Raw genomic sequence first — 51,573 nt, 5'->3', positions numbered from 1 at the left:
TCTTTTTGCTCCTCTTTACCCACTCGGTTGTATGCTCTTGGTGTGCCGCTCTTCTGCTGGTGTGGGGCTGGTTTTTCGCCCGCCGCTCCCCCTTCGGCGCCCTGGCCGTGGCGCTGCTGGAGCCGGCCGCGCCGGGCGGCGCCGCCGCCTGTTCGGCGGCCGTCGCGCTGGCCGGCTGCGGGGTGCGCGGATGACGCGCCTGCGGATCGATTTCGCCGCGCCCAGCCTGCGCCGCACGCTGTTCCACCTGCATCCGGCGCTGTGGGCCGGCGCCGCGCTCGGGCTGGCGCTGTGCGTCGGCGCGACGCTGGCCGGCCTCGAGGCGCGCGAGGCCGGGCGCGCGCGCCTCGCCGACGCCGAGGCGCTGGCGCGGCGCAGCGCGCGCCTGGGCCGGCCGGCGCCGCCGGCGCCGACGCTGATCGCGCCGGCGCGCGCGGCCGCCGTCAACGCCGCCGTGCTGCAATTGAACCTGCCGTGGCGCGAGCTGCAGGACGCGGTCGCGGCGGCCACGCCGGCGACGGTGGCGCTGCTGACGCTGGAACCGGACGCCGCCAAGCGCGTGCTCAAGTTGGGCGCCGAAGCCAAGACCAGCGAACAGATGATCGCCTATATCGAAGAACTCAAGCGCCAGGAGTTGTTTACCGGGGTCGCGCTGACCCGCCATGAAATCAATGAACAAGACCCGAACAAACCGATCCGCTTCCAGCTCGAAGCGCACTGGGCGGCCCGATGACGGCGCCTGACTTCGCCGCCGCGCTGCTGGGCGCGCGCCTGCGCCTGCGCCGCCTCGGAGCGCTCGCCGGCGGCGTCGCCGCGCTGTGCCTGCTGGGCGTGGCGGCCTCGGGCTGGGCCTGGCAGCAGCGCGCCGCGCTGGCCCGGCTCGACGCCGCCGCCGTCGCCAGCGCCGCCGCCGTCCGGGCCGCGCCGCCGGCGCTGGCGTCGGCGCCCGTTCCGGCCAGCGCCAAGCAGAACCTGGCGCTGTTCTACGACAACCTGGGCCAGCGCCGCTACGCCGAGCAACAGGTCGGCACGCTGTTCGCGCTGGCCGCCAAGGCTGGCCTGACGCTGAGCCACGGCGAATACAAGTTCGCTTACGAGCGCGCCAGCGGCGTCCACACCTACCAGGTGCTGCTGCCGGTGAAGGGGCCGTACCGGGCGATCTGGCAATTCTGCCTGCAGCTGCTGCTGACGGTGCCGTTCGCCTCGCTCGACGAGATCAACTTCAAGCGCGAGCTGATCGCCGACCCGGCGCCGGAGGCGCGCCTGCGCCTGACGTTCTACCTGAAGGATACGGACGCGGCGGTGGCGCCGTGACGCCGCGCCAACTGGCGCTGGCGGCGGCGCTGGCCGGCGCCGCCGCGTTGCTGGCGTTCGGCGACAACCGCCCGGACGCCGGCGTGGCCGAGGCGGTTGTGCGCGGCGCCGCGCCGGCGGCGGCGCCAGCCGCGCGCCGTCGCGCCGCCGCCGCAGCAGCAGCAGCAGCAGCCGCCGGCGAACCGCTGGTCCTGGCGCTGCGCCCGCGCGCCGAACTGGTCGGCAATTCCGGCGAGCCCGGCGAATTCGGCGGCGCCGCCGCGCCCTTCCTGAGCCAGGACTGGACGCCGCCGCCGCCCAAACCGGTGGTGCTGGCGGCGCCGCCGCCGCCGCCGCCGAGCGCGCCGCCGCTACCGTTCACCGTCATCGGCAAGGCCGTCGGCGAGGGCAGCTGGGAAGTGTTCCTGGCGCGCGCCGACAAAACCTATGTCGTGCGCATCAAAACCGTGGTCGACGGCCAGTACCGGGTCGACAACATCGCGCCGCCGTTCATGACGCTCACTTATTTGCCGTTGAACCAGGTTCAACAGCTCAACATTGGAGTACCCGACTGATGTCAAGTCACCCCACGATGTCCCCGGCCGGCCGCGCCGCCGCGCCGGCCCGCCCGGCCCGGCTGGCGCTGGCGGCGCTGTTGCTGGCGCTGGGCGGCTGCGCGGCGCAGCTGGCCTACCGCGACGGCAACGAGCTGGTCGCCAAGGACCAGGTCGACGCCGGCCTGCTGAAATTCCAGGACGCCATGGCGCGCGAGCCGGGCAACGCCCGCTACAAGGCGGCCTACCTGGGCGCGCGCGAGCGCGCCGTCGCGCAGCAGCTCGAGCTGGCCGAACGGGCCGGCCCGGCCCGGCCCGAACAGGCCGCCGCGGCGCTGCGGCGGGTGCTGGCGCTGGAGCCGCAGAACGAACGCGGCCGCGCCGGTTTACGCACCCTCGAGGCGGCGGCGCGGCACGAACAGATGCTGGCCGAGGCCGCCGGCGCCGTCGAGAACAAACTCTACGAGCCGGCCCGCGGCAAACTCGGCGCCATCCTCGGCGAGCGTCCCGACCACGCGGGCGCGCGCGCGCTGCTGCGCGAGATCGGCGACAAGACGGCGCAGCCGCTGGCCGAGACCGGCCTGGCGCGCGCCTTCAAGCAGCCGATCTCGATCGAGTTCCGCGACGCCCCGCTAAAGCAGGTGTTCGAGGTGATCGCGCGCCGCTCCGGCCTGAACTTCATTTTCGACAAGGACGTCAAGACCGACGCCAAGGCCTCGATCTTCCTGAAGAACAGCACGGTCGAGTCGGCCGTCTACTTCCTGCTGATGACCAACCAGCTCGAGCAGCAGGTGATGGACGCCAACACCATCCTGATCTACCCGAACGTCGCGCTCAAGCTCAAGGAATACCAGGAAATGGTGGTCAAGACCTTCTTCCTGGCCAACGCCGACGCCAAGCAGATCGCCAACACCCTGAAAACCATCTTGAAGACGCGCGACGTGGTGGTCGACGAAAAGCTCAACCTGGTGATCGTGCGCGACAGCCCCGAGGCGATCCGCCTGGCCGAGCGCCTGGTCAACCTGCAAGACATCCCCGAGCCGGAGGTCATGCTCGAGGTCGAGATCCTGGAGATCAAGCGCAGCCGCCTGATGGAGTTGGGCGTGGCCTGGCCGACCGGCATCAGCCTGTCGCCGCTGAGCACCTCCGGCGGCCAGACGCTGACGCTGAACGACTTGAACAACCTGAACCAGCGCAGCATCGGCATTTCCGACCTGACCGCCCGGGTCAACGCCAACAAGACCGACGGCGACACCAACATCCTGGCCAACCCGCGCATCCGCGTGCGCAACAAGGAAAAGGCCAAGGTGCTGATCGGCGACAAGGTGCCGGTGATCACCACCACCATCTCGCCCGGCACCGGCGGCTTCGCCTCCGAGTCGGTCAGCTACGTCGACGTCGGTCTGACGCTGAACGCCGAGCCGACCATCTACCTCAACAACGAGGTGGCGATCCGCATCTCGCTCGAGGTCAGCAACCTGGTCAGCCAGATGACCACCAAGACCGGCACCGTGGCCTACCAGATCGGCACGCGCCAGGCCTCCACCATGTTGCAGCTGAAGGACGGCGAGAACCAGGTGCTGGCGGGGCTGATCAACAACGAAGACCGCAGTTCCGGCAGCAAGGTGCCCGGCTTCGGCGACATTCCGCTACTCGGGCGTCTGTTCGGCAGCACCAAGGACGACCGCCAGAAAACCGAAATCGTGCTGTCGATTACGCCGCGGCTGGTGCGCAACATCCAGCGTCCCGAGGCGCAGGCGTCGGAGTTTTCCGCCGGCACCGAGGGCAGCTTCCGCCGCCGCCCCGACCTGAGCGTGAAGGCGCCGACCCAATTGCCGGGCATGGTGATGGTGCGCCCGCCGGGCCAGCCGGGGCAGTTGCAGGCCGCGCCGCCGCAGGCGCCGACGGCGCCGGTGGCGCCGATGATGGCGCCGCCGCCGCCGGCCCAGGCCGAGCCGGCCGACGGCGCGCCGGAGGCGGCCGCGACGACGGCGATACCGTTGTCGGCCAGCCAGCCGCGGCCGCTGCAGTCGGCGCCGCCGCCGATGTCGTCCGGCCAGCCGGTGCCGGTGCAAGCGCCGTCGACGCCGCGATGACGCGCGCGCGCGCGCGCGGCCCGGGCGCCGGCTTCACGCTGATCGAATTGCTGGTGACGTTGGCGATCCTCGGCGTGCTCGGCACCCTGGTGGTGCCGGCCGCGCAGGTGACGCTGCAACGCCGCAACGAGCAGGACCTGCGCCGCTCGCTGCGCGAGATCCGCCAGGGCATCGACGCCTACAAGCGCGCCTACGACGAGGGCCGCGTCGCCAAAACGCTGGCCGGCAGCGGTTATCCGCAGTCCCTGGAGTTGCTGGTCGAGGGCGTGGCCGACCAGCGCAACCCGAAGCGCAGCAAGGTGTTTTTCCTGCGCCGCGTGCCGCGCGACCCGTTCAACGCCGACCCGGCGCTGAGCGACGCGCAAACCTGGGGCAAGCGCAGTTACGCTAGCGAGGCCGACGCGCCGCGCGAGGGCGAGGACGTGTACGACGTCTATTCGAGTTCCGGCAAAACCGGCCTGAACGATGTACCCTACCGCCAGTGGTGAGGGCATGGCCGAACCAGGAGACGCCGCAATGAGCACCACCGAGCGCGCCGGCACCGGCTTCACGCTGATCGAACTGTTGGTGGTGCTGGCCATCGTCGCGCTGCTGCTGACGCTGGCGGTACCGCGCTACTTTCCCAGCATCGACGCGGCCAAGGAAACCATCCTGGCCGACAACCTGCGCAATCTGCGCGCCACCATCGACCAGTACTACGGCGACACCGGGCGCTACCCGGACTCGCTGGAGCAACTGGTGGAGAAAAAATACCTGCGCGCGCTGCCGGTCGACCCGATCACCGACAGCACCGCGACCTGGATACTGGTCGCGCCACAGGACGACGCCAAGGGCAACGTGCACGACATCCACAGCGGCGCGCCGGGCAACGACCGCGCCGGCAAACCCTACGCCGACTGGTAGGGCGATGCCGTCCGTGCCGCGCCGCCAACAAGGCTTCACCTACCTGGGGCTGGTAATCCTGATCGCCATCATCGGCCTGGTGGGGGCGGCCGGCTTGAAAATGGGCGCGCTGCTGCAGCGCAGCGCCGCCGAGCAGGAATTGCTCGACATCGGCGCCGCCTTCGGCGACGCCCTGCACAGTTACGCGCTGGCGACGCCGGCCGGCCAGCCGACGCAGCCGGCCGCGCTGAAAGACTTGCTGAAGGACCCGCGCTATCCGGGTATCCGGCGCCATTTGCGCAAGCTCTACGTCGACCCGATCACCGCCAGGGCCGAGTGGGGCCTGCTGTACCAGCCCGGCGGCAGCGGCGTCATCGGCGTCTACAGCCTGTCGAACGCCAAGCCGGTCAAGGTCGGCAATTTCGATGCGCGCTTCGCCCAGTTCGCCGGCAAGAGCCGTTTGTCCGACTGGAAATTCACGGCGGCCGACGCGGCGCCGCTTGTCGTGCCGGCCGCGCCATTACCGTCGCTTGTTCCGCAAATACAACAGCCACAACAGCCGGGCACGCCGGCGTCGCCGGCGGGCTTGGCGCCGACGCCGCGACAGGCCGCCAGGGTGGACCAGCTGCCGCCGGAGCCGGCCGAGCCGGTCGAACAGCCGGAACCCCTAGAGGAGCAGCCACAAGAGCCGCAGGAGCCGCCGCCAGGCGCGCGCGAAGAGCGTTGAAGCGGTCTGTTTCGCTGTTTCATTGCCGTTAAGAATTTAAAAACACTGATTCTTTTTTGACATTGAAAATGTTGTCAAAAAGAAATTCAAACTAAACTTAAGATAATACTTTTTCTTTTTGTGATGTCGTATTAATATGTGTTTTTTAGTTCAACTCCGGTGCTTGGCACCTTACTTCCGAGGATCTAATATGAAAATGAATACTAAGTCGGTTTTGGCAGCAATGTTGGTCGCAGGCGCTGGTTTCATGGCTCAAAGCGCCCACGCGGCCGTGCCGACCTTTACCCAGGCACTGACGTTGGTTGACTCCTCGTCGGACTTTGGCCACGACATCGCCGGCAAGGGTACCAGCTTCGTCGACCATTTCACGTTCAACATCGGTACCGGCGCTGAGCTGGACGGCGGTTTCTACGCCAACCAAGGTAGAGTCGATGGCGCCAAAATCACCGGGTTCAACCTGCTGAACTCGCTGGGCGCCATCGTCCTGAGCGGTAGCGGCGCCGGCGGCGCCTGGACCATCGGTTCGGCCACGATCGCCTCCGGTAGCTACGCACTGGAAGTCATCGGCAGCGTCACCGGCAACGTGCACGGTAGCTACGCCGGCACGCTGAACGTCAGCGCCGTACCTGAGCCGGAAACCTACGGCATGCTGCTGGCAGGCCTGGGCCTGGTCGGTTTCGCCGCACGTCGCAAAGCCAAAAAAGCGGCTTAAGCGCTGCTTGGCTTGAAAAAAAACCCGCCTCGGCGGGTTTTTTTTCGTCCGCGCCACGCCTTAACGCGTGCTGCGCTTGAAGTCGCGGAAGCGGAAGCCCATCGCCAGCAGCGTGGCGAAGTAGCACAGCGCGCACACGGCGATGATCAGGAACAGGGCGCCGCCGCGCAGCAGCGGCGTGGCCTGCAGGGCGATCCAGTCGATCCTGGCGGCGCCCTGCACGGCCACCGTGCCCATCGCGCACAGCGCCACGGCCAGGCGCAGGTAGAATTTGCCCCAGCCCGGCTTGGGCTGGTAGATGCCGCGCCGGCGCAGGCCGCGGTACAGCAGGGCGGCGTTCAGGCAGGCGCCCAGGCCGATCGACAGGGCCAGGCCGGCCACGGCCAGGTAGGGCACGAACAGCAGGTTCATCAGCTGGACCGCCACCAGCACGCCCAGCGCGATGCGCACCGGCGTGCGGATGTCTTGCCGCGCGTAAAACGCCGGCGCCAGCGTCTTGACCAAAATGATGCCGATCAGCCCGGCGCTGTAGGCGACCAGCGGCTGTGTCGACATGGACACCGCCAGCGCGCTGAATTGACCGTAATGGAACAGCGTGGCGATCAAGGGTTCGGCCAGCGCCGCCATGCCGACGGCGGCGGGCAGGGCCAGCAGGAAGGTCAGGCGCAAGCCCCAGTCCAGCAGCGCGGAATATTCGTCGCCGTCGCCGTCGCTGTTCGCCTTGGCCAGGCTGGGCAGCAAAATCGTCCCCAGCGCGACGCCCAGCATGGCGGTGGGGAATTCCATCAGGCGGTCGGCGTAGGACAGCCAGGAAATGCTGCCCTCGACCAGCCGCGAGGCGATGCCGGTGTTGATCATCAGGCTGATTTGCGCGGCCGAGACGGCGAACACCGCCGGCCCCATTTTTTTCAGCACCCGTTTGACGCCCTCGTCGCGCAGACCGATGGCGGGATTGAGCGCGATGCGCGGCAGCATGCCGATTTTCATCAACGCCGGAATCTGGATGGCCACCTGTAGCAGGCCGCCGACGAAGACGGCGACCGCCATCGCGTAGATCGGCTGGGCCAGGTGCTGCGCCAGCAGCAGCGAGGCGGCGATGAAGGACAGGTTCAGCAGCACCGGCGTGAAGGCCGGTATCTTGAACTGGCGCCAGGTGTTGAGGATGCCGCCGGCCAGCGCGACGAAGGACATGCAACTAATATAAGGGAACATCAGGCGCGTCATCCAGACCGCCGCGTCGAAGGCGCCCGGTTTGTCGTCCAGGCCGGTGGCGATCAGGTAGACGAAGGCCGGCGCGCCGACGATGCCCAGCGCGCTCACCAGCAGCGTGGCCCAGACCAGCGTGGTGGCGACATGGTCGGCCAGTTGCTTGCTGGCCTGCGCGCCGTGCTCGGCCTTGTACTCCGACAGGATCGGCACGAACGCTTGCGAAAAGGCGCCCTCGGCGAACAGGCGGCGCAGCAGGTTGGGAATGCGGAAGGCGACAATGAAGGCGTCGGTGTAGGCGCCGGCGCCAAAGGCCCGGGCGAACAGGCTTTCACGCAATAATCCGGTGACACGGGACAGCATGGTCATGCTGGAGATGGCGGCGAGGGTTTTGAGCAAGTTCATGGGGCAATATTATAGCCGGCACAACAGTGCGCGTCGTCGCGCCGGCGAATTTTAGAGCGGATTTGCGCCGGTTTCACGTGCGCCGGGGCTATAAATCTGATTTTAGGTTTGCCCCGGATTGAAAAGATCGCTATAATAGAAGGCTGTACAGAATTCTGTTACGCAGACACTAATGTTTGACAGGCACTGGTTTGGCACACATGGTTCGGCAGACGCACAGAACGCACCGGTTGGCAAACACTAATGTTTGCAAACGCACTTTGACCCTGTTTTAGGAAATTCCATGGCAAATACCGCACAAGCGCGCAAACGCGCTCGTCAAGCAGTTAAGCAGAACGCACACAATTCGTCCCAACGTTCGACCTTGCGCACAGCGATCAAAGCTGTTCGTAAAGCGATCCAAGGCGGCGACAAAGCAGCAGCAGCTGCAATCTTCCAAGCTTCCGTGTCGACGATCGACCGTATTGCTGACAAGAAAATCATCCACAAAAACAAGGCGGCTCGTCATAAGAGCCGTCTGGCAGCCGCTTTGAAAGCACTGTCGGCTTAATCGCCGTTTGTGTGGGGCCGCCCAGGCGGCCACATTCGCAAGCCGGGTCGCGTCGTTCGCAGGAATGGCGTTGCCCGGCTTGCGTGCCGTCCGGCCGCCGTTTTGGTAACGCGCGCGGCACGCTGAAAAAAACCCGCCGACTCGCGTCGCGCGGGTTTTTTCGCGTCTGGACGCGCGCTTAGCGCAGGCGCGGCAGGTTGCCGATGACGGTGCCCGGCTTGATGTTCTTTTGCTTGAACCAGCCCAGGTTCATTTCCAGCGCGTAGCGCACCGGCACGGCTTTTTTCGAGCAGTGGCTGTCGAGCGTCTGCGGCTGCATGTCCTCGATGTTGACGATCTTGCCCTCGGCGTCGATGAAGGCGACCGACAGCGGCAGCAGCGTGTTCTTCATCCACATGCATTGGGTCGCCGGGCCGGTGAACACGAACACCATGCCGGCGTTGTTGGCCATTTTCTCGCGGAACATCAGGCCCTGCTCGCGTTGGGCGTCGGAGGCGGCCACTTCGGCCTGGATCAGGTGCATGCCGGCCGATAATTGCGCGGTGCCGAATGCTTGGTTCTGCGCGGTCGCTGCGCCGGCCGAGGCCAGCAGCGCGGTCGCGCTCAAAATTGCCAGGAGAGTTTTCATGGGAGTCGAGTGGGCGGCGGAAGGGCGATTAAGCCATGGGAGCGGCGCCGGCGTCAAGGCCGGCATCGCCGGCTTGCCGCTGTGGAAAAAGCGGGCGTGAAAAAAGGCAGGACCAGCCTGCCTTTTTCGACGCCAAAATGCTTACTTGGCCGATGCGGAAGCGGAGCTTGCCGACGCCGAATCCATGGCTTTCGCTTTTTTCGCTTTTTTCACTTTTTTTGCTTTCGGTGCCGGTGCTTCAGCCGATGCGGCTGGCGCCGAGGCGGCGGCCGAAGCCGACGCTGCGACCGACGCGGCGGGGGCGGCGGCGAAGGCCGAAGCGGCAAACAGGGAGGCAACCAGAGCGGCGATGATTTTGGACATGTTGAATTCCTTTAGCTTGTTTGGGGAACGGCAAGATTCACATGAATCTGTGTCAATAACGCGGGCAAAAGCTTGTCGGTTGACATCTTTTTGAAAAAAAAGCGCGTCGTATATACACTATTTCCGCCGCCGGGGAGGCGGGCTAGCTTGCCCGCAGTTGCGCCGGCGGCACCTCGCGCCATTCGCCCGGCATCAAAGGATGGCTGGCCAGTGTAAAGCCGCCGATCGCGCTGCGCACCAGGCGCAGCGTAGGCAGGCCGACGGCCGCCGTCATGCGCCGCACTTGGCGGTTCTTGCCCTCCTCGATGGTGATGGCGAGCCAGGCGGTGGGCAGCTCGAGGCGGCTGCGGATAGGCGGCGTGCGCGGCCATAGCCACTCCGGCTCGGCGATCTGCACCGCCTGGCACGCCTGGGTGGTGAAGTCGCCCAGGTTCAGCGGCGCGCGCAGGCGCGCCAGCGTGGCCGCGTCCGGCACGCCGTCGACCTGCACCAGGTAGGTTTTCGGCTGCTTCAGGTCGGGGTGGCTGATGTCGTGCTGCAGCCGGCCGTCGTCGGTCAGCAGCATCAGGCCCTCGCTGTCGGCGTCGAGCCGGCCGGCCGGGTAAATGTTTGGAATGCTCAGGTAGTCGGCCAGCGTGGTGCGCTCCGGCTGGGGGGAGAACTGGCACAGCACTTGGAAGGGCTTATTAAATAGTATGAGTGGCATGCGGGTATCGGGTGCAAAATGGGGGAGGGCGGGACCTGCCTGTGTAAAGTCGTGGCGGCTTGTAAAATACTAGTGCATAATGTGAAACGCCTGTCTTATGTCTTATAGAAGACTGGGAGCGCAAAGTAGTCTTTTGTAACAATTCAGATTGCAGATCGCGTCACCAAGCGCCGTCACCGACCGCTTGCAGCGCACACTTCGGAGATCACGATGTATCAACATATCACTGTACCCGCTGACGGCAAAAAAATCACCGTCAACGCCGATTTTTCGCTGAATGTACCGCACAATCCCATCATTCCCTACATCGAAGGCGATGGCACGGGCGTCGATATCAGCCCCGTCATGATCAAAGTGGTCGACGCGGCGGTGGCCAAGGCCTACGGCGGCGAGCGCAAAATTAGCTGGATGGAAATCTACGCCGGCGAAAAGTCGACCAACGTCTACGGTCCCGACGTGTGGCTGCCGGAGGAAACGCTGCAAGTGCTGCAAGACTACGTCGTCTCGATCAAGGGGCCGTTGACGACCCCGGTTGGCGGCGGCATCCGTTCGCTCAACGTCGCCCTGCGCCAGCAGCTCGACCTGTACGTCTGCCTGCGCCCGGTGCGCTACTTCACGGGCGTGCCTTCGCCGGTGAAAGAGCCGGAAAAAACCGATATGGTGATCTTCCGCGAGAATTCCGAAGACATCTACGCCGGTATCGAATACCAGCAGGGTTCGGAAGGCGCCAAGAAGCTGATGGACTTCCTGATCAAGGAAATGGGCGTCACCAAGATCCGCTTCCCGGAAACCTCCGGCCTGGGCATCAAGCCGGTCTCGATCGAGGGTACCGAGCGCCTGGTGCGCAAGGCGCTGCAGTACGCGGTCGACAACGACAAGCCGTCGGTGACGATCGTCCACAAGGGCAACATCATGAAGTACACCGAAGGCGGCTTCCGCGACTGGGCGTACGCGCTGGCGCAGAAGGAATTCGGCGCCGAGCTGGTCGACGGCGGGCCATGGTGCAAGTTCAAGAACCCGAAGACCGGCAAGGACATCGTCGTCAAGGATTCGATCGCCGACGCCTTCCTGCAACAGATCCTGTTGCGCCCGGCCGAGTACAGCGTCATCGCCACGCTGAACTTGAACGGCGACTATATCTCCGACGCCCTGGCGGCGCAGGTCGGCGGCATCGGCATCGCGCCGGGCGCCAACCTGTCCGACTCGGTGGCGATGTTCGAGGCGACCCACGGCACCGCGCCGAAGTACGCCGGCAAGGACTATGTGAACCCGGGTTCGCTGATCCTGTCGGCCGAAATGATGCTGCGCCACATGGGCTGGCTGGAAGCGGCCGACCTGATCATCTCGTCGATGCAGAAGTCGATCGCCTGCAAGCGCGTCACCTACGATTTCGCCCGCCTGATGGAAGACGCGACCCAGGTGTCGTGCTCCGGTTTCGGCGACGTCATGGTCGAGCACATGTAAGGCGCCGCCTGGTTTGCAGGGACGAAAAAAAACCCCGCATGCGGGGTTTTTCACGTCCTGGAGCTGATAAAAAATCAGGCTGCCTGGATGTTGGAAGCTTGCTTGCCTTTAGGGCCTTGCGTGACTTCGAACTGAACTTTTTGACCTTCTTTGAGGGTCTTGAAACCGTTCATGTTGATTGCGGAGAAATGAGCAAACAAATCTTCGCCGCCATCATCTGGGGTGATGAAGCCAAAACCTTTGGAATCATTGAACCACTTAACTGTACCTGTTGCCATAAAAAGAACTTTCAAATAAAAACAAATCACACGAGCCATAAAAGCAAGAAGCTTTTTGCCCCCTCCTCGACGCCTCACTTCTTACCAACCTGTACATTTCTGCACTAGTCGATAACGCATTGTTGGCGGAAAAAAAGTTGAAGTCAAGCGCTTTTCTCGCATCTTTGCTAATTTTTTCACAACATGCTGAAACGCAACTCTTGATTTTATAGATGGTGTCGCCATCTGCGCAGAGTCGAGAAAGCGCGTAAGATTAAAAACTATCGGAATGGCGCTGATTTTGCGCTTTGCATCCACCCTGAAAGCATTAGAATAAGCGTATGGCAACCAAGCATGACACCGAAACCCTGCTGGAGCGGCAGACGCTGAAACCGCCGCCCCTGTACCAGGTGGCCCTGCTCAACGATGACTACACGCCGATGGAGTTCGTGGTGGCGGTCATCCAGGAGTACTTCAACAAAGATCGCGAGACGGCGACGCAAATCATGCTCAGCGTGCATCGCTACGGCAAAGGAGTGTGCGGCGTGTTCTCTAAAGATATAGCGTGTACCAAAGTGGAGTTCGTTTTAACGCATGCGCGCAAGGCGGGGCATCCCCTGCAGTGCGTGATGGAGGAAGTATGATTGCGCAGGAATTAGAAGTAAGTTTGCACATGGCGTTTGTCGAGGCGAGGCAGGCACGGCACGAATTCATCACGGTCGAGCATTTACTGCTTGCGCTGCTGGATAATCCATCGGCGGCCGAAGTGTTGCGTGCGTGCGCGGTCAACATCGAAGACCTACGCAAAACCCTCACCAATTTCATCGGCGACAACACCCCGACCGTGCCCGGCACGGGCGAGGTCGATACCCAGCCGACGCTGGGTTTCCAGCGCGTGATCCAGCGCGCCATCATGCACGTGCAGTCGGCGTCGAACGGCAAGAAGGAAGTGACGGGCGCCAACGTGCTCGTGGCCATCTTCGGCGAGAAGGATTCGCACGCCGTCTACTACCTGCACCAGCAGGGCGTGACGCGCCTGGACGTGGTCAATTTCATTTCCCACGGCGTGCGCAAGGACCAGCAGGTCGACATGCAGAAGGCTTCCGACGGCGTCGAAGAGGCGCCGGTCGACGGCCAGCAGAAGGAAAGTCCGCTCGACCAGTTCACGCAAAACCTGAACAAGGCCGCCGCCGAGGGCAAGATCGATCCGCTGATCGGCCGCGAGGACGAGGTCGACCGGGTCATCCAGATCCTGTGCCGCCGGCGCAAGAACAATCCGCTGCTGGTCGGCGAGGCCGGCGTCGGCAAGACCGCCATCGCCGAGGGCCTGGCCTGGCGCGTGACGCAGGGCGAAGTGCCGGAAATCCTGGCCAACGCCGTCGTCTATTCGCTCGACATGGGCGCGCTGCTGGCCGGCACCAAGTACCGCGGCGACTTCGAGCAGCGCCTCAAGGCCGTCCTCAAGCAATTGAAGGACAACCCGAACGGCATCCTGTTCATTGACGAGATCCACACCATCATCGGCGCCGGTTCGGCCTCGGGCGGTACGCTCGACGCCTCCAACCTGCTCAAGCCGGCGCTGGCGAACGGCCAGCTCAAGTGCATCGGCGCCACCACCTACACCGAGTTCCGCGGCGTGTTCGAGAAGGACCACGCGCTGTCGCGGCGCTTCCAGAAGGTCGACGTCAACGAGCCGACCGTCGAGCAGACCGTGCAGATCCTGCGCGGCCTCAAGTCGCGCTTCGAGGAACACCACGGCGTCAAGTATTCGTCGTCGGCGCTGACCACCGCGGCCGAACTGGCGGCGCGCTTCATCAACGACCGCCACCTGCCCGACAAGGCCATCGACGTCATCGACGAGGCCGGCGCGGCGCAGCGCATCCTGCCCAAGTCGAAGCAAAAGAAAACCATCGGCAAGGCCGAGATCGAGGACATCATCGCCAAGATCGCCCGCATCCCGCCGCAAACGGTCAACCAGGACGACCGCAGCAAGCTGCAGACCATCGACCGCGACCTGCGCAACGTGGTGTTCGGCCAGGAACCGGCCATCGAGGCGCTGTCGTCGGCCATCAAGATGGCGCGCGCCGGCCTGGGCAAGACCGACAAGCCGATCGGCTCCTTCCTGTTCTCCGGTCCGACCGGGGTCGGCAAGACCGAGGTGGCCAAGCAACTGGCGTTCATCCTCGGCATCGAACTGATCCGCTTCGACATGTCCGAATACATGGAGCGCCACGCGGTCAGCCGCCTGATCGGCGCGCCGCCGGGCTATGTCGGTTTCGACCAGGGCGGGCTGCTGACCGAGGCGATCACCAAGAAGCCGCACGCGGTGCTGCTGCTCGACGAGATCGAGAAGGCGCATCCGGACATCTTCAACATCCTGCTGCAGGTGATGGACCACGGCACCCTGACCGACAACAACGGCCGCAAGGCCGACTTCCGCAACGTGATCATCATCATGACCACCAACGCCGGCGCGGAAAGCTTGCAGAAGCACTCGATGGGCTTCACCAACTCGAAAGAGGCGGGCGACGAGATGGCCGACATCAAGCGCATGTTCACGCCGGAGTTCCGCAACCGCATCGACGCGACCATCAGCTTCCGCGCGCTGGACGAGGAAATCATCCTGCGCGTGGTCGACAAGTTCCTGATGCAGCTGGAAGAGCAGTTGCACGAGAAGAAAGTCGAGTCGATCTTCACCGAGAGGCTGCGCAAATTCCTGGCCAAGAAGGGTTTCGACCCCTTGATGGGCGCGCGGCCGATGGCGCGCCTGATCCAGGACATGATCCGCAAGGCGCTGGCCGACGAGCTGCTGTTCGGCCGCCTGGTCAGCGGCGGCAAGGTCACCGTCGACCTCGACGAGAAGGACCAGGTCAAGCTGGAGTTCCCCGAGTCCGACGCGGCGCCGCCGGCCAGCGCGCCGGAGACGGTCGAAGTCGAATAAAGCGCAGGACGCAACAAAAAACCCGCACCACCGACGTGGCGCGGGTTTTTTTTCGTCCATGGACAGCCCTTGCGTCCCGGCCGGGGCGTGGAAAAGAGGGCGAAAAAAAGCCCGGCGCTAGGCGCCGGGCCGCCCTCCCGCATTGCGGGGAATTACTTCAGCGATTCAAACGCGCCGTCGACGTAGTTGATGATGCCGGTGCCGACATTGATGACGGCAACCTTGGCGTTTGCCTTCATGACATTCACCGTTTGCATGCCGGCGCTGTACTCGAACGCCACGCCGTCCGTGCTGGCGACCCGGGTCACGCGCGGCGACGCGTCGCTGACGCTGACGTTGATCGTCGCGCTGCCGTCGCTGTATTGCCCGACGGCGCTGCTGCGCTGGAAGGCGGTCTGGTTGGCGCTGACGCTGAGCGACAATTGCGGCCGGTTCTGCATGCTCAACTTGCCCGACAGCGTGACGTTTTTCTTGGTGAAGTTGCTGGCCGATTCGGCTTGCCGCACGTCGTACCTGTTGTAGCCGGCCAGGTCGTAGCTCAAGGTGCCGTTGAAAAACTCGGCCTTGTTGGTGGCCAGGCTGCCGCTGAACGCCAGGCTGGTCGGCTGGTAAGCCCGGCCGTTTTTGTCCCCCATCGGCTTGGACAAGGCCAATGCGCCGTCGACTTTGCTGCCGCCCGATTCGGCCGACAGCAAGAGCGCCACTTCCTTGACGTTGCGACGGTCGCTGTCGCCCTCCACATGCTCCTTGATGCGGGCGAAGGAGCCCGGCTTGATACTGACTTTGCCGACCTGGACGCCGCCCTTGACAGAAGCGAGTTCGCCGGACAAGGCGTATTTGTAGACGTCGCCGCCTTCGGCGCTGCGGGTGGCCGTCACATCCCACAATTCGTGGTCCGTGATAGCGACACCGGATGCGTCATGGCGGGCGGGCAGTTGGCCCGACACCGACAGTTTGCTGACGAGCTCGCCAAATTTGGCATAGTCGATGGTACCGATGGCGGCACCGTCGGCGTTGTTATAGTTGCCGAGGGGAATTGCGGTGTTTTCCTGCCAGTCGGTCAATTTGATCAACCGTGAACGGTAGGTATACGCGGTACTGGAGCCTGGAACCGGTGTAAGCGCCATGGATCTGAGAAGTGTTTGATAATGATAGCCGGAGTCATCCCAGAGCCCGGCCAGGTATAGGTAGGGCGTGTAGCACTTGATGTGATGGGCTTCCTCCGGCCCCCGCGCGTAATAGAGTTCGCTGGCCGAGCTGAGGACTTGGCACTCACCGAGGTAGGTGTTGTGGCCGCCGTTCCGCTCGTACAGCGAGAAATAGGGGCTGTAGACCTCGCCCGCCTTGAACGCGCGCAGATAATCCAAGCCCTTGCTGCTTACTTGTAACAAGTCGATGATATTTTTATCCAGCGGCGCGATGGCTTTGTCGAAATCGGCCTTCATGGCGTCGCCGGGTAGCTCCAAGTCCGATTCAACGCCCGCGGTGCCGAACAGATTCACATTGGTGCGCAAACTTGCGAACAGTTTTTTTGCCAGCTGAACATCCGTCGATGGCGGCGTGACTGGCGGTACCGGTGGCAGAGGTGTGACCGGCGGTACCGGTGGCACCGGCGTAACCGGCGTAACCGGCGGCACCGGCGTGACCGGCGGGAACGACGGCAAGCCGTTGGCCGAGGCGTTGCCGGTCTGGTTGATGGTGTCGTCGCCGGCGACATTGGTCAAAGCCTGGCGCAGATCGGCTTGAATGTTGGCGTCCAGTTCCAGCTTGCCGTTCTTGAGCGTGCCGAGCGCGCCAATGCCTTTGGCGACACAGGCGAGGCGCTCGCTCAGTTCGGCGGCGGAGCAGCCGAGCTTGCCGTCCAGGGCCATTTTGGAGATCGCCGCCAGCAGCAGGCTTTGCAGTTTTTCCGTTTCCGACGCGCTTGCCGCGGCGGCACTGTTGGAATTGACCGGCTTGACCTGTTCCGCATCGAAACCAAAGGCCGCCGCGAAGCCGCGCTTGGCGTTATCGATGTTGTCGGCGGAGAGGCCGCCGGCTTTTTCGGCGGCCTGGACGATCATTTCCGTCAATGGACTGACCGAACTGGTGACGCTCGTTTGCGCCGATTGCGCCAGTTTCACGACGCTGCGCAACTTGAAGCCGGCGGGCAGCGCGACATCCTTGCCGCTGGCCTCGTCGGCCATCATCGCGCCGGCGCCACCGATGACTTCGACGCTAAAGACCAGCACGTCGGCCGGCAATGCCACGGTGTAACTACCGTCCGCGGCCGTTACGCCGCTGGCGATCGGCAGGGCGCCCTTGTTGCCGGCCGCGTCGATGGCAAACACCTGCACTTGCGCACCCTTGATAATGCCTTTCGCCGCCGTGCCCTGCAGCGTGCGCTGGGCTGCTACAACGGTCGGGGGAGCCGCAGCCTCGCCGCCGCCGCTGCCGCATCCGCTTAATGTCGTCAGGGCGAGCGATAGCGCGCTCAGGGCCAACAGGCCGGCTTGATTTTTTTTCATTGTGATTTCTTTAATTAGATATTTATTGCAATAATTTAACGGCGTGTAAATATACAATACTCCATGCTTAATGGAAATATTATAATCTGATATGTTTGATAACTGTTGTATTTGGGTGCAATGGGGGCGAACGACGGCCGATGGCCGCCGCGCATCGGCGCCCGCCGTTTAAAACTGGTAACGGTAGCCCAGGTTCAGCCCGATCGATTTGGCCTCGCTCAGCTTGAGCCGGTCGGCCTGCAGCGCGACATGGAAGTCGCCCCGTTCAACGGCCAATCCCAGGGTCCGGAAGCGGGTTTCGACGCTGGCGCTGAGCTTGCCCCAGCCGAACTGGTGCGAGCCGGTGACGGTTGGGATGGTGGTGCCGGCGTAGCGCTCGATCTGCAAGGCCGCGCCCCAGGCGCCGAAGCGCGACTCGAGCGCAGCCGCGCCGGAGCGGCGGATGGCCGCGGTTTTGCTCACCTGGCTGTTTTGGCCGCTCAGTAGCGGGCGGTAATTGATATAGCCCTGCTCGTCGTAGTGGGCCACCGCCGAGTCGACGCTCTGCTGCGTCCGCGGCACGTTGCGCCATGTCATGCGGCTCCACAAGTCGTCCAGCTTCAGCTTCAGGCGCGTGTCGTCGCTGAGCGGCCACTCCAGCGCGGCGGACACGCTGGCGCCCGAGCCGCCGAACTTCTCGCTCATAAAGGGATAGCGGTAGCGGCTGTTCACGTCGGTCTGCGCCACCCGGAAGGTGTACTCGTCGGCGGGACCGCCGGCGACCTGGCCCGACAAGGTGTTGTCGCGCACCCGCGGGGTGCCGTACAGCGCCAGCGCCAGGTTCAGGCGCGGCGCCCGCGCGCCCGGGGCGGGCAGCTCGAACCAGCGGCTGGCGCGCAGGCCCTTGGCCGACCAGCCCTCGGCCGCGGCGTCCACGTCGAAGGTGGTCGGCGTGGCCAGCTTGATGCGCTGCTTGTAGCGGTGCACCAGTTGCATGGTCTCGCCGGTGGTGCGCAGGGCCGCCTCCTGGCGGAATTCAAAGGCCAGCCGCCACGGCCCTTTTTCGACCCCGGCCTCGATCCGGTTGCGCTGGAACATGACGTTGCGCCCGGCGCGCGGCGCGAAGCCGACCGCCCAGTCGCTCTCGAATTGTTGAATCGGAATGCCGTCGTAGGCTTCCCACAGGCGCGCCTCGACATACGGCGCCCAGCCGGCCAGCACGCTCGCCTGCGTTGGCGCGGTGTGGGCCTGGCCCGGCAGGCAGCTGGCGCCACCCAGCAGTAATACGGCGAATACATCGTTGCGCATACACATTCCAAGAATAAAAAAACCTGGCGGGGGAGGCCGCCAGGTTCGGTTGAATCAAAAAAAGACCTATTTCAGCGAGAAGAAGCTGCCGTCGGTGAAATTGATCAGGCCGGTTTTGGTGTTCAGCACGGCCACCTTGACGCCGTCCTTGAGCACGTCGGCGGTGTCGGCGCCGGTCAGGGTCAGCGCGACGCCGTCGACGCTGGAGATCGTCAACACGCTTTGGTCGCCGCCGCCGCTGCTGCCGCCAACGACGCTGAGGCCGAGGTTGACCAGGTTGGTGCCGTCATTATACTGCCCGGTCAGGTTCAATTTCTCGGTGGCGCCGCGGCTGCGGGTGCCGCTGAACTGGACGATCAGCGCCGGACGGTCCGGGATGCTCAGTTTGCCGACCAGCGTCGCGCTTTGCATCGCGACGTTGCCGTCCGACGCAGGCTGGGTCGAGTCGTACAGATTAAAATTGGGCTGGGCGAACGTCAGGGCGCCGGTGAAGAACTCGGCGTTGCTTGTGCTCAGCTTGCCGGTGAAGGCGATCTTGGTGGGCTGGTAGTCGAAGCCGCTCTTGTCGGCCTTCGCTTCGGACAGCACCAGTTTGCCGGCGACCTTGCTGCCGCCGGCTTCGGCCTCCAAGCCCAGCGAGAATTCCTTGACGCCGGTGGTGACGATGCTACCCTCGACCTGTTCCTCGGTGCGCAGGAAGGAGTCGTCGGCGATACTCACTTTGCCGGCCGGCTGGCCGTCCTTGATCGAGGTGATCGAGCCGGCCAGCGCGTATTTGAACAGCTTGTTGCCCTCGGCGGTGCGGCTCGCCGCGATGCTCCACAGGCCGTGGTCGCTGAGGGCGGCGCCGTAGGCGTCGGTGCGCGCCGGCATCATGCCGCTGAAGGTGATGTTGTTGACGATGTCGCCGGTCTTCAGGTACTGGATGTCGCCGAGCGCGCGGTTCTGCGCGTTGCCGTAGGCGCCCACGGGGACGTCCTTGGCCGGGTCGCGCACGCCGTCGAACAGGGTTTCGATGCGCGCGCGGCTGGAGTAGGTGTAGGCGGTGCTGCTGCCGGCGACGGGGTTGATGATAAACACCGCCGTGACCTGCTTGAAGGTGCTGTGGCCGCCGCCGCTGCTGAAGGAACCGGGGACGTTCTTGCGCACGATCGAGCACGCCACCGAGACGGCGTTGCCGGCCGCCGTGGCCGCGACGCTGGCGTTGCCGTCCTGGTACACGCCGCAACCGCCGATGCGCTTGCCGCCGGCGTACATCGGCATGTTGGTCGTGGCGGCGTGGCCGGCCTGGTAGTCGCGCAGGAAGTCGATGCCGCGCGTGGTCAGCTGGACCCATTTGGCCAGGTCGTCGTCGAGCGGCGCGGTGGCCTTGTCGAAGTCGGCGCGCATGCCGTCGGCGCGCAGGTCGATGATGCCGCTCTTGTCGGCCTTGCTCAGCGCGCCGATATTGCTGCGCAGGCTGTTGAACAGGCGCGTGGCCGCGGCAATCGGGTTGGCCGCCGGCGCGACGATCGGTACGGTGCCCTTCGGCAGTTGCGCGACGGTGGTGGTGCCGGTCTTGTTGATGGCCGGGTCGCCGACGACTTCGGCGGCGGCCGCGTCGATGGCGCCCGTCAGCGTGTCGTTGACGGTCAGGCCGCCGGCGCCGATCGCGCCGATCGCGCCGATCTTGCCGACCACGCAGCTGAGTTTATCTGCCGGCGTCGGCTTGGCGCAGTCGAGCGAGCCGTCCTTGGCCATTTTCGAAATCGCCGCCAGCATCACGCTTTGCAGCTTCTCGGCGGCGCTCGCCGTGGCGGCGCCGGGGCTGTTCGAGTTGACCGGCTTGACCGTCTCCGGGTCGAAGCCGAAGAAGGCCGTGAAGCCGGCTTTGGCGCTGGCGATGTTGGCCGCCGACAGGCCGCCGGCGGCGCCCGCGGCCGCCTTGGCGACCATGTCCGTCAGCGGGCTGACCGAACCGGAGTACGGCGTTTCGCCGGCGCCGCCCAGCTTGACCACGCTCTTCAGCTTGAACACCTCGCCGATCGGCAGGTCCTCGCCGGTGGCCTCGTCGGCCGTGGTGGCGCTGGCGTTGCCGCTGACCTCGACGACGAAGGTCAGCAGGTCGGCGGCGATTTTGATGGAGAAGGTGCCGTCGGCGCCGGTGGTGCCGGAGGCCAAGGCCGTGGTGCCCAGGGTGCCGTCGGCGTTGACCGCGAACACCTTCACCGTGCCGCCCTTGATGATGCCCTTCGCGGCCGTGCCGGCGACGGTGCGCGAGGCGCTCACCACCGGGTCCGGCGTCACGTTTGAGGAGCCGCCGCCGCCGCAGGCGGCCAGCGCCAAGGCGAGCGAGATGGTGCTGAGTTTGAAAAGGCGGGCGCGTTGCTGGTGCATGTGGGGTCTCCCTGTGAGCGGTGTCGTGTTGGTCGTTGTGTTGCCAGATTCCAATATACGACGTTTGCCGGCGCTTGACCATTGACCGATCGACGGACGCGGAAAGTGTCTGTTTTTGGCAACCATGGAGCCGCCGGCCCCTGCTCAGGCGCCGCCGGCCTCGGCGCGCAGCTTGCGCCACAACGTGGTGCGGCTGACGCCGAGATAGTCGGCGGCGGCGTCGCGCCGCCCGCCGAAGCGCGCCAGCGTGGCGCTGGCCGTTTCCGGCGCCGCCCTGGCGGCCGGCGCGCCGGGCCACGCGCCCGCCAGGGCCGCGGCGGGCTGCGCCAGCTCGGGCGCCACGCCCAGCACAAAGCTTGGCGTCAGCGCCTGCAGCGGTTGCGCCGCCAGGAACAGCGCCAGGCGCTCCATCAGGTTGCGCAGTTCGCGCACGTTGCCGGGCCAGCCGTGGCGCGCCAGCAGCGGCGCGCAGGCCAGCAACTCGGCGTGCAGGTTCGGCTGCGGCCGCGCGCCCAGCGCCGCCAGCGCGCTTTTCAGCGTCCATTCGGCCAGGCCGAGCACGTCGCCGGGGCGCTCGCGCAGCGGTGGCAGGCTCAGGCGCAGCACCGCCAGGCGGTAGAACAGGTCGGCGCGGAAGCGGCCGTCGCGCACCCGCTGTTCCAGGTCGCAATGGGTGGCGCTGATGATGCGCACGTTGATAGCGATCGGCCGCGTGCCGCCGACCCGCACCACCTCGCGCTCCTCCAGCACGCGCAGCAGGCGGGTTTGCAGCGCCAGCGGCATTTCGCCGATCTCGTCGAGGAACAGGGTGCCGCGGTGGGCCGCCTCGAACAGGCCGGCGTGGCCGCCGCGGCGCGCGCCGGTGAAGGCGCCGTCCTCGTGGCCGAACAACTCCGACTCCAGCAGCGACTCGGCGATGGCGCCGCAGTTGACGGCCACGAAGGGCCGGTTCGGCCCCAGCTTGCGCGGGCTTTCGCGGTGGATCGCCTGCGCCACCAGCTCCTTGCCGGTGCCGGTTTCGCCCTGGATCAGCACCGTCGCCGGCGACGTCGCGTACAGCAGCACCGACTGGCGCAGCGCCTCCATCGCCGGCGAGTCGCCGCGCAGGTCGTTCAGGCCGTGCTTGGCGCGCAAGGTGTCGGCGACCACCGCGCGGCGGCCGCGGTGCGATTCGAGCTGGCTCAGGCGGGCCATTTCCAGCGCGTCGTCGAAGGCCTGGCGGATCGAGCCGGCCGAGTAGACGAACACCCCGGTCAGGCCGGCCTCCTCGGCCAGGTCGGTGATCAGGCCGGCGCCGACGATGACGGCGATGCCGGCCGCCTTCAGGTCGTTGATCTGCGCCCGCGCGTCCTCCTCGGTGGCGTAGGTGCGCTGGGCGATCTCGAAGCCGAAGGTGGCGGCGAATTCGGCCAGCTCCGGCATCTGCTCCTGGTAGCTGATGACGCCGATGCGCGTCGACACGCGCCGCGCCCGCGCCAGCGCCTGCATCACGTCGAAGCCGCTGGCCTTGGCCACCACCACCGGCACCGCCAGGCGGCCCTTCAAATAGGCGGCGTTGGAACCGGCCGCGATCACCGCGTCGCAGCGCTCGCTGGCCATGCGCTCGCGGATGTGGCGGGCGGCGTCGTCGAAGCCGAGGTTGATCGGCTCGATCGTCGCCAGGTCGTCGTATTCCAGCGTGATGTCGCGGAACAGGTCAAACAGGCGCGAGACCGAGACGGTCCAGATCACGGGTTTGTCGAGCGGGTCGGGGGAGGAGGGGGGGGCGGGTCGGCGCATGGTGCAATTTTATGCCAGATGCGTTCCGGTGTTGCGCCATGAAACAAAAAATGAAACACAACCGCGACGCCTGGCCGGGATATCGATGGCGCCGCGGGCCAGGGGGGGGGCGGCGCCGGCCCCGGGCGCCGGGCATTGCGGTCGCCAATAGTTGATTCTGACAAAATTGGCGCAATGTGGTTTATGATCTGGAGTCGTCGCGGCGCCGGGGCCTCAGGTCGCATTTTTCAACTGCTGCAGTGGTGTACATGAACCGAGCTCCGACCCATCCAGATTTGATCGCCGCGGCCCTCGACCTGATCGGCCCGCCGGCCTGCGCCTGCGACAGCGGCGGCACGGTGCTGGCCGTCAACCCCGCGCTGACGCGCCTGCTCGGCGTCGACCTGGGCGGGCGGGCGCTGGCCGACTTCTTCGCCACCGAGTGCCAGGCGTTCAGCGTGCGCCAGCTGGGCGCGGCGGCGGCCGCCGCCGGCGCCGCCGAGCAGCGCTGGGACAGCAGCCTGCTGACCGGCGCCGGCACCGCCGTCGCGGTGCAGGTCTGGGCCAAGCCGCTGCCGGCCAGCGCCGGCCTGCGCGGCGCCACCGTGCTGTTCAACGACGTCAGCGTACACCAGCGCGACCAGATGGCGCTGCGCAAGACCCTGCTCGAGCAGCGGGCGATCCTGGAAAACGCCGCCGTCGGCATCCTGTTCTCCCGGCTTGGCGTGATCCAGGAATGCAATATCCGCGCCGCCGAGATGTTCGGTTACGGCCGCGACGAACTCGAGGGCCGCGACGGCGTCGTCGTCTATCCGTCGCGGCAAGACTACGTTGCGCTGGGGCGGTTGGCCGGGCCGCCGCTGTCGAAAGGGCAGTCGTTCAGCACCGAACTCGAACTCAGGCGCAAGGACGGCTCGCTGTTCTGGAGCCGCCTGTACGGGCGCGCGATCGACCCGCTCAACACCGCCGGCGGCACCGTCTGGATACTCGAGGACATCAGCGAGCACCGCCGCGACGAGGACCGCCTGCGCCGCGCCCTGCTGGAGATGCAGGCGATCATGGACAACGCGCCGCTGGCCATCGGCTTCCAGCGCGACAAGCGCATCCTGCGCTACAACCGCCGCTTCGCCGAATGCTTCGGCCTGGCCGGCGACGACGGCGTCGGCCAGCCGGTGCAGTCGCTGTACCCGTCGCCGTCGCACTACCTGGAGGTGGTGCGCAAGGCCGGCCCGCTGCTGGCCGCGGGCAAGGCCTACCAGGCCGAGATGGAGATGCGGCGGCGCGACGGCGGCACCTTCTGGGCGCACGCCTTCGGCTACGCCATCAACCCCGGCGCCACGCACCGCGACGCGATTTGGATCTTCGACGACCGCAGCGCGCAAAAAGCCACTGAGGAGTCGGGCAAGCAGCTGCTGCTGGAGCAGAAGGCGATCCTCGACAACGCCTCGGTCGGCATCCTGTTCAGCAAGGCGCGGCGTATTCTGAGCTGCAATCCGCGCATCGCCGAGATGTTCGGCTGCAGCCGCGCCGACCTCATCGGCCGGCCCGCCTGCGTGCTGTTCCCCTCGGACGAGGTGTACCGCCAGTTCGGCCTGGAGGCGGCGCCGCTGCTGGGCAGTGGCCAGCCCTTTGAAAAGGACGAGTACCTGTTCAAGCGCAAGGACGGCTCGCTGTTCTGGTGCCGCGTGCGCGCCAAGGCGGTCGACCAGGAGCACAGCGACGAGGGCACCATCTGGATCATCGAGGACATCAGCGAGAGCCGCCAGACCCGCATGGAGGTCGAGGCGATCATGACCAACGCCTCGATGAGCATCCTGTTTACCAAGAACCGCCTGATCACGCGCTACAACCGCGGCTTCGGCGACATGTTCGGCTACGCCGGCGACAGCGGCCTGGGCCTGCCCGGACTGGCGCTGTATCCGTCGCAGCAGTCCTACGACCGCCTCGGCGCGGCCGCCTTCCCGCTGCTCTCGGTCGGCAAGCCGTTCCAGATCGAGACGCTGATGCAGCGCAGCGACGGCAGCACGCTGTGGGCCCAGCTGATCGGCTACGTGGTCAATCCGAACGAGCCGGCGCAGGGCACCATCTGGGTCATCGAGGACCGCACCGAGCAAAAGCGCGCCGAGGAGTCGCTGCGCAACGCGCTGCTGGAAAACCAGGCCATCCTCGACAGCGCGGTGCTCGGCATCGCCGTCGTCGAGGACGGCTACAACCTGCGCTGCAACAGCAAGATGGAGGAGCTGTTCGGCTACCCGCCCGGCGGCATCGCCGGCCTGTCGGTGCAGGCGCTGTATCCGGACCGGGCGGCCTGGGAGGCGGCCCGGCTCGAGACCGCGCGCGACTTCCGCGCCGGCCGCGTGCACATGTCGGAATACCGGCTGATGCGCCACGACGGCAGCCAATTCTGGGCGCGCCTGTCGGGCCGGCCCTTCGACCTGGCCCAGGCCAACGGCCGCTCGGTCTGGCTGGTCGACGACGTCACGGCGCGCCGCGAGGCGGCCGAGGCGGTGCTGCGCGCGCGCGACGAGCTGGAGGTGCGGGTGCTCGAACGCACCGCCGAGCTGGCCGGCGCCAACGCCTTGCTGCAGGGCGAGATCGTCGAGCGGCGCCAGGCCGAGGCGCGGGTGCACCACATGGCCTACCACGACAGCCTGACCGGCCTGCCCAACCGCGCGCTGCTGTCGGACCGGCTCGACCGGGCCATGCTGGCGGCGCAGCGCCAGGAGCGCCGCCTGGCGGTGATGTTCATCGACCTGGACCGCTTCAAGACCATCAACGATTCGCTCGGCCACATGACCGGCGACAGCCTGCTCAAGGAGGTCGCCAGCCGGCTGTGCCGCGCGGTGCGCGTCAGCGACACGGTGGCGCGCCTTGGCGGCGACGAGTTCGTCGTGCTGGTGCCTGGCATCCGCAGCGTCGACGAGTCCAGCCACGTCGCCGAGAAGATCATCGACGCGCTGGCCGCGCCGTTCCCGCTGGACGGCCACACCTTGCACATCACGCCGTCGATCGGCATCTGCGTCTACCCCGACGACGGCGCCGACGTCGACACCTTGATGCGCCACGCCGACGCGGCGATGTACCACGCCAAGGCCAGCGGGCGCAACAACTACCAGTTCTTCACGCAGAAGATGAACCAGGCCGCGGCCCAGCATTTCGAGTTGGAGAGCAGCCTGCGCGGCGCGCTGGCGCAGCGGCAGTTCGAGCTGTTTTACCAACCCATCGTCGACGCCGGCACGCGCCGGCTGCACACGATGGAGGTGCTGCTGCGCTGGCGCCGCCCGGGGCTGGGGCTGGTGATGCCGGACAGCTTCATCCCGATCATCGAGGAGAACGGTCTGATCGTGCCGATCGGCGAATGGGTGATCCGCCGCGCCTGCGAGCAGAGCATGGAATGGCTGGCGAGGGGGCTGCAGCCGGTGCCGCTGGCGGTCAACCTGTCGCCGCGCCAGTTCATGCACCGCGGCCTGGTCGGCTCGATCCGCCGCATCCTCGACGAAACCGGCATCGACCCGGCGCTGCTCGAATTCGAGATCACCGAGACGGCGCTGATGCAGCACGGCGAGCACACGCTGGCGATCCTCGGGCAGATCAACGCGATGGGCATCCGCCTGTCGATCGACGACTTCGGCACCGGCTACTCCAGCCTGGCCTACCTGAAGCGCTTCCCGGTGAAAAAGATCAAGATCGACCGCGCCTTCATCAAGGACCTGGAGGACAGCGCCGAGGACCGGGCCATCGTCGCGGCCATCATCGCCTTGTCGGACAGCCTGCAGCTGTCGGCGGTGGCCGAAGGGGTCGAGACCGAAGGCCAGTTCGCGCTGCTGCAGCGGCAAGGCTGCCAGTACGCCCAGGGCTACCTGTTCTCGCAGCCGGTGCCGCAGGCGCTGGCCGAGCGGAAGCTGGCACCGCTGGCTTGAACGGGGTCACGCCCTTGGTGTTGATGAACTCAGCGCCGAGCCGCTGCCGACGCCAGTCGGCTTACGCCCGGGCGGGCTAACCCGGCCTACGACATCGCGCTACGGCATCGCGCTAGAGCGCCTCAAACGATGGTGGCGATCACCGGCGCGTGGTCCGACGGCTGTTCCCATTTGCGCGGCGCGCGGTCGATCACGCAGGCGGTGCAGCGCGTCGCCAGCGGCGCCGACAGCAAAATGTGGTCGATGCGCAGGCCCTTGTTCAGGCGGAAGCCGAGCTGGCGGTAGTCCCACCAGCTGAACGATTTCTCGGCCTGCTCGAACAGCCGGAAGGCGTCCTGCAGGCCGAGGTCGATCAGCCGCGTCAGCGCGGCGCGTTCCTGGTCCGACACCAGCACCTGGCCGGCCCACGCCACCGGGTCGTGCACGTCGCGGTCGTCGGGGGCGATGTTGTAGTCGCCGACCACGGCCAGGTTGCTGTGCAGCAGCGCCTGCTCCGCCAGCCATTCGTGCAGCGCCGCCAGCCAGCCCAGCTTGTATGCGTACTTGTCCGAGTCGACGCTCTGGCCGTTGGGCACGTAGGCGCAGACCACGCGCACGCCGTCGATGGTCGCCGCCAGGATGCGCTGCTGGGCGTCCTCGTAGCGCGGATTGTTCTTGACGACGTCGGTGATGGGCAGCTTCGACAGGATCGCCACGCCGTTGTAGGTCTTCTGGCCGCTGAAGACGACCTGGTAGCCGGCCGCCTCGATCTCGGCGACGGGGAATTTGTCGTCGGTGAGCTTGGTTTCTTGCAGGCACAGCACATCGACGGGGTTGTCGCTGAGCCACTGCAATACTTGCGGCAGGCGCACTTTGAGGGAGTTGACGTTCCAGGTTGCTAATTTCATTGCTTGAACATCCTTATAAAGAGGGGCGGGCGCCGCGCGCCCGGGCGTCGGCGCCGTGCGGCGGCGCGCCCGATGGGGCGAATCTTACCGCAAGCGGCGCCCGCCCGCGTGTCACATCGGTCGCGAACCCGGCGCACGATTGAAACTACAGTTCCAGTAGGGAGTTATTTGTTGTATAAAATACTGACATTGACAAGTTGGCGACAGGAAGTTTTGCATGTTGCGCATCAATGCGGTAAAAACCGCTCCGACAGTGTGCTTGAGGTCGCTTGTAGGGGCGGCGGGCGGGATTGCCGTGAAGTTTCTCGCAGGGGGACGCCGAAAACCACTAAAATATCATCTTATGTTATATAGCGTAATCGCAGGCCGCGACGGTTTTTTTTGAAGTTGCAAAAGCGGCATGTAAATTACATTACCATCGGATCAAAAGCGAAATATACTGATTATGGATCGCGGTTGGTGCCGCATGTTTTCTATACTAAACGCAACACTACATGACAGAAAGTGTTTTGTAGGGCCAATAAATGGTAATATTTTGAAATGTTGCGGTTTTAATAGTGAGACATGCGCGTAGCATTTGTAAAGGAAGAAAATGCGAACAGCATTTGAAGCGTGGGCGCAGCGTGATGGCCACATTGTGCGGCGGCGTGAAGACAAGCCGGACGAGTACCTGATATTTGAAACGCAGCGGCGCTGGGTGATCTGGCAGGCCGCGTTGACGCACGGTAAAACCGCCGGTAAAACCGCCAAGGCTACCGCGAGCGCGAAGGCGCGCGCGCCGCAGGGCGCGCCCGACATGACGTCGGACGAGGCGGCCGTGCGCAACAAGGTGCTCAACGAAGTGTTGGACGCTTTCACCGACATCGACGGCGCCGCCGGCATGGAGGGTATCTTGAAAGTCATCCAGGGCTTGAAGAAGAAGCAGAAGGCCTTGGCGGACGACGGCAACGACGCCAATGCCGACGGCTGAAGGCTAGCGCCATGCGATACCGGCATTACAAGGGCGGGATCTACGAGTTCGTCTGCGAGGCGACCCTCGAATCGGACTTGACGCCGATGATCGTCTATCGCGCCCCCGACGGCTCGATCTGGACCCGTCCCCAGGACGTCTTCTTTCAATGGATCGACGTCGACGGCGTCGTCGTCCAGCGTTTTTCGCCGATCAATTGAGCGTCGCCCCCGGGCGAGAATAAAAGGAACTGTATGCGCGTAGCACAAGCGGTATGCGCGGTGGCGCTGTTGGCCGTCGCACGCCTGGCCTCGGCCGAGACGGTAGGGTCGGTCGACACCGCCTTCAAGCTGATCGGACCGGACCACAAGGTCGTCGTCGAAGTGTTCGACGATCCGCGGGTGGGCGGCGTCAGCTGCTACCTGTCGCGCGCGAAAACCGGCGGCATCAAGGGCGCCGTCGGCCTGGCCGAGGACAAGGCCGAGTCGTCGGTGGCGTGCCGCCAAGTCGGCCCGCTGCAGTTCAACGGCAAACTGCCGCGCCAGGAAGAGGTGTTCTCCGAACGCGCCTCGATTTTCTTCAAGCACGTGCGGGTGGTGCGCATGGTCGACGCCAAGCGCAACGCGCTGGTGTACCTGGTGTACTCCGACCGCCTGATCGACGGCAGCCCGAAAAACAGCGTGACCGCCGTGCCCGTGCCGGCCAACCAGCCGGTGCCGGTCAAGTAGCGTCGGCCGCCGGCGCAGCGCGAAAGGCCCCCCCATGTTCCGCTACGCCGCATGCGCGGCCCTGGCCCTGGCCGGCGGCTGCTCGACCTTGACCGAATCCACCCAGCAACAGGTGGCGGTGCAAACCATCCTCGACAACCGGCCTCTTTCCGGCGCCGGCTGCATTCTGGTCAACGGCGCCGGCAAGTGGTTTGTCACCACGCCCGGGCGCGTCCTAATCCACAAGCACGCCGGAGCGCTGCGCGTCGACTGCCGCAAGGAGGGCGTCGGCCAGGCCGACGAGCTGATCGGCTCGAAGGCGCACGGCAACCTGTGGGGCAACGTGCTGACCCTCGGCGTCGGGTACCTGGTCGACCGCGACACCGGCGCCGGCTACGACTATCCGGCCACGCTGACCATTGAAATGAAAAAAACCGGCGCCGCTTCCTCGTCTGAGGGGCCGGGCGCCGGTTCGGTGGTGTACTAGGCGCACGCGGGGTTGCGCGATTGTCGTCGGCCGGGTTGGCCGGCACGGCGTAACCCGACGACACGCCAGCGCCGTTTTACACGCGGTTAATCAGGAAATTGGTCAGCAGCGGCACCGGACGGCCGGTCGCGCCCTTCGCGCCGCCCGACTTCCAGGCCGTGCCGGCGATGTCCAGATGCGCCCAGGTGTACTTCTTGGTGAAGTTTTCCAGGAAGGCCGCCGCGGTGATCGAGCCGCCGCCCGGGCTGCCGATGTTGGCCAGGTCGGCGAAGTTCGACTTGAGCTGCTCGTTGTAGGCTTCCTCGATCGGCATGCGCCAGGCGGTGTCGCCGGCGCTCTTGCCGGCCGCCAGCAATTCCCCGGCCAGCTTGTCGTGCGCCGCGTCGCCGCGGGTGAACAGGCCGGTGTTGTGGTGGCCCAGCGCGACCACGCAGGCGCCGGTCAGCGTGGCGATGTCGACCACGACGGCCGGGTTGAAGCGTTCGGCGTAGGTCAGCGCGTCGCACAGCACCAGGCGGCCTTCGGCGTCGGTGTTGAGCACTTCGATGGTCAAGCCGTTCATCGAGGTGACGATGTCGCCCGGTTTGGTGGCGCGGCCCGACGGCATGTTTTCGCAGGTGGCGATGACGCCGATCACGTTGAGCTTCAAGTTCATCTCGCCGATGGCGCGGAAGGTGCCCAGCACCGAGGCGGCGCCGCACATGTCGTATTTCATCTCGTCCATGCCGGGGCCGGGCTTGATTGAAATGCCGCCGGTGTCGAAGGTGATGCCCTTGCCGACCAGCACCACCGGCGCGTCCTTGGCCTTGCCGCCCATGTGCTTGAGCACGATGAACTTCGGCGGCTGCTCGCTGCCGTTGGTGACCGACAGGAAACTGCCCATCTTCAGCGCCTCAAGCTGCTTGCGGTCCAGCACCTCGACGTCGAACTTGTAGTCCTTCGCCAGTTTCTTGGCGGTGTTGGCCAGGTGCGTCGGGGTGCAGACGTTGGCGGGCAGGTCGCCCAGGTTCTTGGTCAGGTCCACGCCGTTGGCGATGGCGATGCTCTGCGCCAGCGCGGCCTTGGCGGCGACGCTGGACGGCAGCGCCAGGGCGATTTTGCGCACGCCGGCCGGCGCCGGGTCTTTCTTGCTCTTCTGGGTGTCGGCGCGGTATTCGCCCTCGTGCGCGGCCTGCACCACGCAACGGATCGCCCAATTCACATCGCGCTCTTTCACTTCGGTCATTGGTAGTGCGATAATGGCGTCCGCGGCACCGAGTGCGCCGAACGCCTTGAGCGTCGCTTGCACCGCGGTCGCGAAATTTTTCTCGCTGACGGCCTCGTCGCCGCCCAGTCCCACCAACAGCACGCGTTCGGCGTTGACGCCGCCAACGCCGCGCAGCAGCAGGGTGGTGCCGGCTTTGCCGGTGATGTCGCCGGACTTCAGCGCCGCCGTGATCTCGCCCGCGCCGTCGAGCGCCTTGGCCGCCGGCGAGAGCTGTTTGTTTTCAAATACCGCCACCGCGACACAGCCGGTTTTGGTCGACACAATGGTGTTTTTTGTGTCGAATGCTTTTATGCTAAAGTCCATTTGCTTCTCCGTTTTTATTTGCTTAGTAAACATGTTACTTAACTCACCGACACGAAGCCCATACATCGAATGATCTTTCATCGCGCCCTACAACGTGAACTGACCAGTGCCGCAGGGGGCATCTTCACGGTGTTGTTTTCCATCTTTGTTACTTGGACGCTGATCAAGATCCTCGGCGAGGCCGCGGGCGGGAAGGTTGACTCAAGCGATGTGATTGCATTAATCATCTTCGCAGCCCTGAATTATCTGCCAACTATCCTAATACTCACTAGTTTTATTTCAGTGTTGATGGTGGTGACGCGCAGTTACCGCGATTCCGAAATGGTGGTGTGGTTCGCTTCCGGCATGAGCCTGGTGCGCTGGATCCGCCCGGTGCTGACCTTCGGCCTGCCGCTGGTGGCGTTGACGGCGGTGCTGAGCCTGTACGCGACGCCGTGGGCCAAGCACAAGAGCAATGAATACGTCGAGCGCTTCCAGAAGCGCGAAGACTTGCAAAAAGTCTCGCCCGGCCAGTTCAATGAATCGGCGTCGAGCAACCGCATCTTCTTCGTCGAGGGCGTCTCCGGCGAGAAGGCCAACGTGCAAAACGTCTTCGTCAATACGCTCGACGCCAAGGGCACCACGGTGGTGGTGGCCAAGGAAGGCGTGATTTCGACCGACGCCAAGGGCGAGCGCTTCCTGGTGCTGAAGAACGGCCGGCGCTACCAGGGCAAGCCGGGCCAGTCCGACTTCCAGACCATGGAGTTCGACCGCTACAGCATGCGCGTGGCCAGCAAGGCGCAAGAGCCGGGCGGCGAACTGAACGTCGACTCGATGACCACGATGGCCCTGCTCAAGGAGCGCAACCAGTACACCATGGCCGAGGTGTTGTGGCGCGTCAGCGCGCCGATCACCACGCTGGTGCTGATTTTGCTGGCCATTCCGCTGGGCTTCGTCAATCCGCGCGCCGGCAGTTCGGTCAACCTGATCATCGCGCTGCTGGTGTTTTTCACCTATAACAATCTGATCAAGCTGGTCGAGGCCAGCGTGAAACAGGGCCGCTTGTCGTTCGGCGCGTCCTGGTGGCCGCTGCACCTGGTGGTGGCGCTGGTGGCGCTGCTGCTGTTTACCTGGCGCCTGAACGTCAACCACCGCTACCATCCCCTGGTCCTGCTGGGCGCGGTGAAACGCGCCCGCCGCCTGAACAAACCGGCATCGACATGAAGATTTTACAGCGTTATTTCGCGGTCTCGATCGCCCAGGCGGTGGGCTTCGTGCTGCTCGCCTTCCTGGCGCTGCTGGCCTTCATGGACCTGACCGGCGAGTTGCCGCTGGTCGGCAAGAACGGCTACGGCAGCACCCAGGCCTTCCTGTATGTGCTGATCCTGATCCCCGGCCACGTCTACCAGGTGATGCCGATCGCGGCGCTGATCGGCACCATTTACACGATGGCGCAGTTCGCCTCGACGTCGGAATTCACGGTCATGCGCGCGGCCAGCATGTCGACCGCGATGGCGGCCTGGTTCCTGTTTCGCATCGGCGTGGTGTTCGTCATCATCACCTTCATTTTCGGCGAGCTGATCGCGCCGCGCACCGCGCCCATCGCCGAGCGCATCAAGCTGAGCGCGCGCGGCACCACCGTCTCCAGCGAATTTCGCTCCGGCATGTGGACCAAGGACATCGTCAAGAGCGAGGGCCTGAGCGGCGCCGCCACCGGCGCGCGCTTTTTCAACGTGCGCGAGGCGCGTCCCGACGGCCGGCTGAAGGACGTCAAGCTGTACGAGTTCGACAATAGCTTCCGCCTGCGCTCGATCACCGTCGCCGCCGCCGCGACCTACCAGGGCAGCAACGTCTGGCGCCTGCTGGACGTGACGGAGACGCGCTTCTCCAACAGCACCGTGCTCACGCCCGGGGTCGAGGCCAACCTGAAGAACAACTTCATCCAGGAAACCAGCGCCGTCGCCACCCAGAAGAGCGCCAGCAAGGACGTGGTCTCGGAGATCACGCCGAGGATACTGACGGTCTCCTCGTCCGATCCGGCGCGCATGTCGGCCGCCGAACTGCGGGTCTACACCGCCCACCTGGCCGAGAACAAGCAGGAAACCGACCGCTTCAAGATCGCCTTCTGGAAGAAGCTGATCGACCCGATGGCCATTTTCGTGCTGATGGCGCTGGCGTTGCCGTTCGCCTACCTGCACACGCGCAGCGGCGGCGTCAGCCTGAAGATCTTCATCGGCATCATGATCGGCGTCAGCTTCATCCTGGTCAACACCCTGTTCTCGCATTTGGGTTTGCTGAGCACCTGGCCGGCCTTGTTGACCGCCATCGCGCCGAGTGCGCTGTACCTGCTGCTGGCGCTGGGCGCCTTGTGGTGGGTGGAAAGACACTGATGACGCACCGACGCGCGATGATCCTGTTCGCCCACGGCGCCCGCGCCGCATCCTGGGCGGCGCCGTTCGAGCGCCTGCGCGCGCTGACGCAGGCGCGCCTGCCCGGCGTCGACGTCTCGCTGGCCTTCCTCGAACTGATGACGCCGCGCCTGCCGGAGAAGGTGGCCGAACTGGTCGGCGCCGGCGTGGCCGAGCTGACCCTGGTGCCGGTGTTCCTGGGGCAGGGCGGCCACGTGCTGCGCGACCTGCCGCTGATGGTCGAGCAACTGCGGCGCGACTATCCGCAGCTTGACCTCAAGGTAGTCGAGGCGGTCGGCGAACACGCCAGCGTGCTGGCCGCCATCGCCGACTACTGCGTCGGCGCCGACGACGCCACCTGATGGGCTGCGCGCTGCCCGACGCCGGCCCGACCGCGGCCGGGGCCGGGGCCGCCCTTGCGCCCGCGCGCATCGACATCGTCTACCTGTGGGTCGACGGCGCCGACCCGGCCTGGAGCGAGCGGCGCAGCCGCGCCTACGCCGACTGGACGGCGCGCCATCCGCGGCAACTGGCGGTGCACGGCAACGTTTCGGGGCGCTACCGCGACAATGGCGAGTTGCGCTACAACCTGCGCGCGCTGGAAAAATTCTTTCCCGAACACGGGCACGTCTACATCGTCACCGACCGCCAGGCGCCGGCCTGGCTGCGCCCGTCCGAGCGCCTGACGCTGGTCGACCACCGCGACTTGATCCCGGCGGCGGCCATGCCGGTGTTCGATTCCGGCCACATCGAATCGTATCTGCACCACATTCCCGGCCTGGCCGAGCGCTTCATCTACTTGAACGACGACGTCTTTTTCGGCCAGCCGGTGGACCCGGCGAACTGGTTCGGCGAGCGCCTGACGGTGTTCGCCGAAACCGCCACCGTGCCCGAGCGCGACGCGCTGCAGGAGGACGGCACGGCGCTGGTCAACGCGGCGATCCTATCGAAGCACTGGCTGGCGCGGCGCTATCCGCACTACCGCCACGAGCCGCGGCTGTATTCGCACGCGCCGCGGCCGATGCTGAAGAGCGCGATGCGCGAGCTGGAGGCGCTCGCCGGCGAGCTGTTCGAGCAGGTGCGTTCGACGGTGTTCCGCTCGTGGCGCGTGCCGCCGCTGCTGCCCGACCTGGTGCCGCGCTGGATGGTGCAGATGGGCTACGCGCGCCAGGCCATCCTCGACCCTTTGCACATCAGCAGCGGGGCGCAGGGCGCCGAGCTGCAACTGGCGGCGCTGCAGGCCGATTTCGGCCGTCTGCTGTTCTTTTGCATCAACGACACCTGCGACGAAGCCGAGGCCGGCGACCCGCGCCTGCTGCGCGTGGCGGCGACGTTGCAGCGCCTGCTGCCGCAAGCGTCCTCGTTTGAAACCGCGGACGTGGGCGCGCTGGCGAAGCCAAACAACCAAGGGCGGCGCGCGCCGGCTAAGCCGGCTTACTTCAGCGCGCTCAAGTCGATAGGCGTCAAATAGCCATATTTCCCCGGCACCACCTGGTAGACGTGGCGGTAAGGCTGGTAACCGGCGACCTTGATCGTCAATTCATAACTGCCCTCGTTCAAGCCGACAAACGAAAAAAACGTATTGAAAACGTAGTCGCGGCCCGCCATATAGCTTTCGACGGTGCGGTCCCTGGTTTCGTCGAGCGGCCTGATCTCGCGCCGGTCCTCGCCATTGGTCAGCACGATGGACTCGATCTGAATGTCGCGGCGGTGCCGGCGAAAGCTACCGGCGGGATTGTCGGCGGGCGTGGCGTCGGCGCCGATGTAACCGGAAAGCGTGCCCTGCGGGGTGAGCAGGAAGCGCAGATCGGCGACGCCGTCGGCGCCTATGCTTACCGGCATGCTGGCCGGCGTGGCCCGGAACGCATGCGCCAGCAAGCCCACGTTGTAGTCGCCGGGCGGGAAGGGACCGAGTGCGCGGCCGTTGTCGCGCGCGCTGATCGGCAAGACAATACGCTCGCGCGCCGGGTCGGTGGGCGTGAGCACCAGAACCGGCGGCGATGCCGGGTGCTCGTCCGGCCGGGCGTAGGAGAACGCCACGCGCACGTTGCCGTTGCGCGCGGCGTCGCCGCCGCGGTCGCGCTTGTCGGCCGCCTTGAGCAGCGCGGCGTATTGGGCGAACACCTCGGGCGACGACAGGATGCCGATGTGGTCGGCGTCGTAGCCGAAGACGCGCGTGGCCTCGGACTGGGCGGCCGGGCGCAACTGGCTGGCCAGGGTAATGGCGCCGTCGTTGCTGGCCGGGCGCAAGGGGCTGTAACGCCCGGCGTGGCCGAAGAACAGGTAATAGTCGAGCTCGCGCGGTAGCGGTTTTTGAAACAGCGTTTGCACGAAGCGGCCGCTGGCCCGCACATCGTTCCACGAGGGTATGACGGCGGGCGAGTACGCCACGCCGCTGTCGGCCAGCGCGTCGCCGCCCCACGGCGTCGATAGGCTGACGAACAATTTGGCGGCGGGGAACTGCTCGCCATAGTTGGCCAGGAAAGAGCGCACCACCAGACCGCCCATGCTGTGCGCGGTCAGATAGAGCCTGTCGTAATGGTAGCGCCGCTGCAGATTGCCCAGTTTCCAGTACAGCAGGTAGGACATGGAGTCGAGCGAGGCACCGGACGGATAATAGAAAACCCATGGCTGGTACCGGCTCCGGTCCAGCCTCTGGAGGAAGTATTTCCAGTCCTGTGGCGAACCGGCCGCGCCGTGGACGAACAGAATCGGCGTCTTGCGCGGATCGTATTCCTCCAGGAAGTAGATATTGCCGCCCACCTCCTTGAAAAAATCCACCGGCGCCCAATAACCGCGGCGCCCGGATTCGGACGAAAACAACGCGTCGTCGAGCTTGGCGATGGCGCCGACCTGGGTACTGTGCTGGTTCCCGGACGCGGCGGCGGCGACGGAGGTGCCGGGCGGAATGGCGCCTTGCGCCTTGGCCGATATGACGAAATCGAGGTTCACCACGGCGCCCGTGCCGCTGGCGGGCACCGGCGCGGGCGCATAGTCGCCGACCGGTTCGCCGGCGTCCAGCCGCAGGTTGCCGTTGGCGTCGCCGAACGCAAACAAGCCGTACTCTCCCTTTTGCACAATCAGCTCGTATCCGCCGGCCTCGTGCAGCACGGTGTGGTGCGCGATTTCCAGGCGGCCATTGCGTGTCGAGTAGGCGGCGACAACAATGGGCTTGTCCCATGGGGCCGCGCTGGAGACATATCCCGCCAACACCGTGGAGGAATAGAAGGTCTTCGACTCTTCCTTGAGTTTGACAAGCGAACATCCGCTCAGGCAGACACAGAGAAGCGCCGACACAAAGATAGATCGGTTTTGCGACTGACTCATATTTCGGAAACTAGGCAAGCTGAAAGAGCTAATCTTATACACAACTATCGCCTGTCCCGGTAGTCAAAATACGGGAACGCGCGCGCGAATAGACATTAGCGGGCCGGCAACGCGGAAAAACCCAGCAAGGGCAAAGAGCCGGCGCCAAGGCGAGAAGGCCCGGCCTTCAGGCCCTGGCCTCGGTTTTACGCTTCTGGTTTAAATGAACGCTAAGGTGCGCACCGGCGCCCGGGAATCAGGCGCTGAGGCAGGCGCTGAGGCGGCCCGTCGCCGGTGCGCCGGATTCGGCGCCCACCTGTTGGTGTTCGCGCATCGCCATGGCGTCGCCCAGCATCACCAGCACCGGGCCGTGGGTCGCGCCCAGTCCCTGCGCCAGCGTGGCCAGTTCCAGGCGCAGCACGCGCTGGTCCGGCCTGCTGCAATTTTCAATCACCAGCACCGGCGTGTCGGCGCGGCGGCCCTGTTCAAGCATGCGCTTGGCCGTGGCGATGGCCTCGCGTCCGCCCATGTACTGCACCAGCGTGTCGCTGTCGGGAATGGCGACGTGGTCGGGCTGGTCGGGCGCGGTGCTGGACGTGAAAAACGCCACGCTGCGCGCCACGCCGCGCTTGGTCAAAGGCTGCTTGCTGGCCGCCGCCGCCGCCAGCGCGGTGGTGATGCCGGGCACCACCTCGACGTCGATGCCGGCTTCCTCCAGCGCGCGCAATTCCTCGTCGGCGCGGCCGAACAGCATCGGATCGCCGCCCTTCAAACGCACCACCAGCGCGAATTTCTTCGCGTTGTCGACCAGTTGCTTGTTGATGAAGGCTTGCGCCGTCGACAACTGGCCGCAGCGCTTGCCGACCAAGATCTTCAATGCCTGCGGGCACAGCTCCAGCATCTCGCCGGTGACCAGCGCGTCGTGCAGCACGACGTCGGCTTGCGCCAGCAGGCGCGCGCCGCGCATGGTCATCAAGTCCTGGGCGCCGGGGCCGGCGCCGATCAGGAAGACTTTACCGAAGTGGGATGCGGGTGCCATGCCGTTCTCCTTAGCCGAGCCGGATCATGCCGGCGGCGACGGTTTGATGCGTCACTTCGTCGATCAGGATGAAGGCGCCGGTGGCGCGGATGTCGTCGTAGGCGTCGGCCGCCAGCGCTTGCTGCACGGTCAGCGCGATGCGCGCGATGTCGTTCAGCTTCAGCCCCTCGGCCGGGTGGCGCTGCTGGGTGTTGATGTCGAGCAGGGTCTCGATCGCCGTCACCTTGGCGGCGGTCTGCTTGGTGCCGTGCTTGATCCAGTACTTGCGGCGCAGGTCGAGTCCGTCCTCGGACAGCCAGCAGACGTCGGCGACGACGTTCTTGAGCAAGGTGGCCGGGCGGTCGGCGCCGGCCAGCATGTCGCCGCGCGAGATGTCGAGGTATTCATTGAGCAGCAGCGTGACCGACTGGCCGACCACGGCGCTGGCCAGCGAGCCGTCCATGGTGACGATGTCTTTGACGGTCGCGCTCTGGCCGGACGGTTGCACCACCAGCTTGTCGCCGACGCTGACCTTGCCCGCTTCGATGCGCCCCATGTAGCCGCGGAAGTCATTGGCTTCGTGGCCGTTGTGGCGCGCCACCAGTTGCACCGGGAAGCGGAACGGCGCGTCGTGCGAGTCGTCGTAGACCGACAGCGATTCGAGCAGCTCGATCAGGGTCGGGCCGGTGTACCAGCCCAGTTTGTCGCCGCGCTCGACGACGTTGTCGCCGGTCAGCGCCGACAGGGGAATCGGCGTGATGTCCTTCAGGCCCAGGCTGACGGCGAATTCGCGGTAGGCCGCGACGATGCGCTTGTAGACGGTTTCGTCGTAGCCGACCAGGTCCATCTTGTTGACGGCGACGACCACGTGCTCGATTTGCAGCAGGTGGGCGATGGTCGAGTGGCGCTTGGTCTGGATCAGCAGTTCGACGCTGCCGTCGTCGCCCAGCTTGACCTTGGAGACGTCGATGAGGATGATGACGGCGTCGGCGGTCGAGGCGCCGGTGACCATGTTGCGGGTGTATTGCTCGTGGCCGGGGGTGTCGGCGATGATGAACTTGCGTTTCGGCGTGGCGAAGTAGCGGTAGGCCACGTCGATGGTGATGCCTTGCTCGCGTTCGGCTTCCAGGCCGTCGGTCAGCAGCGACAGGTCGACGGCGTCGCCGACGGTGCGCTTGTGCTTGGAGCGCGACATGGCGTCGAGCTGGTCGGCGAAGATGCCCTTGCTGTCGAACAGCAGGCGGCCGATCAGCGTGCTTTTGCCGTCGTCGACCGAACCGGCCGTGATGAAGCGCAGCATGCCGCGTTCGGAAATGTTGTCGTTGATTGCGTTCATCAGAAGTACCCTGCTTTCTTACGTTTTTCCATCGACGCTTCGGAGGTTTGGTCGTCCATCCGGGTGGCGCCGCGTTCGGTGATCTGGGTGACGGCCGTTTCGGCGATGATCTGCTCGACCGTCGAGGCGCTAGACGACACCGGGCAGGTGCAGGAGATGTCGCCGACGGTGCGAAAGCGCACCACTTGCGTTTCGACGGTCTCGCCCGGCAGCGCCGGCGTCAGGTCGGTCAGCGGCACCAGCAGGCCGTTGCGCGGGATCACCTGGCGCTGGTGCGCGAAGTAGATCGGCGGCAGTTCCAGCTTTTCGCGGGCGATGTATTGCCACACGTCCAGCTCGGTCCAGTTGGAGATCGGGAACACGCGCATGTTTTCGCCCGGATGCACGCGGGTGTTGTACAAGTCCCACAGCTCGGGGCGCTGGGCTTTCGGGTCCCACTGGCCGAACTCGTCGCGGAAGGAGAAGATGCGCTCCTTGGCGCGCGCTTTTTCCTCGTCGCGGCGGGCGCCGCCGATGCAGGCGTCGAATTTGTGTTCAGCGATGGTTTCAAGCAAGGTCACCGCTTGCGCGGCGTTGCGCGAGTCGGTCGCCGGGTTGCGCAGGCGCACGGTGCCGCGGCGGATCGATTCCTCGACCGAACCGACGATCAGGCGTTCGCCCAGTTCGGCCACTTTCTTGTCGCGGAAGGTGATGACCTCGGCGAAGTTGTGGCCGGTGTCGATGTGCACCAGCGGGAAGGGGAACTTGCCAGGGCGGAAGGCTTTTTCGGCCAGGCGCAGCATGACGACGGAATCCTTGCCGCCGGAGAACAGCAGCGCCGGATTGGCGCACTCGGCCGCCACTTCGCGCATGATGTGGATCGCTTCTGACTCGAGGCTATCGAGGTGACGCTCGTTTAATATGGTATTCATAGGCCTGATGTTATTGATAGTGTGTTGATTCAAGCTGCAACGGATTTGATGCGTATGAGTTTGCCGTCCACCATGTGCAGGCCGCATTCCTTCGAGTCCGGGTTTTCCCACCACCAGCGGCCGGCGCGCACGTCCTCGCCCGGTTCGACGGCGCGGGTGCACGGCTGGCAGCCGATCGACGGATAGCCTTGGTCGTGCAAGGCATTGTAAGGCACATTGTTATCGCGAATGTATTGCCATACGTCCTCTTCGCTCCAATCGGCCAGCGGATTGAACTTGGTCATGCCGTGGTCGGGATCGTCTTGCTCGACGTGCAACTCGGCGCGCGTGCTCGACTGGGCGCGGCGCTGGCCGGTGACCCAGGCCTTGTTGCCGGCCAGGGCGCGCCCGAGCGGCTCGACCTTGCGCACGCGGCAGCATTCGCGGCGCATCTCGACGCTGTCGTAGAAGGCGTTCAAGCCGTGTTGCGCGACGTAGGCGTCGACCGCCCCCGGCTGCGGGCGGTACAGCGCGACGTCGGCGCCGTAGCGCGCCTTGATCTTGTCGAGCACGGCCAGGGTTTCGGCGTGCAGGCGGCCCGTTTCCAGCGAGAAGATGCCGATGGGCAGCTTCGCCTTCAGGATCAGGTCGGTCAGCACCATGTCCTCGGCGGCCAGGCTGGACGCGAACACGGCCGGCGTGAAGTCACTGGCGATGCGCTCTAAGGTCTGGCGGGTGCTGGCGACGAGGGCGGTCAGGTCGTTCATGGAGTCGTTTCCTTAAATGCCGAAGCCGACGTCGGCGTCCGGTGTAGGGGCTTCGCGGTGGTGGCGCCGGAACAGTGGCGTTTTGTCGTCCCACGACGCCTGGTAGGTTTCGGAAAACACCGACAGGCCCTTGAGCGCGTCGTGGATGCTGCGGTCCGGCCGCGTCGCGTAGGCGTCGAAGCCGACCCGGTGCATCGAGAACAACTGGTCGCGCAGCACGTCGCCGATGGCCCGCAGCTCGCCCTTGAAGCCGAGGCGGGCGCGCAGGTTGTAGGCGATCGAGTAGCCGCGGCCGTCGGTGAATTTCGGGAAGTCGACGGCGATGACGGCCAGCAGCGCGACGTCGGCGCCCAGCGCCTCCGGGCGCTCGTCGCTGGCCAGCCAGACGCCGATGTCGGGCAGGCGCGCGGCCAGCTCGGCGCGCCGCGCCAGCCAGACCGCCAGCGGCACGATGGCCTTGCCGGCCGGAACGGTTACGCTGTCGGCGCTGTCGCCCTCGTCCAGGCGCAGCAGGCCCCAGTGGTTCGCCACCACGGCCGCGTTCTTAATGATTTCTTCGCGTACTTCAAACATAGTCGTCTTCCCCAACCAGATGGCCGACCTTGATCGGCGTTGCATATACGTGTTCCTTGAACGGCGCCACGCCCAGGCGCTGGGCGGTGTCGACGAAGCGTTCGTCCTCGTAGCGCTCGCGCACATAGACTTGCAGCAGGCGGTCGATGACCTCCGGCATTTGCAGCGAGGAGAACGACGGTCCGATGATCTTGCCGATGGCGGCGTGGTTGCCTTGCGAGCCGCCGATCGACACTTGATACCATTCGCTGCCGTCCTTGTCGACGCCCAGCACGCCGATGGCGCCGACGTGGTGGTGGCCGCAGGCGTTGATGCAGCCCGAGATGTTCAGTTCGATCTCGCCGATGTCGTGCTGGAAATCGATGTTGTCGAAGCGCTCGGCGATGGCGGCGGCGATCGGCAGCGACTTGGCGTTGGCCAGCGAGCAGAAGTCGCCGCCCGGGCAGCAGATCATGTCGGTCAGCAAGCCGATGTTCGGCGTGGCCAGGCCGTGCGCCTTGACTTCCTGCCACAGCTTGAACAACTGCGACTGCTCGACGTCGGCCAGCACCAGGTTTTGCTCGTGGGTGACGCGCAGTTCGCCGAAGCTGTAGCGGTCGGCCAGCTCGGCGACGAAGTCGATCTGCTCGGCGGTGGCGTCGCCCGGCGGCACGCCGGTTTTCTTCAGCGACAGCACGGCGATGGCGTAGCCCGGCACCTTGTGCGGCTTGACGTTGCGTTGCAGCCAGTTGGCGAAGGCCTTGTTGTCGGCGTGCTCAAGCAGCGGGTCCAGCGCCGGCAGGGTGGCGTAGGCGTGCGGCTTGAAGTAGTCCACCACGCGCGACATTTCCTCGGTCGTCAGGGTTTCCGGGCCGTCCTTCAGGTCGACCCATTCGGCCTCGACCTGGCGGGCGAATTCCTCGGCGCCGATGGCCTTGAGCAAAATCTTGATGCGCGCCTTGTATTTGTTGTCGCGCCGGCCGTACTGGTTGTAGACGCGCATCACCGCCTGGGTGTAGGTCAGCAGGTGCTGCCACGGCAGGAAGTCGCGGATCACGCTGCCCAGGATGGGCGTGCGGCCCATGCCGCCGCCGACCATGACCTTGAAGCCGATTTCGCCGGCCTCGTTGTAGACGGCGGTCAGGCCGATGTCGTGCACGGCGATGGCGGCGCGGTCGTCCTTGGCGCCGTTGATGGCGACTTTGAACTTGCGCGGCAGGGCGATGAATTCGGGGTGGAAGGTGCTCCACTGGCGCAACACTTCGGCGTACGGGCGCGGATCGATGATCTCGTCGTGGGCGACGCCGGCGTACGGGTCCGAGGTGGTGTTGCGGATGCAGTTGCCCGAAGTCTGGATGGCGTGCATCTCGACCGAGGCCAGGTCGCTGAGGATCTGCGGCGTCTGTTCCAGTTCAATCCAGTTGAACTGGATGTTTTGGCGCGTGGTGAAGTGGCCATAGCCGCGGTCGTACTTGCGGGCGATGGTGGCGAACATGCGCATCTGTTTCGACGACAGCAGGCCGTACGGCACGGCGATGCGCAGCATGTAGGCGTGGCGCTGCATGTACAGGCCGTTTTGCAGGCGCAGGGGAATGAATTCCTCCTCCGTCAGTTCGTTCGCAATCCGGCGCTCTACCTGGTTGCGGTATTGGGCAATGCGTTCCTTGACGATGAGGTGGTCGTATTGATCGTATTGATACATGGCAAGAATCCTAAAAAAAGCTGAACGACTACTGTAATGATAGTGGATGCGGTTAACTATACTAAAGTTGTTGGGGCGCTGGCCGCCGCTTACTGCGACATCAGCTTGACGGCGACGCCGGTCAGCGTCATGGCCAGCAACACGCGCAGGAAGCGCTCGGGCACCGCGCGCGCCACCCAGGAACCGAGGGTGATGCCGGGCAGCGAGCCGATCAGTAGCGAACCCAGCAGCACCCAGTCGATCGAGCCGAGCCACCAGTGGCCGAAGGCGGCGATGGCCGTCAGCGGCACGGCGTAGGCGATGTCGGTGCCGGCCACTTCGGCCGCGCTCATGCGTGGATACATCATCACCAGCAGCGTCGCGCCGATGGCGCCGGCGCCGATCGACGACACCGTGACGAGCACGCCGAGGGCGGCGCCGCAGATGACGGTGGCGCGGGCCAGCGCCTTGCCCTGCAATTGTTTTTCCGGGTGGGCGTTGACCCAGTTCAGCATCTTGCCCTTGAAGATCAGCGCGACCACGGTCAGCAGTACCGAGCAGGCGATCGAGTAGCGGATCACGACGCCGATCTCCTTGTCCAGCGCGCCGAAGGACTTGAGCGCCAGCGTGGCGGCCACGGCGGCCGGCAGCGCGCCCATGCACAGCAGCTTGACGATGTCCCAGCGCACGGTGCCACGCAGGCGGTGCGTCAGCGTGCCGGCGCTCTTGGTCACGGCCGCGAACGCCAGGTCGGTGCCGACGGCAACCGACGGCGGCACGCCGAACAGCAAGGTTAGCAGCGGCGTCATCAAAGACCCGCCGCCCACACCGGTCATGCCGACCAGCAATCCCACCCCAAACCCCGACACTATATAAGTTAAAGTCATGTACGCGCCCCCAAAGTACCTGCAATAGTAATAAACTTCGTCTTCATTCCCAACTACTTCCTACTCATTTGCTTATATGCGGATTGCGTATAAGCATGAGCGCAAAATGGGGGAAGGGAAGTGCAAGTAAGCAAAAAACCATCGGAAATGACGTGATCAAGGGCAAAAAACCGTAATGAATCTCCACCAACTGCGCTTCGTGCGTGAAGCTGTGCGCCAAAACTACAACCTGACCGACGCCGCCAAGGCCTTGTTCACGTCGCAGCCGGGTGTGTCGAAGGCCATCATCGAGCTTGAGGAGGAGTTGGGCGTCGATATCTTCACCCGCCACGGCAAGCGTATCCGCGGCTTGACCGAACCGGGTCGCCTGGTGCTGGAGTCGGTCGAACTGATTATGCAAGAAATTGACAGTCTGAAACGTATCGGCAAGGAATTCGCGGCCCAGGACAGCGGCAGTTTTACCATTGCCACCACCCACACCCAGGCCCGCTACACGTTGCCGAAGGTGGTACAGGCGTTTATGCTGAAGTTTCCCAAGGTGCGGCTGTCTTTGTTGCAGGGCAATCCGCGGCAGATCGCCGAAATGGTCCAGCGCGACCAGGCCGACCTGGCCATCGCCACCGAGTCGATCGCCGCCATCGACGGCCTGATCACGCTGCCCTGCTACCAATGGGAGCACGTGGTGGTGGTGCCGCCCGAGCATGCGCTGCTGAAAGGGAAGTCGGTGACCCTGGAAGACATCGCGGCGTTTCCGCTGATTACCTACGACGGCGCCTTCGCCGGGCGCAGCAAGATCGACCACGCGTTCGCGTTGCGCGGGCTCAAGCCGGACGTGCTGCTCGAGGCCATCGACGCCGACGTCATCAAGACTTATGTCGAGTTGGGGATGGGAGTTGGTATCATAGCGGGTATGGCGTTTGACGCCGAGCGCGACAAGAACCTGCGCGCGATCTCCGTCGGCCATTTGTTCGGCATGAACGTGTCGCGCGTGGCGGTCAAGCAGGGCGCCTATTTGCGCAGCTATATCTACACCTTCATCGAGTTGCTGACGCCGACGCTGAACCGGAAGTTGATCGAACAGGCGATGAGCGGCGAGAAGGAACACTACGAACTATAAGCCGGGCCGATGGCGCGGCGCGTACCACTCATTTAGATAAATATATGACAGAGAAGAAACACATGATTACCGAGCAACTAGCACAATTCTACGCCGTGGAAGCGCAGGAGTACGACCGCGTCTACGCCAACCCGGACGTCGAGGACGACCTCGACGAGCTGCACGACAAGATAGACGAGGTCCTGAGCGGCCACAAGGTGCTGGAGATTGCCTGCGGCACCGGCTACTGGACCCAGACCCTTGACGAGGTGGCGGAGTCGGTACTGGCGACCGACATCAACGTCGAAATGCTGGAGCTGGCGAAGACGCGCGGTTTCGAACGCGTCGAGTTCAGCCTGGCGGACGCCTTCGACCTGCCGGCCGACATCGGCAGCTTCACCGCCTGCTTCGCCGGTTTCTGGTGGTCGCACGTCAAGCGCGAAGACCAGGAGCGTTTCCTGGGCCAATTGCGCGCCAAGCTGGGCAAGGACACTGTCCTGGTGCTGGTCGACGACACCTACGTCGACGGGCATAGCGACGTCATCGCCCGCACCGACGCCGAAGGCAACACCTACCAGTTCCTGACAGCGATCGACGGCCAGCGCTACGAGATCATCAAGAACTTCCCGTCCGACAGTACGCTGCGCAAGCGCCTGGCCGCGCAAGTGCGCGAAATCCGCATCCTGCGCCTGGAACACTACTGGCTGCTGAGCTGCCGCCTGAAATAAGTTGGCCCCGCGTTGTTAAGTTGGCGCGCTTTTCATAGGTCGGGTTAGTCCTCCGCTGTCTGCCGACATGGGTAACCCGACTGGCGCCAACAGCGGCCCGGCGCCGGATGACGCTCTGCCAATCCGAGCTACGACACGCTCACATCTCCCGGCTGTGCCGTCCCCGCGCATCGCCCCCCGTCCGTCCCTCCAGAAAAACACCACGACACACAATTCCCTGCCCAGCGGAATGATTCGATGCAAAAAAACAACAACTTGCCGATGTCATATTGTTGAAGCATTTGATAGGCATGATTCGGTTCGGTAGCGCGGATGCAGACGGACTGGACGGGAATCGCGACGATTCCCCGGTCCGCCGGCCTCCTCTGCAATGCTCAATTTCGTCAACTCAATGTAGAGAATATCAAGTGAAAAAACTTACTCTGGCAGCACTGGTTATCGGCAGTTTCGCAGCTTCGGCGCAGGCGCAATCGAACGTCACCATCTACGGCGTCGTCGATCTGGGTCTGGCCAAGACAACTGGCGCGTCCACTGTCGAACGCGAAAACCACGCTTCGCGCCTGGGTTTCAAAGGCTCGGAAGACCTGGGCAACGGCCTGACGGCGATCTTCAACCTGGAAAGCGAAGTGCTGGCCGACACCGGCATGCAAAAGGGCGGGCTGTTTGACCGCCAAGCCACAGTCGGCTTGAAGGGCAGCTTCGGTACCGTCTACCTGGGCCGCACCAAGGACTTGGTTGACGGCGCGCAAAACCGCGTCGAGCCGTTCGGCGCCGACGGCGTGGTCGGCAAGGTCAATGAAACGATGATGCGCGTTGGCGTGTCGGCCTCGCGGGTCAGCAACGCGCTGACCTACAACAGCCCGAACATGGGCGGTTTCGTCGCCAGCGGCCAAGTCGTGCTGAGCGAAGTGTCGGGCGCCGACGCCGGCTACGCCGCCTTGCTGACCTACGACAACGGTCCGATCAGCCTGCACGCCGGCTACGAGCGTACCGCGCAACTGCTGGCCAACGCCGCCAAGCCAAACATGTACGTGGTTGGCGGCGGCTATAAATTCGGCGATGTAAAAGTCACCGGCGCCTACGCCAAGGGCGACACCAAGGTCGCGAAAACCGGCGAGTTCGAGGGCTTCCTGGTCGGCGTGAATTACAGCATCGGCTCGGGCGACGCCAAAGCGGTGTTCGGCAAAGGCCAGCAAAGCGTTGTCGGCAAGAAGGACGTCGACACCGTCAAGGAATTCGGCCTTGGCTACGACCACCACCTGTCGAAGCGCACCGACCTGTACGTCTACGCCGGCCGCGAGCGCGTCAAGTCGCTGACCTCCTACCAGCTGGGCATTTCGCACAAGTTCTAACTAAGTGCGGGCTAGCTAGACAGTCGAAAGGCGCTCTGCGGAGCGCCTTTTTTCATGCCGCGTCGGCCGGCAGCGGCAGCACGACGTCGATGCGGGTGCCGCGGGTGGCGCCGTCGTTGGCGCTGATGTTGATGACGCCGTGCAAATTCCAAACCCGTTCGCGCATGCCCAGCAAGCCGAAGGACGAGGCCTTGTCCATGTCGCTTTCCTGGATGCCGCGGCCGTCGTCCTGGATCGCCAGCGCCAGTTCGGAGTCGATCCGGTGTAGCGACACCGTTACATTGCGCGCCTGCGCGTGGCGGGCGATATTGGTCAGCGACTCTTGCACGATGCGGTAGATGGCGGTGCTGTAGACGTCGTCGAGGGTCAGCTCGGCCTCGTCGGCCAGCAGTTCGACGTTGATGCCGTGGCGCTGGACAAACTCCTGGCGCAGGCTTTGCAGCGCGAAGTACAGGCCGCCCTCGTCGAGCGCGCGCGGCCGAAGGTTGCCGGCGATGCGGCGCAGCGAAGTGATCGCCGTGACGATCAGCCCGTCCATATTGCTCAGGATGCGCGCGCTGGCCGGGGTCGGGTCGGCGTGCTGTTGCAGCAGGGTCAGGTCTAGCCTCAGCGTCGCCAGCAACTGTCCCAGGTCGTCGTGCAACTCGCGGGCGATGTGCTTACGCTCCTCTTCGCGGATGGTTTGCAGCGTCGCCGACAATTGGCGCAGCTGGGAAAAGGAGCGTTCCAGTTGCTCGTGCATCTGCTTGCGCTCGGTGATATCGCGCAAGATGATGGTGTAGACGGTGGCGCCGTCCTCGCTCTGGCTGGCGATCGACCCCTCCAGCGGGAAGCGCTCGCCGCTTGCCTTCAGGCCGGTGACGGCGTGGTCGATGGCGCGCCGGCCCATCATGCGCAGGTGGATGCCGGTGTCGCCGAAGTGGCCGACGGTTTGCTGCTCGCCCAGGGTGCGCAGGTCGCGCGGGATGAATTTGTCGAGCGTCGCGCCATGCATTGCCGACACCGTGGTGCCGAACATGGCGGCCGCGGCGGGGTTCGCTTGCAGGATGGTCTGGGCGGCGTCGGTGCTGATGATGGCGTCGCCGGCGTTGTGGATGATGCCGTGGTTGCGCGCGTGCTCGCGCCCGCCGGCGGCCTTCAGCAAGCGGTAGGCCAGCGGCAGCGTCAGCAGCAGGGCGGCCAGCAGCGGCGCGGCGCGGCGCGGGCCGGCGTGATCCGGTTTGCTCATAGTGCGCTCCAAACAGGGGGAGGGATGGAGAGCCGGAAACGCCAACCGTCATCCAGTGGCGGCAAATTCGGGGTCAAACCCTCGGGGTCTGACCCCGGATTCACGCTGTTGGTCTACACCGCGCGAGGGCCTGTTACACACTAATGCAAGGCGAGCCAGGCAGGATTGACGCGACGCAAAGTCGCGTCGATCGCGCCGGCGGGGGTATCTACATCTGCTTAAATAGATGCAAAAAGCTGCGGCTCACTTCCAACTTGTCGGCCTTACCCTTGATCAACACCAAATGACGGCCGCGGATATCGCGCGTGACACCCTCGATAGCGTTAACGTTGACCAGGGTGGCGCGGTGGATTTGCCAGAAAAGCGATGGATCGAGTTCCTCGGCCAGATCGCGCACCGGCTTGCGGATCAGCGCCTCGTACTTCGCCGTCTGTACGCAGGTGTATTTTTCATCGGAACGGAAGAACAGAATCTCCTCGACGGGAATCATGCGCAAATCCTGGCCGATGCTGGCCTGTATCCATTGCAAGTAGGTGGGCTTGGCGACAATTTTCTCGGCCAGTTGCGACAGCATCGCGGTGACGCTGCTGTTCATGTCCACGGCCGGCTTGCTCAGATGCGTTTTGAGCCGCTCGACAGTCACCCGCAGGCGCTCGAGTTCGGACGGCTTGAGCACATAGTCGACCGCGCCGCGCTCGAAAGCCTCGACCGCATACGCGTCGTAGGCGGTAACGAAGACGATGCGGCTCTTGTTGCCGATGACCTGGGCCGCCTCCATGCCGGTCTTGCCGGGCATGCGGATGTCGAGAAAGGTGAAGTCCGGCTTGAGCTGGTCGACCAGCTCGATCGCCTCGTCGCCGTTCTTGGCCTCGCCGAGGATCGCCAACTCAGGCCAGGCCTGGGCCAGGCGCATGCGCAGTTGGTCGCGCATCAATCTTTCGTCGTCGGCAATGATAGCTGTAGGCATAGGTATAGAGTGTGAACTGGGCGAGCGCCAATTATTCAATGAAATGGTTATTAAATCAATCACCTTCGCAGCGGCGCCGCGTTGAATGGACCGGCCGCCGGTCGGCGACCAGCGCTTTACTTCGACAACTGGTACGGCACCTCGATGGTGACGCACACGCCGCTTGGTGTATTGGGCGCGATCAGCAATTGCGCCTGATCGCCGTGCAGTAATTTGAGCCGCTCGCGGATGGTCGGCAGGCCCAAGCCGGTGCCATCGCTCGGCACGGCGCCAAAGCCGAGGCCGTCATCGGTAACCGAGAGCCGCAGCTTGCTGTGCGCGACTTCGGCCCGCACCGTTAAGGTGCCGCCTTCGGGCTTGCATTCGAGGCCGTGCTTGATGGCGTTTTCCACCATCGATTGCAGCATCATCGGCGGAAAGGCGGCCGTGCGCAGGCCGTCGGGAATGTCGAACACCACGGTCAGGCGTTCTTCCATGCGCATTTTCAATAGATTCAGATAGGCCTGGACCATGTCGGCTTCACGGCCGAGGTTGGTGATCACGGCGTTTTCGCGTATCTGTGGCAGTACCGCGCGCAGGTACTGAATCAGACTGCGCTGCATTGCCGACGCGCGCGGCGGATTCGTTTCGATCAAGTGTTCGACCGAGGCCAGCGTATTAAACAGGAAGTGCGGCTCGACCTGGGCCTGCATCGTCTGCATTTTCGCTTCGCTCAGCTGGCGCTGCATGGACTCCCGCTCGGCGGCGGCGTTCGCCGTCATCGTTTCGGCTTCGGCGCGCTTTTTTCCCCCGACCAAAGCCTTGGTCGCGAACAGCGTCAACACCAGCAGCCAGACAAAACTGGTGAACCAGGTCGAGGCCTGCTTGTGATAACGCGTTACCTTTTGCTCGGCAGCATCCTCGACGGCCTCTTCGATGGCGTTCGACAGCTCCTCGCCAACTCGTGGCGGCAGGCCGATGTGCACCTCATCGCCGGACACGTCGACGCTCACCGGAAAGGACGGCTTGGGGGGCTTGGGCGGCAGCGGCGGCTTGGCCGGCCGCGGTGGAATCGGCGGTTCTGCCGGTTCGCCCGGCTCGGCCGGTTCAGCCGGTTCAGCCGGTTCAGCCGGCTCGGCCGGCTCGGCCGGCTCCACTGTCGCTGCACTGGCCGAATGGCGCCGGTTGATGCTTTTGCGCGGGTTGAAGTGGATGCCCGTGTCATCGATCAGGATATTCGTTTCGACGGTGGTCTTCTTGTTCGGGCGCTTGTCCGACTTGATCACCACTTCCTCATCGGGACCGGATGAAAACAATTCGTCCTGCAAAATCGAGCCGGCAATTAAGGCCAGCGCCGCGAACAGAAAAAATTTCCACCAAGACAGCTGGGTAACCCAAGTCGCCGTCGTGTCAAAGCCGCGCTGCAGCCAGAGCAGGCCGGTCTTCAGGATCTGTTGTAGTGTGGACTGAGAAAACATATAGGGCTTTCGGGGGCAAAAAGTAGTCTGTATAAATAGCCAGTGTAACTGAGCGACGAGGTGGGGTAGCTGGCGCAGAGCGTGTTGGAATGATGCAACTCTACGCAGGCCAGGGTCGTCGTGCCACGCCGTTGCGACAGTCTGCTAAAAACGCGGTATGGAGGGGCGCCAAGTGGCTTGGGCGGCGCCGCGAGAATTGCCGACACAAAACACTTGCCAATGATGCGAGCGCTTTGCTATAGTTCGCCTCCCCGCTGAAACAGTAGCGAAATCAAGTAGTTGCAGCGCAACGGGGAGCGCCGGAAACGGCGTTGCAGGAAAATCAGGGGGTTGACGAAACAAGCGAAACGCTGCATACTCTTCCTTCTCTGCTGACGACAAACAAAACGCTTTGTTGAAAACGCAGAAAGCAGTACCGAACAAGTTCTTTAACAATTAACAGTCGATAAATGTGGGCATTTGATGAAGGTGCCGGCGGACTTCGGTTCGCCGCATACTTAAATTATCAAATGCTCACGAAGAAGAAATATAGGATGTTTCGCAAGAAACAGCCTGTCAGTATTTTGAGTGAGCGACCGAGGCAATAAAATGCCTCTGACAGCAATGTCATTAAACAGAGATTAAACTGAAGAGTTTGATCCTGGCTCAGATTGAACGCTGGCGGCATGCCTTACACATGCAAGTCGAAC

The 51,573-nt window shown here is 64.7% G+C and carries 47 protein-coding genes and 1 rRNA gene; 26 read left to right on the top strand and 22 right to left on the bottom strand.

The genetic code is table 11. The features are described from left to right. The 9 genes from ACFDR9_RS08205 to ACFDR9_RS08165 form a co-directional block, all read left to right on the top strand. A partial coding sequence (locus ACFDR9_RS08205) for a hypothetical protein (protein WP_409030691.1) occupies positions 1-194 on the top strand: 194 nt, incomplete at its 5' end. After that, entirely contained in the window at positions 191-733 is a 543-nt protein-coding gene (locus ACFDR9_RS08200) for a PilN domain-containing protein (RefSeq protein ID WP_017876866.1), read from the top strand. The genes ACFDR9_RS08205 and ACFDR9_RS08200, both read left to right, overlap by 4 nt. Then, positions 730-1,314 carry a hypothetical protein gene (locus ACFDR9_RS08195; protein WP_409030690.1) on the top strand — a complete coding sequence of 195 codons (585 nt, stop codon included), beginning with the start codon at positions 730-732 and terminating at the stop codon, positions 1,312-1,314. The genes ACFDR9_RS08200 and ACFDR9_RS08195 overlap by 4 nt, the downstream gene beginning before the upstream one ends. After that, positions 1,311-1,868, top strand: coding sequence for a hypothetical protein (locus ACFDR9_RS08190; protein WP_409030689.1), 558 nt, complete (start codon positions 1,311-1,313; stop codon positions 1,866-1,868). The genes ACFDR9_RS08195 and ACFDR9_RS08190 overlap by 4 nt, the downstream gene beginning before the upstream one ends. Further along, positions 1,868-3,943: a secretin N-terminal domain-containing protein gene (locus ACFDR9_RS08185; protein WP_409030688.1), complete on the top strand. Its 2,076-nt coding sequence runs from the start codon at positions 1,868-1,870 to the stop codon at positions 3,941-3,943. The genes ACFDR9_RS08190 and ACFDR9_RS08185 overlap by 1 nt, the downstream gene beginning before the upstream one ends. Then, positions 3,940-4,431: a type II secretion system protein gene (locus ACFDR9_RS08180; protein ID WP_409030687.1), complete on the top strand. Its 492-nt coding sequence runs from the start codon at positions 3,940-3,942 to the stop codon at positions 4,429-4,431. The genes ACFDR9_RS08185 and ACFDR9_RS08180 overlap by 4 nt, the downstream gene beginning before the upstream one ends. Before the next feature lie 28 nt (positions 4,432-4,459). Next, positions 4,460-4,846 carry a type II secretion system protein gene (locus ACFDR9_RS08175; protein WP_409030686.1) on the top strand — a complete coding sequence of 129 codons (387 nt, stop codon included), beginning with the start codon at positions 4,460-4,462 and terminating at the stop codon, positions 4,844-4,846. A 4-nt stretch (positions 4,847-4,850) separates the two neighbouring features. Next, positions 4,851-5,552 carry a type II secretion system protein gene (locus tag ACFDR9_RS08170; RefSeq protein ID WP_409030685.1) on the top strand — a complete coding sequence of 234 codons (702 nt, stop codon included), beginning with the start codon at positions 4,851-4,853 and terminating at the stop codon, positions 5,550-5,552. A 136-nt stretch (positions 5,553-5,688) separates the two neighbouring features. Beyond that, the gene (locus ACFDR9_RS08165) at positions 5,689-6,264 is read left to right on the top strand and encodes an FxDxF family PEP-CTERM protein (RefSeq protein WP_409030684.1); all 576 of its coding nucleotides are present in this window, start codon (positions 5,689-5,691) and stop codon (positions 6,262-6,264) included. 60 nt (positions 6,265-6,324) lie between these two features. Here the strand turns inward: ACFDR9_RS08165 and murJ are convergent, their stop codons facing one another. Next, positions 6,325-7,875 (bottom strand): murein biosynthesis integral membrane protein MurJ, encoded by a 1,551-nt coding sequence (gene murJ, locus ACFDR9_RS08160; RefSeq protein WP_409030683.1) that lies wholly within the window; start codon positions 7,873-7,875, stop codon positions 6,325-6,327. Between the two features lie 283 nt (positions 7,876-8,158). Here murJ and rpsT point away from each other — a divergent pair, with 283 nt between their 5' ends. Continuing rightward, positions 8,159-8,425, top strand: a complete 267-nt coding sequence (rpsT, locus tag ACFDR9_RS08155) for a 30S ribosomal protein S20 (RefSeq protein WP_081611844.1) — start codon at positions 8,159-8,161, stop codon at positions 8,423-8,425. 178 nt (positions 8,426-8,603) lie between these two features. Here the strand turns inward: rpsT and ACFDR9_RS08150 are convergent, their stop codons facing one another. The 3 genes from ACFDR9_RS08150 to ACFDR9_RS08140 all read right to left on the bottom strand — a co-directional run bounded on the left by ACFDR9_RS08150 (position 8,604) and on the right by ACFDR9_RS08140 (position 10,122). Continuing rightward, positions 8,604-9,053, bottom strand: a complete 450-nt coding sequence (locus tag ACFDR9_RS08150) for a DUF192 domain-containing protein (RefSeq protein ID WP_409030682.1) — start codon at positions 9,051-9,053, stop codon at positions 8,604-8,606. 141 nt (positions 9,054-9,194) lie between these two features. Beyond that, positions 9,195-9,416 carry a hypothetical protein gene (locus tag ACFDR9_RS08145; RefSeq protein WP_081611843.1) on the bottom strand — a complete coding sequence of 74 codons (222 nt, stop codon included), beginning with the start codon at positions 9,414-9,416 and terminating at the stop codon, positions 9,195-9,197. A gap of 142 nt (positions 9,417-9,558) precedes the next feature. Then, complete coding sequence (locus ACFDR9_RS08140; RefSeq protein ID WP_409030681.1) at positions 9,559-10,122, bottom strand: pseudouridine synthase; 564 nt, start codon at positions 10,120-10,122, stop codon at positions 9,559-9,561. Positions 10,123-10,332: 210 nt separating this feature from the next. Between ACFDR9_RS08140 and icd the strand changes: the two genes are divergently transcribed. Then, complete coding sequence (gene icd / locus ACFDR9_RS08135; protein WP_409030680.1) at positions 10,333-11,586, top strand: NADP-dependent isocitrate dehydrogenase; 1,254 nt, start codon at positions 10,333-10,335, stop codon at positions 11,584-11,586. Between the two features lie 74 nt (positions 11,587-11,660). Here icd and ACFDR9_RS08130 read toward each other — a convergent pair whose 3' ends face one another. Continuing rightward, positions 11,661-11,864, bottom strand: coding sequence for a cold-shock protein (locus tag ACFDR9_RS08130; RefSeq protein WP_010395943.1), 204 nt, complete (start codon positions 11,862-11,864; stop codon positions 11,661-11,663). 320 nt (positions 11,865-12,184) lie between these two features. On the opposite strand from ACFDR9_RS08130, the gene clpS reads away from it, so the two are divergent. Both clpS and clpA read left to right on the top strand, forming a co-directional pair. Next, positions 12,185-12,487, top strand: a complete 303-nt coding sequence (gene clpS / locus ACFDR9_RS08125) for an ATP-dependent Clp protease adapter ClpS (RefSeq protein ID WP_017876854.1) — start codon at positions 12,185-12,187, stop codon at positions 12,485-12,487. After that, positions 12,484-14,784 (top strand): ATP-dependent Clp protease ATP-binding subunit ClpA, encoded by a 2,301-nt coding sequence (gene clpA, locus ACFDR9_RS08120; RefSeq protein ID WP_026132911.1) that lies wholly within the window; start codon positions 12,484-12,486, stop codon positions 14,782-14,784. The genes clpS and clpA overlap by 4 nt, the downstream gene beginning before the upstream one ends. A gap of 152 nt (positions 14,785-14,936) precedes the next feature. Here the strand turns inward: clpA and ACFDR9_RS08115 are convergent, their stop codons facing one another. The 4 genes from ACFDR9_RS08115 to prpR form a co-directional block, all read right to left on the bottom strand. Then, positions 14,937-17,267 (bottom strand): hypothetical protein, encoded by a 2,331-nt coding sequence (locus tag ACFDR9_RS08115; RefSeq protein ID WP_409030679.1) that lies wholly within the window; start codon positions 17,265-17,267, stop codon positions 14,937-14,939. A gap of 192 nt (positions 17,268-17,459) precedes the next feature. Continuing rightward, positions 17,460-18,578 (bottom strand): hypothetical protein, encoded by a 1,119-nt coding sequence (locus tag ACFDR9_RS08110; protein ID WP_409030678.1) that lies wholly within the window; start codon positions 18,576-18,578, stop codon positions 17,460-17,462. Positions 18,579-18,644: 66 nt separating this feature from the next. Beyond that, entirely contained in the window at positions 18,645-20,954 is a 2,310-nt protein-coding gene (locus ACFDR9_RS08105; protein WP_409030677.1) for a hypothetical protein, read from the bottom strand. A gap of 144 nt (positions 20,955-21,098) precedes the next feature. Next, positions 21,099-22,733 carry a propionate catabolism operon regulatory protein PrpR gene (gene prpR / locus ACFDR9_RS08100; RefSeq protein ID WP_409030676.1) on the bottom strand — a complete coding sequence of 545 codons (1,635 nt, stop codon included), beginning with the start codon at positions 22,731-22,733 and terminating at the stop codon, positions 21,099-21,101. A gap of 248 nt (positions 22,734-22,981) precedes the next feature. Here prpR and ACFDR9_RS08095 point away from each other — a divergent pair, with 248 nt between their 5' ends. Then, positions 22,982-26,632, top strand: coding sequence for an EAL domain-containing protein (locus ACFDR9_RS08095; protein ID WP_409030675.1), 3,651 nt, complete (start codon positions 22,982-22,984; stop codon positions 26,630-26,632). Positions 26,633-26,754: 122 nt separating this feature from the next. Here ACFDR9_RS08095 and xth read toward each other — a convergent pair whose 3' ends face one another. Beyond that, positions 26,755-27,519: an exodeoxyribonuclease III gene (gene xth / locus ACFDR9_RS08090; protein ID WP_017876848.1), complete on the bottom strand. Its 765-nt coding sequence runs from the start codon at positions 27,517-27,519 to the stop codon at positions 26,755-26,757. Between the two features lie 592 nt (positions 27,520-28,111). On the opposite strand from xth, the gene ACFDR9_RS08085 reads away from it, so the two are divergent. The 4 genes from ACFDR9_RS08085 to ACFDR9_RS08070 are packed head-to-tail and all read left to right on the top strand — an operon-like array spanning position 28,112 to position 29,662. Beyond that, positions 28,112-28,489, top strand: coding sequence for a hypothetical protein (locus ACFDR9_RS08085; protein ID WP_026132909.1), 378 nt, complete (start codon positions 28,112-28,114; stop codon positions 28,487-28,489). An 11-nt stretch (positions 28,490-28,500) separates the two neighbouring features. Beyond that, positions 28,501-28,689: a DUF1653 domain-containing protein gene (locus ACFDR9_RS08080; RefSeq protein ID WP_017876846.1), complete on the top strand. Its 189-nt coding sequence runs from the start codon at positions 28,501-28,503 to the stop codon at positions 28,687-28,689. Between the two features lie 33 nt (positions 28,690-28,722). Continuing rightward, the gene (locus ACFDR9_RS08075) at positions 28,723-29,196 is read left to right on the top strand and encodes a CreA family protein (RefSeq protein ID WP_017876845.1); all 474 of its coding nucleotides are present in this window, start codon (positions 28,723-28,725) and stop codon (positions 29,194-29,196) included. 34 nt (positions 29,197-29,230) lie between these two features. Next, positions 29,231-29,662, top strand: a complete 432-nt coding sequence (locus tag ACFDR9_RS08070) for a hypothetical protein (RefSeq protein WP_409030674.1) — start codon at positions 29,231-29,233, stop codon at positions 29,660-29,662. Between the two features lie 76 nt (positions 29,663-29,738). Here ACFDR9_RS08070 and ACFDR9_RS08065 read toward each other — a convergent pair whose 3' ends face one another. Continuing rightward, entirely contained in the window at positions 29,739-31,232 is a 1,494-nt protein-coding gene (locus tag ACFDR9_RS08065) for a leucyl aminopeptidase (RefSeq protein WP_017876843.1), read from the bottom strand. Positions 31,233-31,301: 69 nt separating this feature from the next. On the opposite strand from ACFDR9_RS08065, the gene lptF reads away from it, so the two are divergent. Genes lptF through ACFDR9_RS08045 form a run of 4 tightly spaced genes read left to right on the top strand, consistent with a single transcriptional unit; the run spans position 31,302 to position 35,090 of the window. Continuing rightward, positions 31,302-32,435: an LPS export ABC transporter permease LptF gene (lptF, locus tag ACFDR9_RS08060; RefSeq protein WP_026132908.1), complete on the top strand. Its 1,134-nt coding sequence runs from the start codon at positions 31,302-31,304 to the stop codon at positions 32,433-32,435. Next, the gene (gene lptG, locus ACFDR9_RS08055; RefSeq protein WP_409030673.1) at positions 32,432-33,601 is read left to right on the top strand and encodes an LPS export ABC transporter permease LptG; all 1,170 of its coding nucleotides are present in this window, start codon (positions 32,432-32,434) and stop codon (positions 33,599-33,601) included. The genes lptF and lptG overlap by 4 nt, the downstream gene beginning before the upstream one ends. After that, complete coding sequence (locus ACFDR9_RS08050) at positions 33,601-33,981, top strand: sirohydrochlorin chelatase (RefSeq protein WP_409030672.1); 381 nt, start codon at positions 33,601-33,603, stop codon at positions 33,979-33,981. The genes lptG and ACFDR9_RS08050 overlap by 1 nt, the downstream gene beginning before the upstream one ends. After that, positions 33,981-35,090 carry a stealth family protein gene (locus tag ACFDR9_RS08045; RefSeq protein WP_409030671.1) on the top strand — a complete coding sequence of 370 codons (1,110 nt, stop codon included), beginning with the start codon at positions 33,981-33,983 and terminating at the stop codon, positions 35,088-35,090. The genes ACFDR9_RS08050 and ACFDR9_RS08045 overlap by 1 nt, the downstream gene beginning before the upstream one ends. On the opposite strand, the gene ACFDR9_RS08040 is transcribed toward ACFDR9_RS08045, so the two are convergent. The 8 genes from ACFDR9_RS08040 to ACFDR9_RS08005 form a co-directional block, all read right to left on the bottom strand. Then, entirely contained in the window at positions 35,054-36,916 is a 1,863-nt protein-coding gene (locus tag ACFDR9_RS08040) for a lipase family alpha/beta hydrolase (RefSeq protein WP_409030670.1), read from the bottom strand. The two genes, ACFDR9_RS08045 and ACFDR9_RS08040, sit on opposite strands and share 37 nt — an antisense overlap. Before the next feature lie 265 nt (positions 36,917-37,181). Then, complete coding sequence (gene cobA, locus ACFDR9_RS08035) at positions 37,182-37,964, bottom strand: uroporphyrinogen-III C-methyltransferase (protein WP_409030669.1); 783 nt, start codon at positions 37,962-37,964, stop codon at positions 37,182-37,184. 10 nt (positions 37,965-37,974) lie between these two features. Further along, positions 37,975-39,279 carry a sulfate adenylyltransferase subunit 1 gene (locus tag ACFDR9_RS08030; RefSeq protein ID WP_409030668.1) on the bottom strand — a complete coding sequence of 435 codons (1,305 nt, stop codon included), beginning with the start codon at positions 39,277-39,279 and terminating at the stop codon, positions 37,975-37,977. Then, positions 39,279-40,190 (bottom strand): sulfate adenylyltransferase subunit CysD, encoded by a 912-nt coding sequence (gene cysD, locus ACFDR9_RS08025; RefSeq protein ID WP_409030667.1) that lies wholly within the window; start codon positions 40,188-40,190, stop codon positions 39,279-39,281. Before cysD ends, ACFDR9_RS08030 begins: the two co-directional genes overlap by 1 nt. A 29-nt stretch (positions 40,191-40,219) precedes the next feature. Further along, complete coding sequence (locus tag ACFDR9_RS08020) at positions 40,220-40,936, bottom strand: phosphoadenylyl-sulfate reductase (RefSeq protein ID WP_409030666.1); 717 nt, start codon at positions 40,934-40,936, stop codon at positions 40,220-40,222. Between the two features lie 12 nt (positions 40,937-40,948). Next, positions 40,949-41,509 carry a DUF934 domain-containing protein gene (locus ACFDR9_RS08015; RefSeq protein ID WP_017876833.1) on the bottom strand — a complete coding sequence of 187 codons (561 nt, stop codon included), beginning with the start codon at positions 41,507-41,509 and terminating at the stop codon, positions 40,949-40,951. Further along, entirely contained in the window at positions 41,502-43,190 is a 1,689-nt protein-coding gene (locus ACFDR9_RS08010; protein ID WP_017876832.1) for a nitrite/sulfite reductase, read from the bottom strand. Before ACFDR9_RS08010 ends, ACFDR9_RS08015 begins: the two co-directional genes overlap by 8 nt. A gap of 89 nt (positions 43,191-43,279) precedes the next feature. Further along, positions 43,280-44,056, bottom strand: a complete 777-nt coding sequence (locus tag ACFDR9_RS08005; protein WP_026132907.1) for a sulfite exporter TauE/SafE family protein — start codon at positions 44,054-44,056, stop codon at positions 43,280-43,282. A 175-nt stretch (positions 44,057-44,231) separates the two neighbouring features. Here ACFDR9_RS08005 and ACFDR9_RS08000 point away from each other — a divergent pair, with 175 nt between their 5' ends. From ACFDR9_RS08000 to ACFDR9_RS07990, 3 genes are all read left to right on the top strand, one after another. Next, positions 44,232-45,173: a CysB family HTH-type transcriptional regulator gene (locus ACFDR9_RS08000; protein ID WP_017876830.1), complete on the top strand. Its 942-nt coding sequence runs from the start codon at positions 44,232-44,234 to the stop codon at positions 45,171-45,173. A 44-nt stretch (positions 45,174-45,217) separates the two neighbouring features. Further along, positions 45,218-45,880, top strand: coding sequence for a class I SAM-dependent methyltransferase (locus ACFDR9_RS07995; protein WP_232429699.1), 663 nt, complete (start codon positions 45,218-45,220; stop codon positions 45,878-45,880). Positions 45,881-46,287: 407 nt separating this feature from the next. Continuing rightward, entirely contained in the window at positions 46,288-47,232 is a 945-nt protein-coding gene (locus ACFDR9_RS07990; protein WP_409030665.1) for a porin, read from the top strand. A gap of 52 nt (positions 47,233-47,284) precedes the next feature. Here ACFDR9_RS07990 and ACFDR9_RS07985 read toward each other — a convergent pair whose 3' ends face one another. The 3 genes from ACFDR9_RS07985 to ACFDR9_RS07975 all read right to left on the bottom strand — a co-directional run bounded on the left by ACFDR9_RS07985 (position 47,285) and on the right by ACFDR9_RS07975 (position 50,884). Further along, positions 47,285-48,460 (bottom strand): PAS domain-containing sensor histidine kinase, encoded by a 1,176-nt coding sequence (locus ACFDR9_RS07985; RefSeq protein ID WP_017876827.1) that lies wholly within the window; start codon positions 48,458-48,460, stop codon positions 47,285-47,287. A 208-nt stretch (positions 48,461-48,668) separates the two neighbouring features. Beyond that, a complete protein-coding gene (locus tag ACFDR9_RS07980; protein WP_409030664.1) occupies positions 48,669-49,427 on the bottom strand; it encodes a LytR/AlgR family response regulator transcription factor in 759 nt (252 codons plus the stop codon). Between the two features lie 116 nt (positions 49,428-49,543). Continuing rightward, a complete protein-coding gene (locus ACFDR9_RS07975) occupies positions 49,544-50,884 on the bottom strand; it encodes a sensor histidine kinase (RefSeq protein ID WP_409030663.1) in 1,341 nt (446 codons plus the stop codon). Between the two features lie 622 nt (positions 50,885-51,506). Here ACFDR9_RS07975 and ACFDR9_RS07970 point away from each other — a divergent pair. Continuing rightward, positions 51,507-51,573, top strand: a 16S ribosomal RNA gene (locus ACFDR9_RS07970); the annotation flags it as partial.

Source organism: Janthinobacterium sp. CG_23.3, from assembly GCF_046115965.1.
GTDB lineage: Bacteria > Pseudomonadota > Gammaproteobacteria > Burkholderiales > Burkholderiaceae_D > Janthinobacterium.
The sequence above is the reverse complement of the archived record's forward strand: the minus strand, read 5'-3'. Positions and strand labels throughout refer to the sequence as shown.

Excerpts from the sequence above, each read along its gene's own strand:
- ACFDR9_RS08200 (WP_017876866.1), top strand. The coding sequence starts at position 191 with ATGACGCGCCTGCGGATCGATTTCGCCGCGCCCAGCCTGCGCCGCACG.
- ACFDR9_RS08195 (WP_409030690.1), top strand. The coding sequence starts at position 730 with ATGACGGCGCCTGACTTCGCCGCCGCGCTGCTGGGCGCGCGCCTGCGC.
- ACFDR9_RS08185 (WP_409030688.1), top strand. The coding sequence starts at position 1,868 with ATGTCAAGTCACCCCACGATGTCCCCGGCCGGCCGCGCCGCCGCGCCG.
- ACFDR9_RS08180 (WP_409030687.1), top strand. The coding sequence starts at position 3,940 with ATGACGCGCGCGCGCGCGCGCGGCCCGGGCGCCGGCTTCACGCTGATC.
- ACFDR9_RS08175 (WP_409030686.1), top strand. The coding sequence starts at position 4,460 with ATGAGCACCACCGAGCGCGCCGGCACCGGCTTCACGCTGATCGAACTG.
- ACFDR9_RS08170 (WP_409030685.1), top strand. The coding sequence starts at position 4,851 with ATGCCGTCCGTGCCGCGCCGCCAACAAGGCTTCACCTACCTGGGGCTG.
- ACFDR9_RS08165 (WP_409030684.1), top strand. The coding sequence starts at position 5,689 with ATGTGTTTTTTAGTTCAACTCCGGTGCTTGGCACCTTACTTCCGAGGA.
- murJ (WP_409030683.1), bottom strand. The coding sequence starts at position 7,875 with ATGAACTTGCTCAAAACCCTCGCCGCCATCTCCAGCATGACCATGCTG.
- rpsT (WP_081611844.1), top strand. The coding sequence starts at position 8,159 with ATGGCAAATACCGCACAAGCGCGCAAACGCGCTCGTCAAGCAGTTAAG.
- ACFDR9_RS08150 (WP_409030682.1), bottom strand. The coding sequence starts at position 9,053 with ATGAAAACTCTCCTGGCAATTTTGAGCGCGACCGCGCTGCTGGCCTCG.
- ACFDR9_RS08145 (WP_081611843.1), bottom strand. The coding sequence starts at position 9,416 with ATGTCCAAAATCATCGCCGCTCTGGTTGCCTCCCTGTTTGCCGCTTCG.
- ACFDR9_RS08140 (WP_409030681.1), bottom strand. The coding sequence starts at position 10,122 with ATGCCACTCATACTATTTAATAAGCCCTTCCAAGTGCTGTGCCAGTTC.
- icd (WP_409030680.1), top strand. The coding sequence starts at position 10,333 with ATGTATCAACATATCACTGTACCCGCTGACGGCAAAAAAATCACCGTC.
- ACFDR9_RS08130 (WP_010395943.1), bottom strand. The coding sequence starts at position 11,864 with ATGGCAACAGGTACAGTTAAGTGGTTCAATGATTCCAAAGGTTTTGGC.
- clpS (WP_017876854.1), top strand. The coding sequence starts at position 12,185 with ATGGCAACCAAGCATGACACCGAAACCCTGCTGGAGCGGCAGACGCTG.
- clpA (WP_026132911.1), top strand. The coding sequence starts at position 12,484 with ATGATTGCGCAGGAATTAGAAGTAAGTTTGCACATGGCGTTTGTCGAG.
- ACFDR9_RS08110 (WP_409030678.1), bottom strand. The coding sequence starts at position 18,578 with ATGCGCAACGATGTATTCGCCGTATTACTGCTGGGTGGCGCCAGCTGC.
- ACFDR9_RS08105 (WP_409030677.1), bottom strand. The coding sequence starts at position 20,954 with ATGCACCAGCAACGCGCCCGCCTTTTCAAACTCAGCACCATCTCGCTC.
- prpR (WP_409030676.1), bottom strand. The coding sequence starts at position 22,733 with ATGCGCCGACCCGCCCCCCCCTCCTCCCCCGACCCGCTCGACAAACCC.
- ACFDR9_RS08095 (WP_409030675.1), top strand. The coding sequence starts at position 22,982 with ATGAACCGAGCTCCGACCCATCCAGATTTGATCGCCGCGGCCCTCGAC.
- xth (WP_017876848.1), bottom strand. The coding sequence starts at position 27,519 with ATGAAATTAGCAACCTGGAACGTCAACTCCCTCAAAGTGCGCCTGCCG.
- ACFDR9_RS08085 (WP_026132909.1), top strand. The coding sequence starts at position 28,112 with ATGCGAACAGCATTTGAAGCGTGGGCGCAGCGTGATGGCCACATTGTG.
- ACFDR9_RS08080 (WP_017876846.1), top strand. The coding sequence starts at position 28,501 with ATGCGATACCGGCATTACAAGGGCGGGATCTACGAGTTCGTCTGCGAG.
- ACFDR9_RS08075 (WP_017876845.1), top strand. The coding sequence starts at position 28,723 with ATGCGCGTAGCACAAGCGGTATGCGCGGTGGCGCTGTTGGCCGTCGCA.
- ACFDR9_RS08070 (WP_409030674.1), top strand. The coding sequence starts at position 29,231 with ATGTTCCGCTACGCCGCATGCGCGGCCCTGGCCCTGGCCGGCGGCTGC.
- ACFDR9_RS08065 (WP_017876843.1), bottom strand. The coding sequence starts at position 31,232 with ATGGACTTTAGCATAAAAGCATTCGACACAAAAAACACCATTGTGTCG.
- lptF (WP_026132908.1), top strand. The coding sequence starts at position 31,302 with ATGATCTTTCATCGCGCCCTACAACGTGAACTGACCAGTGCCGCAGGG.
- lptG (WP_409030673.1), top strand. The coding sequence starts at position 32,432 with ATGAAGATTTTACAGCGTTATTTCGCGGTCTCGATCGCCCAGGCGGTG.
- ACFDR9_RS08050 (WP_409030672.1), top strand. The coding sequence starts at position 33,601 with ATGACGCACCGACGCGCGATGATCCTGTTCGCCCACGGCGCCCGCGCC.
- ACFDR9_RS08045 (WP_409030671.1), top strand. The coding sequence starts at position 33,981 with ATGGGCTGCGCGCTGCCCGACGCCGGCCCGACCGCGGCCGGGGCCGGG.
- cobA (WP_409030669.1), bottom strand. The coding sequence starts at position 37,964 with ATGGCACCCGCATCCCACTTCGGTAAAGTCTTCCTGATCGGCGCCGGC.
- ACFDR9_RS08030 (WP_409030668.1), bottom strand. The coding sequence starts at position 39,279 with ATGAACGCAATCAACGACAACATTTCCGAACGCGGCATGCTGCGCTTC.
- cysD (WP_409030667.1), bottom strand. The coding sequence starts at position 40,190 with ATGAATACCATATTAAACGAGCGTCACCTCGATAGCCTCGAGTCAGAA.
- ACFDR9_RS08020 (WP_409030666.1), bottom strand. The coding sequence starts at position 40,936 with ATGAACGACCTGACCGCCCTCGTCGCCAGCACCCGCCAGACCTTAGAG.
- ACFDR9_RS08015 (WP_017876833.1), bottom strand. The coding sequence starts at position 41,509 with ATGTTTGAAGTACGCGAAGAAATCATTAAGAACGCGGCCGTGGTGGCG.
- ACFDR9_RS08010 (WP_017876832.1), bottom strand. The coding sequence starts at position 43,190 with ATGTATCAATACGATCAATACGACCACCTCATCGTCAAGGAACGCATT.
- ACFDR9_RS08005 (WP_026132907.1), bottom strand. The coding sequence starts at position 44,056 with ATGACTTTAACTTATATAGTGTCGGGGTTTGGGGTGGGATTGCTGGTC.
- ACFDR9_RS08000 (WP_017876830.1), top strand. The coding sequence starts at position 44,232 with ATGAATCTCCACCAACTGCGCTTCGTGCGTGAAGCTGTGCGCCAAAAC.
- ACFDR9_RS07995 (WP_232429699.1), top strand. The coding sequence starts at position 45,218 with ATGACAGAGAAGAAACACATGATTACCGAGCAACTAGCACAATTCTAC.
- ACFDR9_RS07985 (WP_017876827.1), bottom strand. The coding sequence starts at position 48,460 with ATGAGCAAACCGGATCACGCCGGCCCGCGCCGCGCCGCGCCGCTGCTG.
- ACFDR9_RS07980 (WP_409030664.1), bottom strand. The coding sequence starts at position 49,427 with ATGCCTACAGCTATCATTGCCGACGACGAAAGATTGATGCGCGACCAA.
- ACFDR9_RS07975 (WP_409030663.1), bottom strand. The coding sequence starts at position 50,884 with ATGTTTTCTCAGTCCACACTACAACAGATCCTGAAGACCGGCCTGCTC.